Origin of the sequence: Nitrosomonas communis, from assembly GCF_024102715.1 — a bacterium.
In the GTDB taxonomy this organism is placed as follows: Bacteria; Pseudomonadota; Gammaproteobacteria; order Burkholderiales; family Nitrosomonadaceae; genus Nitrosomonas; species Nitrosomonas communis_B.
Window position 1 is genome coordinate 1 of sequence record NZ_JAGFJM010000078.1, and the last position, 57,671, is coordinate 57,671.

The 57,671-nt window shown below is 47.1% G+C and carries 48 protein-coding genes (1 of these 48 running past the window's edge); 20 read left to right on the forward strand and 28 right to left on the reverse strand.

Going from position 1 to position 57,671, the window contains the following annotated elements:
* The first annotated feature begins 212 nt into the window (after positions 1-212).
* The 4 genes from J5I83_RS07170 (at position 213) to J5I83_RS07185 (ending at position 4,435) form a co-directional block, all read left to right on the forward strand.
* Entirely contained in the window at positions 213-3,164 is a 2,952-nt protein-coding gene (locus J5I83_RS07170; RefSeq protein ID WP_304054516.1) for a PAS domain S-box protein, read from the forward strand.
* A 208-nt stretch (positions 3,165-3,372) separates the two neighbouring features.
* On the forward strand, positions 3,373-3,708 hold the full coding sequence (locus J5I83_RS07175; protein WP_304054517.1) for a hypothetical protein: 336 nt from the start codon (positions 3,373-3,375) through the stop codon (positions 3,706-3,708).
* The gene (locus J5I83_RS07180; protein ID WP_304054518.1) at positions 3,705-3,863 is read left to right on the forward strand and encodes a hypothetical protein; all 159 of its coding nucleotides are present in this window, start codon (positions 3,705-3,707) and stop codon (positions 3,861-3,863) included. The genes J5I83_RS07175 and J5I83_RS07180 overlap by 4 nt, the downstream gene beginning before the upstream one ends.
* A complete protein-coding gene (locus tag J5I83_RS07185; RefSeq protein WP_304054520.1) occupies positions 3,863-4,435 on the forward strand; it encodes a hypothetical protein in 573 nt (190 codons plus the stop codon). Before J5I83_RS07180 ends, J5I83_RS07185 begins: the two co-directional genes overlap by 1 nt.
* Before the next feature lie 878 nt (positions 4,436-5,313).
* On the opposite strand, the gene efp is transcribed toward J5I83_RS07185, so the two are convergent.
* The 3 genes from efp to ppc form a co-directional block, all read right to left on the reverse strand.
* On the reverse strand, positions 5,314-5,871 hold the full coding sequence (efp, locus tag J5I83_RS07190; RefSeq protein WP_304054521.1) for an elongation factor P: 558 nt from the start codon (positions 5,869-5,871) through the stop codon (positions 5,314-5,316).
* A gap of 155 nt (positions 5,872-6,026) precedes the next feature.
* Positions 6,027-7,223 carry an elongation factor P maturation arginine rhamnosyltransferase EarP gene (gene earP, locus J5I83_RS07195; protein ID WP_304054522.1) on the reverse strand — a complete coding sequence of 399 codons (1,197 nt, stop codon included), beginning with the start codon at positions 7,221-7,223 and terminating at the stop codon, positions 6,027-6,029.
* A gap of 63 nt (positions 7,224-7,286) precedes the next feature.
* Positions 7,287-10,082 carry a phosphoenolpyruvate carboxylase gene (gene ppc, locus J5I83_RS07200; protein ID WP_304054524.1) on the reverse strand — a complete coding sequence of 932 codons (2,796 nt, stop codon included), beginning with the start codon at positions 10,080-10,082 and terminating at the stop codon, positions 7,287-7,289.
* A 126-nt stretch (positions 10,083-10,208) separates the two neighbouring features.
* Between ppc and hemC the strand changes: the two genes are divergently transcribed.
* The 4 genes from hemC to J5I83_RS07220 are packed head-to-tail and all read left to right on the forward strand — an operon-like array spanning position 10,209 to position 13,917.
* Positions 10,209-11,159 carry a hydroxymethylbilane synthase gene (gene hemC / locus J5I83_RS07205; protein WP_304054526.1) on the forward strand — a complete coding sequence of 317 codons (951 nt, stop codon included), beginning with the start codon at positions 10,209-10,211 and terminating at the stop codon, positions 11,157-11,159.
* Positions 11,160-11,168: 9 nt separating this feature from the next.
* Positions 11,169-11,951 carry a uroporphyrinogen-III synthase gene (locus tag J5I83_RS07210; RefSeq protein WP_304054527.1) on the forward strand — a complete coding sequence of 261 codons (783 nt, stop codon included), beginning with the start codon at positions 11,169-11,171 and terminating at the stop codon, positions 11,949-11,951.
* A gap of 20 nt (positions 11,952-11,971) precedes the next feature.
* A complete protein-coding gene (locus J5I83_RS07215) occupies positions 11,972-12,727 on the forward strand; it encodes a uroporphyrinogen-III C-methyltransferase (RefSeq protein WP_304054529.1) in 756 nt (251 codons plus the stop codon).
* Between the two features lie 11 nt (positions 12,728-12,738).
* Complete coding sequence (locus J5I83_RS07220; RefSeq protein WP_304054531.1) at positions 12,739-13,917, forward strand: heme biosynthesis HemY N-terminal domain-containing protein; 1,179 nt, start codon at positions 12,739-12,741, stop codon at positions 13,915-13,917.
* A 5-nt stretch (positions 13,918-13,922) separates the two neighbouring features.
* On the opposite strand, the gene J5I83_RS07225 is transcribed toward J5I83_RS07220, so the two are convergent.
* Complete coding sequence (locus J5I83_RS07225; protein WP_304054532.1) at positions 13,923-14,966, reverse strand: CDP-6-deoxy-delta-3,4-glucoseen reductase; 1,044 nt, start codon at positions 14,964-14,966, stop codon at positions 13,923-13,925.
* Positions 14,967-15,010: 44 nt separating this feature from the next.
* Here J5I83_RS07225 and J5I83_RS07230 point away from each other — a divergent pair, with 44 nt between their 5' ends.
* From J5I83_RS07230 to J5I83_RS07255, 6 genes are all read left to right on the forward strand, one after another.
* Positions 15,011-15,922, forward strand: coding sequence for an SDR family oxidoreductase (locus J5I83_RS07230; protein ID WP_304054533.1), 912 nt, complete (start codon positions 15,011-15,013; stop codon positions 15,920-15,922).
* Positions 15,923-16,099: 177 nt separating this feature from the next.
* Entirely contained in the window at positions 16,100-17,323 is a 1,224-nt protein-coding gene (locus tag J5I83_RS07235; RefSeq protein WP_304054534.1) for a type II secretion system F family protein, read from the forward strand.
* Between the two features lie 33 nt (positions 17,324-17,356).
* A complete protein-coding gene (locus J5I83_RS07240) occupies positions 17,357-18,217 on the forward strand; it encodes an A24 family peptidase (protein ID WP_304054535.1) in 861 nt (286 codons plus the stop codon).
* A gap of 3 nt (positions 18,218-18,220) precedes the next feature.
* Positions 18,221-18,832, forward strand: coding sequence for a dephospho-CoA kinase (coaE, locus tag J5I83_RS07245; protein ID WP_304054536.1), 612 nt, complete (start codon positions 18,221-18,223; stop codon positions 18,830-18,832).
* A gap of 111 nt (positions 18,833-18,943) precedes the next feature.
* Positions 18,944-19,699 carry a cell division protein ZapD gene (zapD, locus tag J5I83_RS07250; RefSeq protein WP_304054537.1) on the forward strand — a complete coding sequence of 252 codons (756 nt, stop codon included), beginning with the start codon at positions 18,944-18,946 and terminating at the stop codon, positions 19,697-19,699.
* Between the two features lie 12 nt (positions 19,700-19,711).
* Entirely contained in the window at positions 19,712-19,894 is a 183-nt protein-coding gene (locus J5I83_RS07255; RefSeq protein WP_304054538.1) for a DNA gyrase inhibitor YacG, read from the forward strand.
* Positions 19,895-19,922: 28 nt separating this feature from the next.
* Here J5I83_RS07255 and J5I83_RS07260 read toward each other — a convergent pair whose 3' ends face one another.
* The 3 genes from J5I83_RS07260 to argJ are packed head-to-tail and all read right to left on the reverse strand — an operon-like array spanning position 19,923 to position 23,058.
* A complete protein-coding gene (locus J5I83_RS07260; RefSeq protein WP_304054539.1) occupies positions 19,923-20,909 on the reverse strand; it encodes a Nudix family hydrolase in 987 nt (328 codons plus the stop codon).
* Positions 20,910-20,928: 19 nt separating this feature from the next.
* A complete protein-coding gene (locus J5I83_RS07265; RefSeq protein WP_304054540.1) occupies positions 20,929-21,822 on the reverse strand; it encodes an ATP-binding protein in 894 nt (297 codons plus the stop codon).
* A 6-nt stretch (positions 21,823-21,828) separates the two neighbouring features.
* On the reverse strand, positions 21,829-23,058 hold the full coding sequence (argJ, locus tag J5I83_RS07270; protein ID WP_304054541.1) for a bifunctional glutamate N-acetyltransferase/amino-acid acetyltransferase ArgJ: 1,230 nt from the start codon (positions 23,056-23,058) through the stop codon (positions 21,829-21,831).
* Positions 23,059-23,190: 132 nt separating this feature from the next.
* Here argJ and J5I83_RS07275 point away from each other — a divergent pair, with 132 nt between their 5' ends.
* The gene (locus tag J5I83_RS07275) at positions 23,191-23,418 is read left to right on the forward strand and encodes a sulfurtransferase TusA family protein (RefSeq protein WP_304054542.1); all 228 of its coding nucleotides are present in this window, start codon (positions 23,191-23,193) and stop codon (positions 23,416-23,418) included.
* 200 nt (positions 23,419-23,618) lie between these two features.
* Here the strand turns inward: J5I83_RS07275 and pmbA are convergent, their stop codons facing one another.
* Positions 23,619-24,977: a metalloprotease PmbA gene (gene pmbA, locus J5I83_RS07280; protein ID WP_304054543.1), complete on the reverse strand. Its 1,359-nt coding sequence runs from the start codon at positions 24,975-24,977 to the stop codon at positions 23,619-23,621.
* Positions 24,978-25,082: 105 nt separating this feature from the next.
* Between pmbA and yjgA the strand changes: the two genes are divergently transcribed.
* Complete coding sequence (gene yjgA, locus J5I83_RS07285; RefSeq protein WP_304054579.1) at positions 25,083-25,607, forward strand: ribosome biogenesis factor YjgA; 525 nt, start codon at positions 25,083-25,085, stop codon at positions 25,605-25,607.
* A 51-nt stretch (positions 25,608-25,658) separates the two neighbouring features.
* On the opposite strand, the gene J5I83_RS07290 is transcribed toward yjgA, so the two are convergent.
* The 4 genes from J5I83_RS07290 to cysK form a co-directional block, all read right to left on the reverse strand.
* Positions 25,659-26,666 carry a metal-dependent hydrolase gene (locus tag J5I83_RS07290; RefSeq protein WP_304054544.1) on the reverse strand — a complete coding sequence of 336 codons (1,008 nt, stop codon included), beginning with the start codon at positions 26,664-26,666 and terminating at the stop codon, positions 25,659-25,661.
* Between the two features lie 99 nt (positions 26,667-26,765).
* Complete coding sequence (locus tag J5I83_RS07295) at positions 26,766-27,182, reverse strand: heme-binding protein (protein WP_304054545.1); 417 nt, start codon at positions 27,180-27,182, stop codon at positions 26,766-26,768.
* A gap of 21 nt (positions 27,183-27,203) precedes the next feature.
* Positions 27,204-28,154, reverse strand: coding sequence for a serine O-acetyltransferase EpsC (epsC, locus tag J5I83_RS07300; protein ID WP_304054547.1), 951 nt, complete (start codon positions 28,152-28,154; stop codon positions 27,204-27,206).
* Positions 28,151-29,131 (reverse strand): cysteine synthase A, encoded by a 981-nt coding sequence (gene cysK, locus J5I83_RS07305; protein ID WP_304054549.1) that lies wholly within the window; start codon positions 29,129-29,131, stop codon positions 28,151-28,153. The genes epsC and cysK overlap by 4 nt, the downstream gene beginning before the upstream one ends.
* Before the next feature lie 393 nt (positions 29,132-29,524).
* On the opposite strand from cysK, the gene J5I83_RS07310 reads away from it, so the two are divergent.
* Complete coding sequence (locus J5I83_RS07310; RefSeq protein WP_304054550.1) at positions 29,525-33,694, forward strand: EAL domain-containing protein; 4,170 nt, start codon at positions 29,525-29,527, stop codon at positions 33,692-33,694.
* 17 nt (positions 33,695-33,711) lie between these two features.
* On the opposite strand, the gene J5I83_RS07315 is transcribed toward J5I83_RS07310, so the two are convergent.
* Together J5I83_RS07315 and J5I83_RS07320 are read right to left on the reverse strand one after the other, a co-directional pair.
* A complete protein-coding gene (locus J5I83_RS07315; protein WP_304054552.1) occupies positions 33,712-34,026 on the reverse strand; it encodes a metal-sensitive transcriptional regulator in 315 nt (104 codons plus the stop codon).
* Positions 34,010-34,219 carry a heavy metal-associated domain-containing protein gene (locus J5I83_RS07320; RefSeq protein ID WP_304054554.1) on the reverse strand — a complete coding sequence of 70 codons (210 nt, stop codon included), beginning with the start codon at positions 34,217-34,219 and terminating at the stop codon, positions 34,010-34,012. Before J5I83_RS07320 ends, J5I83_RS07315 begins: the two co-directional genes overlap by 17 nt.
* Before the next feature lie 623 nt (positions 34,220-34,842).
* Here J5I83_RS07320 and J5I83_RS14530 point away from each other — a divergent pair.
* Positions 34,843-35,184 (forward strand): transposase, encoded by a 342-nt coding sequence (locus tag J5I83_RS14530; RefSeq protein ID WP_369683405.1) that lies wholly within the window; start codon positions 34,843-34,845, stop codon positions 35,182-35,184.
* 63 nt (positions 35,185-35,247) lie between these two features.
* Here the strand turns inward: J5I83_RS14530 and J5I83_RS07325 are convergent, their stop codons facing one another.
* The 3 genes from J5I83_RS07325 to J5I83_RS07335 form a co-directional block, all read right to left on the reverse strand.
* Positions 35,248-35,769 carry an IS982 family transposase gene (locus tag J5I83_RS07325; protein WP_304054556.1) on the reverse strand — a complete coding sequence of 174 codons (522 nt, stop codon included), beginning with the start codon at positions 35,767-35,769 and terminating at the stop codon, positions 35,248-35,250.
* 839 nt (positions 35,770-36,608) lie between these two features.
* Positions 36,609-37,121, reverse strand: coding sequence for a dihydrofolate reductase (locus J5I83_RS07330; RefSeq protein ID WP_304054557.1), 513 nt, complete (start codon positions 37,119-37,121; stop codon positions 36,609-36,611).
* The gene (locus J5I83_RS07335) at positions 37,118-37,912 is read right to left on the reverse strand and encodes a thymidylate synthase (RefSeq protein ID WP_304054558.1); all 795 of its coding nucleotides are present in this window, start codon (positions 37,910-37,912) and stop codon (positions 37,118-37,120) included. Before J5I83_RS07335 ends, J5I83_RS07330 begins: the two co-directional genes overlap by 4 nt.
* Before the next feature lie 96 nt (positions 37,913-38,008).
* Between J5I83_RS07335 and J5I83_RS07340 the strand changes: the two genes are divergently transcribed.
* Positions 38,009-39,472 carry a leucyl aminopeptidase family protein gene (locus tag J5I83_RS07340; protein WP_304054559.1) on the forward strand — a complete coding sequence of 488 codons (1,464 nt, stop codon included), beginning with the start codon at positions 38,009-38,011 and terminating at the stop codon, positions 39,470-39,472.
* Between the two features lie 19 nt (positions 39,473-39,491).
* Here J5I83_RS07340 and J5I83_RS07345 read toward each other — a convergent pair whose 3' ends face one another.
* The 3 genes from J5I83_RS07345 to J5I83_RS07355 all read right to left on the reverse strand — a co-directional run bounded on the left by J5I83_RS07345 (position 39,492) and on the right by J5I83_RS07355 (position 45,210).
* Entirely contained in the window at positions 39,492-40,868 is a 1,377-nt protein-coding gene (locus J5I83_RS07345; RefSeq protein ID WP_304054560.1) for a transglycosylase SLT domain-containing protein, read from the reverse strand.
* A 251-nt stretch (positions 40,869-41,119) separates the two neighbouring features.
* Positions 41,120-42,298, reverse strand: a complete 1,179-nt coding sequence (locus J5I83_RS07350; RefSeq protein ID WP_304054561.1) for a ribonucleotide-diphosphate reductase subunit beta — start codon at positions 42,296-42,298, stop codon at positions 41,120-41,122.
* 44 nt (positions 42,299-42,342) lie between these two features.
* Entirely contained in the window at positions 42,343-45,210 is a 2,868-nt protein-coding gene (locus tag J5I83_RS07355; RefSeq protein WP_304054562.1) for a ribonucleoside-diphosphate reductase subunit alpha, read from the reverse strand.
* 305 nt (positions 45,211-45,515) lie between these two features.
* Here J5I83_RS07355 and J5I83_RS07360 point away from each other — a divergent pair, with 305 nt between their 5' ends.
* Entirely contained in the window at positions 45,516-48,953 is a 3,438-nt protein-coding gene (locus tag J5I83_RS07360) for an acyl-[ACP]--phospholipid O-acyltransferase (RefSeq protein WP_304054563.1), read from the forward strand.
* A gap of 38 nt (positions 48,954-48,991) precedes the next feature.
* Here the strand turns inward: J5I83_RS07360 and der are convergent, their stop codons facing one another.
* The 8 genes from der to rlmN all read right to left on the reverse strand — a co-directional run.
* Positions 48,992-50,398 carry a ribosome biogenesis GTPase Der gene (der, locus tag J5I83_RS07365; protein ID WP_304054565.1) on the reverse strand — a complete coding sequence of 469 codons (1,407 nt, stop codon included), beginning with the start codon at positions 50,396-50,398 and terminating at the stop codon, positions 48,992-48,994.
* 99 nt (positions 50,399-50,497) lie between these two features.
* Complete coding sequence (gene bamB, locus J5I83_RS07370; RefSeq protein ID WP_304054566.1) at positions 50,498-51,694, reverse strand: outer membrane protein assembly factor BamB; 1,197 nt, start codon at positions 51,692-51,694, stop codon at positions 50,498-50,500.
* Between the two features lie 30 nt (positions 51,695-51,724).
* Positions 51,725-52,375, reverse strand: coding sequence for a tetratricopeptide repeat protein (locus tag J5I83_RS07375; protein ID WP_304054567.1), 651 nt, complete (start codon positions 52,373-52,375; stop codon positions 51,725-51,727).
* 30 nt (positions 52,376-52,405) lie between these two features.
* The gene (hisS, locus tag J5I83_RS07380; protein WP_304054569.1) at positions 52,406-53,662 is read right to left on the reverse strand and encodes a histidine--tRNA ligase; all 1,257 of its coding nucleotides are present in this window, start codon (positions 53,660-53,662) and stop codon (positions 52,406-52,408) included.
* On the reverse strand, positions 53,655-54,899 hold the full coding sequence (gene ispG, locus J5I83_RS07385) for a flavodoxin-dependent (E)-4-hydroxy-3-methylbut-2-enyl-diphosphate synthase (RefSeq protein WP_304054570.1): 1,245 nt from the start codon (positions 54,897-54,899) through the stop codon (positions 53,655-53,657). The genes hisS and ispG overlap by 8 nt, the downstream gene beginning before the upstream one ends.
* A 51-nt stretch (positions 54,900-54,950) precedes the next feature.
* A complete protein-coding gene (locus tag J5I83_RS07390) occupies positions 54,951-55,985 on the reverse strand; it encodes a RodZ domain-containing protein (protein WP_304054572.1) in 1,035 nt (344 codons plus the stop codon).
* Complete coding sequence (gene pilW / locus J5I83_RS07395) at positions 55,975-56,769, reverse strand: type IV pilus biogenesis/stability protein PilW (protein WP_304054573.1); 795 nt, start codon at positions 56,767-56,769, stop codon at positions 55,975-55,977. The genes J5I83_RS07390 and pilW overlap by 11 nt, the downstream gene beginning before the upstream one ends.
* Positions 56,766-57,671, reverse strand: the 3' portion of a protein-coding gene (gene rlmN, locus J5I83_RS07400; protein ID WP_304054581.1) for a 23S rRNA (adenine(2503)-C(2))-methyltransferase RlmN. Its footprint extends 243 nt past the window's final position; the window shows 906 of its 1,149 coding nt (coding positions 244-1,149); its start codon lies off the right edge, out of view; it ends in the stop codon at positions 56,766-56,768. Before rlmN ends, pilW begins: the two co-directional genes overlap by 4 nt.

The window sequence follows — 57,671 nt, forward strand, 5'->3', positions numbered from 1 at the left end:
CAAAAACGCGCCGCCGCCTGCGCAATGGTAAGTCCTTCCTTCTTACGAACGGACAAAACTTTGCAGCGAAATGATGATGGATAAGTCATCTATGGATTGTAATCAATTTATTTGAGCTTTGCTATAATCTGCGTTTACGCCATGCCAATGGCCGCATTCGCTGCATCAAGGCAACCTATCTGAAACAGCATCCGCCTGACGGCAATGGCATTGTGCTCAAACTACTGCTTCAGGATGCCAAAAGCCTTGTGCGCACCATGGGAGACCCAGCGGCCATGGTAAATTTCCGCGCCATGATGGAGAACACCGACGACTACATCTACTTCAAGGATCGCAATCATGTCTTTACCGGCGCCAGCCAAGCGCTAGTGACCCTGTGCCACCCGGCCGAACACTGGACTGACCTGCTTGGTCAGACTGATTACGATGTCTTCCCCGAAGAATACGCTGACATCTACTATCGACTTGAAAAGCAGGTATTCGCCGGCACTCCGGTCGCGCATGAGATACAGAAATATCTTACCAAGGACGGTAAAAAAGGCTGGGTCGATAACCGGAAATACCCGATCAAGGACTCCCACGGCACGCTCATTGGACTCTATGGTATCGCCCGCGACGTTACCGAGCAAATGCAGGCTGAAGCAGCTTTGTCTGCCAGCGAAGCTAAATACCGCGAACTGGTAGAGAATGCTAACAGCATCATTCTGAAATGGAATCGCCGTAGTGAAGTACTGTTCCTGAATGAATACGGACAGCGCTTCTTCGGCTATAGCGAGCAAGAGATTGTCGGCCAGTCAGTTATCGGCACTATCGTGCCACTGCTCGAAGGCACCGGACGCGACCTCGCGTCGCTCATGAATGAAATATTCGCGGATCCGGATAAGTATGCATACAACATTAACGAAAATATGCGCAAAGATGGTAGTCGCGTGTGGATATCCTGGTCAAATAAACCCATTGTTGAAGCCGACGGTTGCGTCACCAGCATGTTCAGCGTCGGCACGGACATCACTGAGCGCAAATTGGCTGAGCACGCATTGCGTGAAGCCCACGCCAAATACGAACACTTGGTAGAGAATATTGGCAGTGAATATTTCTTCTACGTGCACGATACGCAGAATGTACTCACCTATGTTAGCGCTTCCGTCACGCGCATGCTGGGCTGGAGGACAGATGAACTGCTGACGCATTACTCCAAGCTCCTCACCATCCACCCGCTCAACCAGCAGAGCACAGCATACACCAGGGCAGGGCTAAGGGGAGAGAAACAACCTCCCTATCTGGTCGAGGTCTGGCACCAGGATGGCAGTACGCGTTGGCTTGAAGTAAACGAAACACCTATTATCAGTAAAAACGGACAGGTACTCGGGTTAGAAGGCATCGCTCACGACATCACTGCAGCCAAGCAAGCAGAAGAAAGCCTGTGTCAAGCTGCCAGCGTGTTTGAGCACGCGCGCGAGGGCATCATGATCACTGATCCGCACGGGCACATTCTGGACGTGAACCGGGCCTTCACCTGCATCACTGGCTACAGCCGGGGCGAAGTGCTGGGGCAGAATCCACGCCTACTCAAGTCCGGTCGCCATGAGCAGGATTTCTATGCTGCCATATGGCAAGCCTTGAAGGAGAAGGGCCATTGGCATGGTGAAGTCTGGAACCGGCATAAAAACGGCGGGAATTTTGCCGTATTACAAACCATCAGTACGGTTCACGGCAAGGATGGTGAGATTCTGCGCTATGTATCCCTGTTCTCCGACATCACGGCGATCAAGGAACACCAGAAACAACTCGAGTACCTCGCCCACTTCGATGCCCTCACTGGTTTGCCCAACCGAGTGCTGCTGGCGGACCGGCTGCACCAGGCCATGAGCCAGGTACAACGACATGGCACCAGACTAGCACTAGTTTATCTTGACCTTGACGGCTTCAAAGCCATAAACGATACGCACGGTCATGAAACCGGCGACAAATTCCTTACTGCGCTCGCCACGCGGATGAAACAATCCCTGCGCGATGGCGACACCCTCTCCCGCTTGGGCGGCGATGAGTTTGTCGCCGTGCTGCTCGATCTGCAAGTACAGGAAGCCAGCTTGCCTGTTCTTCATCGCTTGCTTACCGCTGCTGCCGAAGCGGTACTGGTGGATGGATTAGAGTTACGGGTTTCCGCCAGCCTGGGAGTAACCTTCTTCCCCCAGGCTGAAGAAATGGAAGCTGACCAGCTATTGCGCCAGGCTGACCAAGCCATGTATCTGGCCAAACAAAGCGGCAAAAGTCGCTACCATTTCTTCGATGATGAGCATGACCGCACTGTGCGCAGTCATCACGAAAGCCTAGGGCGCATCCGCCAAGCTCTGAAGAAGCACGAATTCACGCTCTATTACCAGCCCAAGGTAAACATGCGTACTGGCCAGATTATCGGCGCCGAAGCTCTGATCCGTTGGCGGCATCCGGAACGAGGCCTGCTGCCACCTGCCGATTTTTTGCCTATGATTGAGGGCCATTCCTTGATCGTTGAGATAGAAGAGTGGGTGCTGGAAAAGGTGCTCTGCCAAATCGAGTCGTGGCGGTGTGCCGGTTTAGTAATGCCGGTCAGCGTTAATATTGACGCTCTGCATCTGCAGCAGCCGAATTTCGTGAGCAGACTGCACCAGCAACTCACCATACATCCTGAGATACAGCCCGGAGATTTAGAGCTCGAAGTGCTGGAAACCAATGCTTTGAAGGATGTTGCCCGGGTCACAGAGATTATCTTGGCCTGCGGGAAAATCGGCGTCGGCTTCGCCTTGGACGACTTTGGTACGGGCTACTCCTCGCTTACCTACCTCAAGCGCCTGCCAGCCTACCTGTTGAAGATCGATCAGAGCTTTGTCCGGGGCATGCTGAATGACCCGGAAGATCAGGCTATCTTGGAAGGCGTGCTAGGTCTGGCCAGTGCCTTCCGGCGCAGGGTGATCGCCGAGGGAGTGGAAACCCTGGCTCACGGGAAGATGCTTCTGCGGTTGGGCTGCGAACTAGGTCAGGGCTATGCCATCGCCCAGCCTATGCCAGCGGAGATCATTCCGCACTGGCTCGCCCACTGGCGAAGCGGGCAAGCCTGGTTGAATTCGGACAAAGCGCCCGATCCACGGAGCAGCACGAAAGAACGTGAAATTTCAGAAAATTAACAAGCTTCGCGCATCGCCGTGATTAGCTCATTGCTGTGTGGTCTTGCTGACCAGTACAGTCTATCCTTTGTACTGCAGTCGTGGCTGTTCAGCAGAGGCTAATCTGCCTGTCTAATTTTTAGCTCAGAAGCCGATAAGAACTGTGCTTTTTGTTTTTCGTAAATGCTTTCGCGTAAAATAGCTCATTCTTTGGAGAAGCGAGCTAGTCATGACAGCTGAAACACAGATTGTACCAGCAGCCGGAATCAGCAAACTCTTCACCACAGCCAAGGAGGATTACGCGGTGATATTGGCTATTCTTGCAGTCGTTTTTGGTCTGGCACTACTGGTGTGGAGCGCTGACTGTTTTGTAGAGGCTGCAGCCTCTACCGCACGTTATCTCGGCATGTCGCCGCTGCTGATTGGCATGGCAATCGTCGGCTTTGGCACTTCAGCACCCGAGCTAACTGTCTCCGCTTTTGCAGCTGCCCAAGGCAATTCTGGTATCGCCCTTGGCAATGCTTATGGTTCAAACATAACGAATTTTGCGCTAATTTTGGGATGACAGCACTGATCAACCCCATCTCCGTTCATTCACAAGTGTTGCGCAAGGAGTTACCAATCCTCTCCGCCATTACGGCGCTGGCTGCCTGGCAGGTATGGAATGGTCACATCAGCCAGCTCGATGCGTGGCACTGCTCGCTGTGTTTACTGGACTGATGAGCTGGACTGTTTGGCACCACTTGCAGAAAAAGCCCGCTGCACCGGGCAGTGCAATAGCACAGGAACTGGCAGTCAATATTATGCCAGCTCGCCACGCGATATTCTGGCTTGTTACCGGTCTCGGTTTATTGATTGCAAGCTCCCGTCTACTGGTGTGGGGGGCAATTGAAATTGCGCTTGGCTTGGGTGTGAGCGATCTGATCATCGGTCTGACCATCGTAGCTGTAGGCACTTCGCTACCGGAATTAGCCTCATCAATCGCTGCCGCACGCAAGAAAGAACATGATATCGTCCTAGGCAATATCATTGGCTCCAATCTGTTCAATACGCTTGTCGTGGTAGGTGTCGCAGGACTCATTCGCCCCCTGGAGGCAAGACCAGAAATCTTCTCTCGCGACATGATGGTAATGTCAGCGCTGACCATTTCACTATTTATTATCGGCTATAGCTTTGGCAAGCCTGGCTGCATCAGCCGCCTGAAAGGCGCTGCACTGCTACTCTGCTTTATCAGCTATACAGCCTATTTGGTGAATATTGCTGGCAGCAGTCCAAGTATGCCGTCCGGGTAAAATGGCATCCTCATGATCACACAAAGCGCTATCTCCAACGTTAGGCCGCCATGCAAAGATGCGCGCATCGTGATTGGTGCCATCATCATTAAACATAAGTTATTGGTTCCGGGTGAAGAAACTGTTGAATAGATCCGATTCTGCCTGCCAATATTTTATTGGCTTGAAAGGATTTCAGCCGAAGGAGCCCTTGGCGCCCTCATGACTGGCAGGTGTACGAGACATATGGGGCAAACGGTTTTGATAAATTCCATGAAGCGATTATTGAAGCAGTTGCACATAGAAAGACAAAGAAACTTGTAAAAGTTACCGATGATGATAATAATGATGCATAGAGTCACAATGAAGCTGACTTCAGCGACAATACTGCAACAATTAGTGCACAGATTTGACACTAAAATAAGCGCGGGCCTGACAGGCAAGGGACTGGCAAAGATTACATCAGGAAACAAAGATGAAATAAAACGCATGAAAATGTAACGTCAGCAAGAATATCGGGAGCAAATTCCGATTGAAGGAAAGTTTAGACAGGGAAAGCATGGATTAATAGTATCTTCCTGGTCATAAGCCTGCTTGTGTTAGCGCAGGCTTTTGCTTTCCAGAAAAAATTTGCTGCCAAAATAGTAGTGGAGGTAACAAAAAAGAGTTTACACAAAGAAATTAGATTTGCACTTTTTTGCCAATTCATCTCAAATTGCAGATTTTGCTTGGCAAATGCATAAATGATTGCTGAATTTCTGAGATCAAGTCGTTCTCAATGGAAGTGCAGACATCTGACTACATGCTAAGCAGCATAATATGAAATCAGTGTCAGTACGCTGCGCCAGAAACAACAAAGGAGCCAATGGCTCCTTCTGCTTTCCCACGGTTAGCAAGAATTATTTGGCGCGGCTGCGATATTCCAGCGTACGAGTATCAATTTCGATCTTGTCGCCGATTTCGCAAAACAGCGGCACTTGCAGTTCGAAGCCAGTGGCAATCTTGGCTGGCTTCATTACCTTGCCCGAAGTATCACCCTTGACGGCGGGCTCAGTATAGGTAATTTCGCGTACTACGGAGTTGGGCAATTCAACCGAGATGGCTTTGCCATTGTAGAATACCACTTCGCAAGCCATGCTATCTTCCAGGAAATTGAGCGCATCGCTCATGGTTTCTGTTTCGACTTCATACTGATTGTATTCAGCATCCATGAATACGTACATGGGGTTGGCATAGTAGGAATAAGTAACCTCCTTCTTATCCAGCACAACAACATCGAACTTGTCATCTGCCTTGTATACCGCTTCACTGGGTGAGTCGGTCAGCAGATTTTTGAATTTCATTTTTACAACGGAAGAATTGCGACCAGACTTGCTGAATTCGGTTTTTAGCACGACCATAGGGTCCTTTCCGAGCATAAATACATTACCTACACGAAGTTCCTGGGCTGTTTTCATCTAATGTTCTGGGGTAAAAAATGACGAATATTATAACTCAGGCACCTGCAAAAATCCAATTTTTAGCGCCATATACTCGTTGCTTACAAACAATAATACCTTATATATCAATCATCTGCCGCGCAGTGCATTTTTCATTCGCACCTCGCCAAGTCTCAGCTACTTGAATTTTTAGAAACGCCGTGATGCTGGCAAAAACTCACCAAATTAGACGCAAGATCAGCGAACTGGGCAAGCTGCCCGGCCCAAGCCGCAGCATGGGCTTGCAACACCGCATGATGCTGCCAAAAATTGCCCCAGTCCGGCCGACCGCCGCTGTTCCAGCTTTGGTGAAAAGCGCACAAGGCAGCGGCCGCATCTGCCGCTAATCCTTGGCAGTAACGGCTGAGGAAAGCCTCAAGCTTGAGATGGTGTGCATCGTCCTGTTGCAGGTAGATTTGCCAAACCAGCGGCCTCGCCGCCCACTGCGCTCGCACGAAAGAATCTTCACCGCGCACGAAATTACAGTCGCATACCCACAACAGACGATCGTAATCCTCTTGCGGCAAAAAAGGGAGGATTTGTAAGGTCAGGCACCCGCGCTGCACGCTATCGCCCGGCGTCAGACTCGACTGTCCGGCCCAATTGGCCACCTGCGCCAATGCTTTGCTTTCCGGTAGCAAACAGCGCACTGGTGCGCCTGAAGACGCCCAGGCATCCAGCAAGTTGTCCACTGGCGCACTGTCATAGCAGAACAGAGAAACCGTGGCTTCACCAGGAACAGGGCAAGACAGGTCAAAACGACACCATATCTCAGCCGAATCGTGCTGCACGGCATCACGTTGCGCCAGCAAGTCATTCTCTCGCAGCAACCCGCCAGTGGCTGCAGTGAAACCGGGAAAAAAGAAGTACTTGGCCAGCGGCAGACACGGATGAGGTGAAATTAGGCCATGACAACCTTCCACCCATTGCTCCGCCGACAAGTATTCGAGATTGACCCAGACACGCCTGCCCCCTTCTCCTGTTGTGGTAGTTGCATTGTTTCTGGCCTGTTGCTGGACGCGGGCTGAGGAGGATGTCATCGCTGCCACATAACGCTGCGGCAGCTCGCAGCCAAACGCCTCAATCACCACCTTAGCTGGCATCAAATCAGGAAATGGCTCAACCCAATGCCGCACCTCCACTCCCTGGCAGTGTTGTGCTTCCAGACTGGCATCGACATACGGACAAATGCGCTGCAGGCTAGCCAGATCGTCCACCCACAAGCGCACAGCTATGCCATACTCTGCTGCCAATTGCCGCGACAGCCGCCAGCATACACCGATGTCGCCGTAATTATCGATGACATGGCAAAAAATGTCCCAGTGCACCATCAAACCTGTAACTGACAGGTCATTTGCAGCGCTATTTCGCTTGTTACTGTTTGCTTTATCGTCTTAGCCGCTATTTCTAAGTCCTGCTGTGACGCCATTAATCGTAAGCTGGATGGAACGATGTACTTGCTCTACATCATCGCCCGCACGATAACGGCGCAACAATTCAATTTGCAAATGATTAAGCGGATCGATATAAGGCGAACGAATACGAATACTGCGCGACAAAGTAGGATTCTCCTGCAGCAACTCGGTATGCCCCGTGATTGCAAACAACCATTTTATGCTGCGCTCCCATTCTGTCTGGATGCGCCCAAAAATTTGTTCGCGCAGAGTAGTATCGGTGACCAATTCGGCATAACGTGAAGCAATGCCCATATCAGTTTTTGCCAACACCATATCCATATTCGACAACAAAGTTTGCATAAATGGCCAGTTGCGATACATTTCCTGCAGCAGCTCTAATCCTTTTGCTTCAGGCTCTTGCTGCACGAATGCTTCAACTGCCGAGCCAAAACCATACCATCCGGGAAGCATCGTGCGATTGAGACTCCAACTGAACACCCACGGTATGGCGCGTAAGTCTTCAATCCGGTCAGAAGGTTTACGGGAGGTAGGTCGGCTGCCGATGTGCAATCCAGCAATTTCTCGAATCGGTGTCGATTCCTGGAAAAATTGCTTGAAACCTGGTGTTTCATATACCAGATTTCGATAGACAGCAAACGCATTGGATGAGAGTGTTTCCATCGCTTGATAATAGCGGGGCGCATTTTCCCGGATAGCGTCGTGGCTCAGCAATGTTGACTCAATCGTTGCGGCAACCAGTGTTTCAAGATTGCGCCGGCCTATTTCAGGATCAGTATATTTGCTCGCCACCACCTCACCCTGTTCGGTCAGCCTTATCTGCCCATTGACGCTTTTTGGAGGTTGCGCCATGATCCCCTGATAGCTAGGCCCTCCACCTCGGCCAACAGTCCCCCCCCGTCCATGAAACAGGCGTAGCTCCACCTTATGCTTGGCAAATACTTTCGTCAACTCGATTTCAGCTTTGTATATTTCCCAGTTGGATGTCAAAAAACCGCCATCCTTGTTGCTATCCGAATAACCGAGCATGACTTCCTGGACATTCCCGCGAGAATCCAGAAGCTTGCGATAGTATGGCAATGAAAATAATTCATCCATGATGCGACTACAACTGCGCAAATCTTCGATGGTTTCAAACAGAGGAATGATATTGAGACCCAACCGCGGACTCTCGCCAGCCTGAAGTAAACCAACTTCTTTCAATAATAACGCGACTTCAAGTATATTGACGACGCCCGTGGCCATGGAAATAATGTAATTTGGCAAGGCAGCATGACCAAAACGGCGCTGGACCTCTGCTGCCATTTGCAAAATCCGTAACTCGCCCTGTGTTGTATCGGAGTAAGTCAAATAGGGTGAATGGAGTAGCCGTGAACTGCAAATTTCCGCTAACAACCATTCCTTACGTTCAACTGCTGGCAGCTCGAGATAATTATTCCGATGCGTGCCTTGCGCAAATAACTCTGCAATAACCTGCTCATGCATTTTGCTATGCTGCCGCATATCCAGTGGCGCCAAGTGGAATCCAAACACGTCGGCTGCCCGACGCAGCTTCCGCAATGCTCCACGCGCCAGCCAATCCGATTTATGCTGCTTGAGTGAATTGATCACGATATCAAGATCATGGACAAATTCTGCGCTATCTGCATAAGGTTCTGTTGGATCAACTTGCTGTCGTTGCATTACTGCAAGCCCAAGCCGCTGACTGGTTGCAGCCAGGCGCGCATACATCCCGAGGAAAGCTCGCCGATAGGGCTCATCGATACGACTGGCAGGAATATCCGGCGAGGCCGCTGCCAGTTGCTCAAGTTCGTCACTTACGTTGATCAGACGCTCAGCCAGACTCATGGTTCGTCCAATCTTGCCGACTTCGTCCATATAAAAATCCAATACCAGTGCTGCATGACGCTCTGCTGCATGCAACATGACCTGATGCGTCACAAAAGGGTTACCATCGCGATCACCGCCTATCCAGCTACCTATACGCAAAAAAGACGCAACGCTCGGGGCATCTTTACCCAGACAACGCTCCAGCAAGTCCTCGATCTTTGCATAAATATAAGGCACCTGACTCAGGAAGGTATAACTATAATAAATAAGGCCATTTTCGATTTCGTCGTGAACAGTAAGACGTACTGACCGCAGCATACGGGTCTGCCACAAGATCTGAATGGCGGCACGCAATGCTTCTTCATTGTGGCGCAATTCATTAGGGGTAAGCTGGATACGGTCGCGTTCCTGCAATAGACGCTGAATCGTCAATTGACAATCAAGAATACTCCTGCGCTGGACTTCAGTAGGATGCGCTGTCAACACAGGCGACACCATCGCTTTGGCAAAAAAGTTACTTAGCGTAGCGCTATCTATTCCTCTTGCCAACACGCGCTCCAACGCCAGCGTCACACTACCTGGTTGAGGTGAAGATCCTTGACGCAAATGAGCACGCCGGCGACGGTTGTGATGCAAATCTTCCGCAATATTGGAAAGCAATGAAAAGTAGCTGAATGCCCGCACTACAGCGATAGTCGCTTTATTGCTTAATCGATTCAAGATCGCGTCAAGCTCCTGCCGCGCTTTGGGATCTTGTTCCCGGCGGAAACGAACTGCCGTTTGACGAATGGTTTCGACCAGTTCAAACGTCGCATCGCCTTCCTGTTCTCGCAGCGTATCCCCCAGCATGCGCCCAAGCATACGAATATCCTCGCGTAAAGGCTTATCCTTTTCCTCACTCACATTATTGTCGGAATAATCACTCACGCCAGCGTCAGAACTCATCTCAATGTATCTCCCCTCTAATAAATAAACCCCTGGTTATTCATGCATACTACCATCCATACCATAGTCGACCATGCTAAAATGATCAGCGCCTGAAAGTTTTGTAATCTTTTCATATTAAGATCAATGTCAAATTCATTTACTCCCCCTTCTAAAATTACCATTGCTTCACGCGAAAGCCTTCTTGCCATGTGGCAAGCAAATTTTATTCGGGATCGACTGCGTGAATTATACCCGCAAACCGAAATCGACATACTTGGCATGACCACCCAGGGTGATCAAATTCTTGATATTTCTCTCTCAAAAATTGGTGGTAAAGGACTATTTATCAAAGAACTCGAACAAGCATTGGCAGATGGCCGCGCGGACATTGCCGTTCACTCTATGAAAGATGTGCCGATGAACATGCCGCCGGGGTTCATGCTGGCTGCCATCACCGAGCGCGAAGATCCTCGCGATGCTTTTGTTTCCAATCAGTATGCTCAACTTGATGAATTACCAGCCGGCAGCATCATTGGAACCTCTAGTCTAAGGCGCGAATCCCAGTTGCGCGCACGTTTTCCACACCTACAGGTGCAGCCGTTACGCGGAAATGTTCAAACACGTTTGCGCAAACTAGATGAAGGCCAGTTCGCTGCTATCATCCTAGCCGCGGCTGGACTGAAACGTTTGGGATTGACTTACCGGATTACCGCATTACTTGAGCCTGAAATAAGCTTACCTGCAGTCGGACAAGGTGCACTCGGCATAGAATGCCGTGACGACCGGCCAGATTTAGCATTGCTGATGCAGCCATTACATCATGCTGAAACAACCTATTGTGTTGCAGCAGAGCGGGCGATGAGCCGCATACTAGGGGGAAGCTGTCAAGTGCCATTAGGCGGGTTTGCCGAAATTACTGATGGCGTGCTCACTTTGCGTGGCTTTGTAGCCAATCCCGACGGAACAAATATGATAAGCGATGAATTATCTGGTAAGCCGGAAGCAGGTACCACCCTTGGACAACAACTAGCTCAGAGCTTGAAAGCACGAGGTGCTGACAAAATTTTAGCAGCCTTGGCACAACCCCATGATTGAAGGTGCAGATTGTCTGAAACACAGCCACTATCGGGAAAATACGTTTTAATCACACGCCCGGCACATCAAGCCACTTACCTTGATCTCAGAATCAGGGAAATGGGTGGCAACCCTGTATTATTTCCCGTCCTGGAAATATCGGATACAAAAGATATTCAGCCGCTACTAAACGCTATTGACCGTCTCGACGAGTTTGACCTGGCAATTTTTGTCAGCCCAAATGCTGTTGACAAAGCAATGCATCTGATCCAGGCAAAGAGAACATTACCACCTACCTTGAAAATTGCGGTAGTGGGAGAAGGAAGCGCTAACAAGCTCCGACAATATAATGTAAATGAAATCATTGTACCTAACAGCCGCAATGACAGCGAAGCCTTGCTCGCAATGGCAGAATTACAGCACATGGAGAATAAGCGCATTGTCATTTTTCGTGGCAACAAGGGACGAAGACTATTAGGTGATACCTTGATTCAACGCGGTGCTCGACTCGAATACATTGAATGCTACCAGCGCGATAAACCTAAAACAGACATTGATCCATTGCTGCACAGCTGGTCAAATAATGCCTTACACGCTGTTACCATAACGAGCAGCGAAGGACTGCATAATTTATTTGACATGATAGGCAAAGTTGGCCAACAATTACTAAAAAAAACACCTTTGTTTACCGCTCACGAACGCATTGCTCATATTGCAAAAGAACTTGGGCTGACAAATGTGCATGTTACTGCTGCTGGAGATGATGGACTAGTACAGGGATTGCTGGAATATTTTCTATCAATTAAAAATTAAAGCATAACTTCTCGAAAATCATGAATAGAGAGAGTCAAGTTGCTATACCAAAATCATCGCGCCTGAGTGCTTCAATTCTATTTCTAATCATTTTTATAACAATTGCTATTTTGATATGGCAATGGTCAGACAGACAGGGCTACACCACTGGTCTTCAACGAACCATCGCTGAATACATCACCAATGTTGATTTTCTTGGCAAGAAGCCACGCCAGCTCATCGCCGAGGTGGAAGCGACAAAAGAAGAAACCAGAAAGCAACTAAATAAGCTTGGCGCAGATATCACCATCTCACCTGTTCAACGAGAAGCAGTAGAAAAACTCTCGAATCTGATTGAAAAAATTGATGCCTTGCCCTTTGCGATGGATAATCATTTGATTAAAGTTGATCTGGCAAAGCTCGTGTCACCACAAGATAATCGCTGGCATAAATTCATCAATGATATCTGGCAAGATCTGCAACAGTTTATAGTCGTTCAGAGGATTGACAATCCAGAAATTGTATTATTATCTCCTTCCCAACGCCAGCTCTTACAAGAAAACATAAAACTACAGTTATTATTGGCACAATTTTCCTTTCTTTCCCATGATCAAATAAATTTCCAGACAAATCTAGAAACAGCAGTCAATTTGATCAAACGCCATTATGACACACAAGCAGAATCCGTCGTCGACTTACTTAATCAAGTAAATCAACTATACAGTTATCCAATTGAAGCACCGTTCAATGTCTCAAAACGTCTTGATACAGTGCGCAATTATCAGCTTATACAATGAGGAGAGGGTGAATGAAACTGGTGCTCTGGGTATTAACTCTGTTTGCTGCGGCCGTGGCTGTTGTGATCGCCGCACAATATGACAATGGTTCTGTACTGTTAGTCATGCCGCCTTACAGGGTTGAGCTTAAGATTAATATTTTTATCACTTTATTGATCGCTGCTTTTTTTATTTTCTATCTCTTAATCAGATTTATTACGACAGTATTGGGATTAAGCCAGCACCTAAATGATAAGAAAATAAATGAATCAACACTGATTGCGCTAAAAGCCTTTTTTGAAGAGCAATTTGATAAAGCTGAAAAAGCCGCTGCCACCGTATTAAAACGAAAAAGCCCTCCTCTCATTAGCGCGGTTAACGCTGCCATTGCGGCACGTGCAGCACACCAGCAAGCCAATTACGCTCAACGCGACCACTATCTAGCCCTTTCAGAACAAAAAGCCCCGCAGGAAAGAGCTTTAAGGCTCGTAACTCAAGCAAAGTTACTGCTGGAAGAGGGGCGTCACGAAGAAGCATTAAATGCCTTGCAATCCCTTTATTCAACGGGTGGGCTACAAACCACTGCAGTGCTTCAATTAGAATTAAAAGCACAACAAATGGCCCAAAATTGGGATGCAGTCCTGGAATTGACCAACATTCTTGAAAAACGCTATCCCATTGATAAGACATTAACCGAGCAACTCAAACATCGCGCTCATTTAGAAAATATCAAGAAAAAGGGATCAAATTTAGAATTACTTAATAAATACTGGAATAATTTATCTCCGGCAGAAAAACTTGACAGCAGGCTAGCTGCAGCAGCCACGCGCGCTTACATGGCACTGAATGAGGTATCCACTGCTCAAAAAATTATCGAACAAAGCATTGATGCAAAATTGGATCCAGAACTGATTTCACTTTATGCTCAATGTTTGGACGGCAGTGTAAGCTGGCAAATCCAACGAGCAGAAGGTTGGTTAAGAAGACATCCTAACAATGCCGAATTATTACTAACACTTGGAAAATTATGCACTTATTGTGAATTATGGGGTAAAGCACAAAATTATCTAGAAGCAAGTTTATCGATCGAGCCAAGTCGCGCCGCTCATCTTGCCTTGGCGCAATTATTCGAGAAACTGAATAAACATGAACTGGCTGCAGATCATTATCAAAAAGGATTAGGGTTCACATTAAAAAAATTGAATGCTTAATTAATTTACAAAGCAGGACTACTTGCTGAGGGCGCGAATATATCAGAGAAGAAATTGTCTGCCGGCAGATTTCTTAATTGTGTGAAATCTTGATAAGCTGCTTTAATCATAAGTGGTGAGCCGCATGCGTATACTTGATAGTTTTCCAAACTCTCGAAATCCTGAAGGACTGCCTGGTGTACCAGCCCTGTTCTGCCGGTCCAGTTATCTGCAGGTAGCGCATCCGATAATACGGGAATGAAAGTAAAGTTTTTATGTTGTTGTGCCCATTCTTTCGCTAATTCCTCCAGATAAAGATCTGCCTTGGTACGTACTCCCCAGTAAAGCGTCATTTTTCTGGTATGCTCGTGACTACGTTCGGTATAAAAAATATGTTCGAGTATGCTTTTTACCGGCGCAAAGCCAGTGCCGCTAGCAAGAAAAATAATGGGAATATCAACAGAGTTATTTCGCAGAATGAAAGAGCCTAGCGGACCCTCGAAACGAAGAATGTCCCTCTCTTTCATATGTGAGAAAACATGCTCCGAAAATACGCCTCCAGGGTAGTTACGAGCATGAATCTGTAAAAACTCATCATCGTGAGGTGCATTTGCCAATGAAAAACTGCGGCGCTTTCCATCTTTCAACAGGATATCGATGTATTGTCCAGGCAAAAACTGTAATCGCTCATTTGCAGGCAATTTCAAATGGATGATCATTACATCAGGAGCAACACGTTCTAACTTATGTACCCGACTTGGCATTATCCGGATTTTGATATCTTTGATAGCATCCACTTCACGGCTTTCGATAATCAAATCAGATAACGGCTGAGCACAGCAAAACAGTGCCAAGCCATGCTGCTTCTCAGTATCAGTGAGCGTTTCTTGATTATATCTGCCATAATTAACAATACCCTGTATGATTTTTCCCTTACATGCTCCACATGAGCCGTTACGGCAACCATAAGGTAGTGAAAACCCTTGTCGCAGTGCCGCCGCAAGTATCGTTTCGCCAGGTTCTACAGTAAAGGTATGATTACTCGGCTTAATAATGATTTGATACGACATTTTCTCGTGAATAAATGAAGAAACTATTGATAAAATAAGTAATAATGAAAAAAACGCTTTTGATTGTAGGATGTGGTAATATCGCCTTCCGCGTGGCGCCATTACTGCATAAACGTTACCGACTACTGGGCTTGTGTCGAAAACCGGAAAATTTCTGCAAACTACGCACTTATTCTATTACCCCCATACTTGGCGATCTTGATCAATCCCGCAGCCTTGATAAACTAGCGGGAGTAGCGCAGGCAGTGCTCCATTTAGCGCCACCACCCAGTTATGGTTTAAAGGATCCACGCACAACCCACCTGTTAGCAGCTCTGACTCGGCAGACTTCAGCAAAAAGAAGAATACTACCACATCGGCTCGTCTATATCAGTACCAGTGGCGTATATGGTGATTGCCAAGGTAACTGGGTGAGCGAAAATTGTCCACTCAACCCAGTTAATGAACGCGCATGGCGACGCGTTGATGCAGAAAAACAAATTAGGCAGTGGGGATCACGTAATAACGTGCACGTTTCCATTCTCCGCGTGCCTGGAATTTATGCAGCTGACCGCCTGCCTCTTGCACGCTTACAACAAGGCACACCTGTACTCTCAGCGGATGAAGACAGCTACACCAATCATATTCATGCAGACGATCTTGCTCGTATCATTGCTGCAGTCTTGCATTATGGAAAGCCAGGCAGAATCTACCATGCAAGTGATGACTCCCATTTAAAAATGGGTGATTATTTCGATCTGGTAGCAGATTACTTCGGTTTGCCACGGCCGCCTAGAATTCCCCGCCATCAGGCGCATCAATCTATTCCATCTGCCCTGATGTCATTCATGAACGAATCGCGACGTCTAACCAACAGCCGAATAAAACAGGAATTACATATCCAATTACTTTACCCTACTGTTGCCGCCGCCTTCGCTCAGACCATTCAACATGAATCTGGCGACTACTTGCCATGATGTCATTCTCCCCGGATCTAACTAAAATCATTCAAATTCGACATTAAGCAAACCCATAACGATTGCCGTTATAACCTAAGATTGCATCACTCAGCCCTAACGCTGCTTTCAATAAAATTAGTCGATGCATCTTCTTAAAACATTGTGGAAATAATATCGGGTTAACAAGGAGTCAGTATGCCAACCATGTCAGCGCGTCTGGATAAAAAAATCAAGGAAATTAGCTTCTCATGGGAAGGCAAAGACAAATCTGGCAAAATGGTTAAAGGGGAAATGCGCGCAGCAGGCGCTGTTATAGTCACATCTACGCTACGGCGGCAAGGTATTCGTGTCACTAAAATAGCCAAAGCCAGATCAAATGGAACAATTCGCGACAAAGATATTACTTTGTTTACACGTCAACTTGCCACCATGATGAAATCCGGCGTTCCCTTGTTACAATCTTTTGACATCGTGGGCAAGGGGCACAATAACCGTGCAGTTGGCAAACTGCTGATGGATATAAAAATGGATGTTGAAACTGGAAGTAATCTAGCGAATGCATTCCGCAAATACCCGCTCCACTTTGACGCCCTATTTTGTAACCTTGTTGCAGCAGGTGAAGCAGCTGGCATTCTTGACGACTTGCTGGACCGTTTAGCCACCTATAAGGAAAAAATTCAAGCAATTAAGAGAAAGATCAAATCTGCATTGTTTTATCCGCTATCAATTATCGTCGTTGCCTTTATCATTACCGCAGTTATCATGATTTTTGTCATTCCTGCATTCAAAGAATTGTTTCAGAATTTTGGGGCTGATCTCCCTGGCCCGACATTGATGGTCATGGCTATTTCAGATTTATTTGTCGATTACTGGTGGGTAATTTTTGGTGGAATAGGGCTTAGTCTTTATACTTTCTTTTATGTATGGAAACGGTCAACCGCCATGCAGCGTGTAATGGACCGGCTTCTATTGAGATTACCTATTTTTGGTGACGTTATCAGGAAAGCTACCATTGCCCGCTGGGCGCGTACGCTTGCTACCATGTTTGCAGCAGGCGTTCCACTTGTAGATGCACTGGATTCAGTTGCAGGTGCTGCCGGGAATCACGTTTATTTTGATGCTACCAAAAAGATTCAGCTGGAAGTTAGTACGGGCAGTAGTTTGGTTGACGCAATGACGCAAACAAATGTGTTTTCTAATATGGTGCTACAAATGGTGGCTATTGGGGAGGAATCTGGCTCACTGGATTCTATGCTAAGTAAGATTGCTGATTTCTTTGAAGCAGAAGTCGACAATGCGGTGGAAGCACTCTCAAGTCTGATGGAGCCGATTATCATGGTAGTACTTGGCACCCTCATCGGAAGCATGGTGATCGCAATGTATTTACCTATCTTTAAAATGGGCCAGGTTGTTGGCTAATGCCCGGGGTGAAATCAATTTATTAAGCACGATATGACACTAATCGATTCTCTTCACAGTGCTCCAGCACTGTTCATTGCTTTAAGCAGCATGATAGGCATAGCGATAGGCAGTTTCTTGAATGTAGTCATTCATCGATTACCTAAAATGTTGGAACAGGCATGGCACCGGCAATGCGCTGAATTACGCGGAGAAAATGCTCATGACTTACCCGCATTCAATCTTGTAACCCCCCGCTCTACTTGTCCTCATTGCGGCCATAAAATCACCATGCTTGAAAATATTCCTATTATCAGTTATTTGTTTCTGCGAGGATACTGTTCACAATGCCATACGCGTATATCCCTTCGCTATCCTATCGTTGAAGCACTGACAGGCATAATAAGCGGTTTTACTGCCTGGTATTTCGGTTTCAGCTTGACTGCTATTGCTGCCTTGATTTTTATTTGGGCAATGATTGCACTCACTTTTATTGATCTCGACATGCAATTATTACCGGATGCGATCACCCTACCCTTACTCTGGATTGGGCTATTATTTAATTTAGGCCATGGCTTTACTGATATTCGATCAGCCATCATCGGTTCAGTTGCCGGTTACCTTGTTTTGTGGGCAATTTACTGGTGCTTCAAGCTCACCACTGGAAAAGAAGGTATGGGCTACGGTGATTTCAAACTGCTCGCTGCAATCGGCGCATGGCTAGGCTGGCAGATGCTGCCATTAGTTATTCTGTTTTCTTCGTTTGTGGGAGGGATAATTGGTATCTTCCTGATATTATTCAAAAAATACCAGCGAAATGCCCAAATCCCGTTTGGTCCTTATCTTGCTGCAGGAGGTCTGATCGCCTTATTCTGGGGAAATAAAATTAACCACGCTTATCTGGGCTTATTCTAGCGCATGCCTTTTATTATCGGATTAACTGGAGGCATCGGCTGTGGCAAATCCAGTGCGACAAACTTTTTTGCGGCTCATGGCATTGATATTATCGATACCGATCAAATCGCGCATGAATTAACACAACCGACAGGCAAAGCGGTTGATATCATTCAAAAAACATTTGGCACTGAACTTGTCACCAAAGATGGCGCTTTGGATAGAAGCAGAATGCGCAAACTAGTGTTTTCAAATCAGTCCCTCAAAGATAAGCTGGAGGCTATCCTGCATCCGCTTATTTACCAAGAAGTGGTGCACCGCATTAGCTTTGCATCTTCTGCTTATATCATCGTTGCCGTGCCATTACTACTGGAAACAAAGGAATTTCAGAAACTAGTCGACCGAATTTTGGTAATTGATTGCACTGAACAACTGCAGATTTCACGTACTATCGCACGCAGCAAACTGAACGAACAAGAAGTACGCGCCATTATGGCGACACAAGCTTCACGCAAAGACCGTTTAGCGCAAGCTGATGACATCATAGTCAATGACCAGGATCTTGATTACTTGCATAACCAAGTCGAAATGCTTCATCTAAAATATCTTGCCCTGTCGAAAGACAAATCAAGCTAACCTAGCCAACTGTTCTGGCCTTGACTAAAAGAATTAAACTTTCATGCAGAAATGATGCTTCATCGCGTATGATTCTGATATGCTATTAATACTCCAAGTAACATAATTACCGTGATTTGCTACGAACATCCCCTCAATGAACGAATTCGCACCTTGTTGCGACTCGAAGATTTATTCAACAAAGTTGATTTCTTTTCAGCACGTGACACGTCCGTTGAACATCATGCTGCGCTTGTTGCGTTATTTGAGATTCTAGATGTAACCGGCCGCGCTGACCTTAAATCGGATTTACTGCAAGAGTTGGAACGGCAAAGAGGCTTGCTGGAAGGTTTGCGCAAAAATCCGGAGATTTCTGAAGAAGCATTAGATAGTATACTCAATGACATCAAAGTCACATTTCGAGATTTATTGAATATTCCTGGCCGAATAGGCGGACACCTCCGTGATAATGAATGGTTGATGAGTATCAAACAACGTATGAGCATCCCTGGTGGCGCATGCGAGTTTGATTTACCATCCTATCACTATTGGTTAAATATAGTGCCGGAGGTACGCCATCATGATTTTAGTGAATGGATCACACCGTTATTACCCATTCGTAGCAGTTTTAGTATCGTATTAAAATTACTCAGAAACAGCGGCAAAACGTTTCACCATACTGCTTATCAAGGTTTATTCCAGCAAACCGATTCTGGTCATTTAGCGCATATGCTGCGTCTCAAAATCGATAAAGAACTTCCGTGCGTACCTGAAATCAGTGCCAATAAATATGCACTCAATATACGTTTCATTCCGTTTGGATCAGACCAGAAAACTGGTGTTTACGAGGAAGATGTTGATTTTGAGTTAACTTATTGTAATCTGTAACGGTATAAAGCAATGAAAAAGACTATTGTTAATTGCCCTCAATGCGGCCAAGCTGTCGTCTGGAGTACAGCAAACCGCTATCGCCCATTCTGCTCCGAACGTTGCAAAATGTACGATCTGGCACAGTGGTCGACAGAGTCTTATCGCATACCGGAGATTGAGCAGGAAGAAATCAACAGCAAGAAAAAAGTGTGACTATTAGCAAAAAAACCGATATCTTTAGTTAATCCTGCAGCACATTACCGAACAGCATTTTATCTTTGTTTGTCACCCAAACATTCCGCATCATGGCGATACCATGACCACCCTGCTCCAGGGCAATAGCCAAATCAGCGTAAGCTAAACCACCCAGCGCATAGACTGGCAAGGAATAATCACGAATCAATGAAGAAAACCTTTGCCAGCCAAGCGCAGCTGCGCAAGGATGACTTGATGTCGGTGCCAGCGGCCCTAACACAACAAAATCCATCCCGATACGCTCCGCTTGAGAAAGCTCCTCGGCATTATGACAGGATGCACCACACCAGTTCACTTCGGGACGGCCAGTCAGTGACATGAGCTGCGCAGATGTTAAATGTACACCATCTGCACCCAATTCCCGGGAAAGTGAGATATTGCTATTGATTAATACTTTGGCCTGGAAGGCATGCGCACGTTTAATCATTTCATTTGCTAGCCAATAGAATCTGTCGCTCGCCAGCCACTTCTCACGAATCTGCAAAAACCTCAAGCCCTGCTGCAAAGCAGACTCAAGTTTACGCAGCATCGCTGCTTCACCTAACTCGGCTGCATTGGTAATCGCATAAACTGCTGGCAAGGCAAGCGCCCGCATCACCGCTAGGTTGGCTGGCAGCAAAGGTGTTACTGACACGTTATCAATCGTTTGCCAGGATAACCTTTGATTCTCCCGCGCCCGTGGTTCACCTTGCCATTCCATTACCCGATAAAAATGCAGACGAACTGTCGCATGTGGATAAGTAAATACACGCGTGATCCAGGGATAAGCCTGCTTGAGCTGAATACCGAGCTCTTCCTGTAATTCCCGCTCAATCGCTTGCAAGGCAGATTCTCCTGCTTCGACTTTCCCGCCGGGGAATTCCCAATAACCTGCATATGGCTTACCTTCCGGCCTGCTCGTCAGTAGAAAATGACCATCTGGGCGCACGATGACTGCTGCTGCCACTTCAACCACCGGAATAGATTGCGTCATGAGACCGCCCGCCAACCAGTCACAAGCTATTTTTGCAGGAAGAAGGGTGACTCATCAGCTTGTGCTTTCCAGTCCAATCCCGCGCAAATTGCCATGCCGCCCGCCCACTGCGTGAACCACGCGCAAGTGCCCAGCGCAATGCTTCTTCGCGCATGGGTGCAGTCATTCTCCGGCTACCGTAAAAAGCAAGCCAGTAACGGACAATTTCCAGGTATTGCGTTTGATCAAAAGGATAAAACGAGAGCCACAATCCAAAACGTTCCGACAGTGAAATCTTTTCCTCGATAGCCTCACTGGGGTGAATATCGCCATCGATATGGCGCGTAGCAAGATTATCCCGCATGAACTCAGGTATCAGATGGCGGCGGTTGGAAGTCGCATATACCAGCACATTATCGGATGCTGTCGCAATAGAGCCATCCAGCACGACTTTCAATGCTTTATAGCCCGGCTCATCGGTTTCAAAAGACAAATCATCGCAATATAAAATAAAACGCTCCGGCCGATGAAAAATGCGCTCAACGATATCATGCAAATCAGTGAGATCATGTTTTTCTACTTCGATCAGCCGCAGGCCCTTGCTTGCATATTTGTTCAGCAATGCTTTGACCAGAGACGATTTTCCCGTCCCTCGCGCTCCGGTCAGCAACACGTTATTGGCAGGATAACCAGCCACAAATTGATGCGTATTTTGATCGATCAGTCGCTTCTGCTCATCGATCCCGTGCAAGGCCTCCAGTACGATATTATGTGGCTGGGAAACGGCTTGGATATATCCCGTATTAGCCTGCTTGCGCCAGCGGAATGCGATTGCGGAGTCCAGATCGGTATCGGCTGGCCTGGCAGGCAATACTCTCTCGATATGAGCAAGCAACCTGTCCAAATGAGCATAAAATGAATCATTATCATTCATAATCAATCAACTACGGTAATCAGCATTGATTTTCACATAATCATAAGAAAAATCACACGTCCATATTTTGGTTGCAGTCGTACCCCGATTTAATACCACGTGCACGATGATTTCAGACTGCTTCATCACGCGCTGACCGTCCTGCTCGCGATAGCTGTTAGCTCGGCCGCCATGTTCTGCCACCAACACCTCATTGAGGTAAAGTTGAATATTGCTGACATCGAGATCGTCTATGCCAGCATAGCCGATAGCAGCGAGTATTCTCCCAAGATTAGGGTCAGAAGCAAAGAAAGCTGTCTTGACCAATGGTGAATGCGCAATGGCATAAGCAACCTGGGAACACTCTTTCAGCGTTTTTCCTTTTTCTACTTGCACCGTGATGAATTTGGTAGCACCTTCGCCATCGCGCACAATCATCTGCGCCAACTGCACCGCCACTGCCAGAATGGCCTCCTGTAGCTGACAAAAATCTGGACTTTCCAGCCGAGTAATCTGCGGATGCGGCGCAGCCCCCGTTGCCAGCAACATTAACGCATCATTGGTGGAGGTATCACCATCGACTGTAATCCGGTTGAAGGAATGATCGGCCACATGGCGTACCATCTGCTGTAACAGCGACTGAGAAATATTGGCGTCGGTCGCAATATAGCCCAGCATGGTTGCCATATTCGGATGGATCATGCCCGACCCCTTGGCAATGCCGGTTATCGTGATCGTCTCGCCCTGAATTTGAATTTGGCTGGAGACACCTTTGGGAACGATATCGGTCGTCATGATCGCCTGGGCAGCAGCAAACCAGTTATCAGGTTTAAGATCGCCCACTGCGCGCGGCAGTCCCTTAATGATGCGCTCGACTGGCAGTGGCTCCATAATCACCCCCGTGGAGAAAGGCAGCACTTGCTGAGGAAGACATCCAAGCAGTTTGGCTACTTCCTCGCATGTTGCACGCGCATGGATGATGCCTGCTTCTCCCGTACCGGCATTAGCATTGCCGGTATTGATAACCAGCGCATAAATTGAATTGGCGGCAGACAAATGTGCTTTCGCCACAACCACTGGCGCAGCGCAAAAGCGGTTTTTAGTAAAAACTCCTGCGACACTGACATTTTCAGCAAGCGCAATAAGCAGGAGATCTTTACGGTCAGACCGCTTGATACCTGCTTCAGCAATACCCAGGGAAATACCCTGAACCGGTAATAATTGTTGTGGCAACAAGGGAGGAATATTAACTGGCATAAATAAAATTATTAAGAAAAATGCATTATCGTAACGTATCTTGGATCAGTGGTTTCAATAATCCGAACTCAGCCTATTTGGCACCTCATACATTGGCCGGTAAAATCAAATAATTTATCCAACAGGAACAGCATGAATTTTGATAAAGAACTCGACGTACGCGGGTTAGTTTGTCCCTTGCCGATACTACGCACTAAAAAATCGCTGGCAGATATGTCTCAAGGACAAATACTGAAAATTATCGCCACTGATCCTGCTTCTGTCATTGATTTTCAGGTCTTTGCCGAACAAACAGGCAACCAGCTACTATCACTAGTTGAAATGACCGGCGAATTCTTATTTTACTTAAAAAAGAAATGATTCCCTTCATTAGATCAACGAGATGATCACTGGAAAAAATAACAATCAGCAATACGAATAATTGAAGCAGGCAAAAAAAGCACGCATTACCTGAGACCATGACTAACGGCTGAATCAAAAACAAGTAGGTAACTATCGTAACGAGAAGACGGACGCAGCAAGATTTGCTCCCAAGCGCGCGCTCATTTGTTGCAGCCTATTTAATGTCCGGCAACTGTCATACGCTCTATCAACAGCGAGCCGCATTGTTTGGAGCCACGTACAATCCTATCGCTACCTACCGCTACTATTCCTTGCAGCATTTCCTTCAAATTGCCTGCTATCGTAATTTCCTCGACCGGATAACATAATTCACCATTCTCTACCCAGAAACCACTCGCGCCCCGCGAATAATCTCCCGTTACCCCATTTACACCGTGACCGAGTAACTCTGTTACCAGCAAGCCTCTGTTCATTTTTTTTAGCAAAGCAGAGAACGGTAATGGTGCCGCTTTTTCCAGAACCAGATTGTGATTGCCCCCTGCATTACCGGTTGTGCGCAACCCAAGCTTGCGTGCTGCATAGCTGTTGAGAAAATATCCTTGCACAACCCCATTTTCCACGACGTTACGCTCATACGTGGCTACTCCCTCATCATCAAATGCACAGCTCGCTAATCCCTTCTTGATATGGGGCAATTCACGTATTTGAATATCTGGTGAAAATACCTGCCTTCCGATACTATCCAGCAAGAATGATGATTTACGGTAAAGACTGCTGCCGCTGACAGCTTGAGTAAAATGCCCGATCAGACTGGAGGCAATCGGCGCTTCAAACAATACCGGCACTTCGCAGGTAGCAATTTTTTTTGCGCCCAAGCGGGCAACGCTCCGCATACCTGCTTTTTTACCCACCTCAGTAATAGGCTCCAGATCGGCTGCATCACGCGCCACACTGTACCAATAGTCACGCTGCATCGTATCCTGCTCAGCAGCAATGACTGCACAACTGATACTGTGCCGCGAAAGTGGATATCCCCCTGTAAAACCAAGACTATTTGCGTACACGAATTGTGAAGTATTGACTGAAATGGTCGCTCCTTCCGAGTTGGTGATACGCTTATCGACTGCAAACGCCGCTGCTTCGCAACCTTGCGCAAGTTCAATTGCCTGCTCGACTGACAACTCCCACGGATGATACAAACTGAGATCAGGAAACGAGCTTGCCAGCAACGTCGCGTCGGCCAATCCTGCACAATCATCTGCAGCGGTATGGCGTGCGATCGAAAGCGCAGCTGCCACCGTATCACCGATGGCTTGTGGTGAAAAATCTGAGGTACTGGCATGACCGCGCTTTTGGCCAATATACACTGTCACAGACAGACCCTTATCGCGCGTGTGCTCAATGGTTTCCACAGCGCTTTGCCGCACTGTGACATTCAATCCGCAGCCATCAGAGACATTGGCCTCACATGCACTGGCGCCCCCTTTCCTAGCATGATCCAGAATATCATGTGCTATCTGCTGAAGGACTTCAAACGGATAAGAAAAATGCTGAAATGACGAAATATCATTATCCATATAATTGGTTTAATAAAAATCAATTTATTAAGGGAAATTTAATAAGATTCACTCTCAAAGAACGCTATGATAGCAGCTTATCGTGATCGCATTACAGAACTAGCCATGCAAGATAATCTAAAAAATAACGCCACGCTGGAACCGCCACTTAGCAAAACACGCCGTAAACAGGCGATGCACGCATTGCAGGATATTGGTGAACAGCTCGTCGCGCTTGATGCCAAACAAATAGCTGAGCTCGATTTGCCGGAAACACTCAGGGACGCTATTCTTGAAACCAAACTTATCACCAAACATGAAGCACGCCGACGCCAGCTGCAATATATAGGTAAGCTGATGCGGGAAATTGATATCGCGCCTATCCAGGAAAAAATCAATGCAAGGCAACACACCAGCCTGCACCATACTGCATGGTTACATCAACTTGAACGCTGGCGTGAGCGTCTTCTGACAGATGAAACTGTTTTTACTGAATTTGGGCAGCAATACCCTCATGCTGATTTACAACGTTTGCGTACACTGGTACGCAACGCCAATCAAGAAAAACTCGCAGGAAAACCTCCTAAGAATTTCCGAGCGTTATTCCATGAATTACGCACAATTATTCCTGAAAAAACAATTTTAAGCTGATGTCAGGAGCTAGCTGGAAATAATTGCATACGAGATGAAAATTTTACCTTGTTAATCGATCGACTCACCCATGAGGTAAGTCAGAAATTTTTGACGTGTTTCTGTGGAAGCATCCCTGAATAATCGGTAAAGAGCATGCTGATTGAAATCTTGCAAATTCATCTCTATTCCCCATAACGGTGCAATCGTCGTAGGCAAATTTGAGTAGCGCACGTCAACCAGAAGATCAGGGTGTTCAGGCTGAATAGCGACAAAACCGGCAGAAAAAACAGTAAAGCGAGCAATATCTTTCGCTAACGTTGAGTCTTTGGGCAATTGATCAGAAAACTGATCAATTGTGAATTTTTCGATAGACTCTCCCGGATAGATACGAGATGCAGAAAATAATCCCACCCGAATCGCATCGACATAAAACTTTCCATCTGTTTCATAAATCGAACGCCATAGCACTAAATTGGCCAATGTCGGTTTCACCAGCAACTGCTCGGTAACATGCCCTCTGGAATCGGCCAGAGCTGCAGCCATGGTTTCTGCTCGTTGCAACTGCACCCAGCCAAATAAAAGATAAATCCCGGCAATAACCAAGCCAGTTTTCGCAGCGCGTACCGCATGCTTCTTGTACGTCCAAATGACTGCTATCAGCAATATCAAGGTAAAAATGGGATCAATGACTGAAATGATATTGAACGCGACACGATCCTCGCTGACCGGCCAGAATAAATGGGTGCCATAGCTAGTCAATGCGTCCAATACACCACTGAGGCTATAACCCAAAAAGCAGAACAGGTATAACCGTGCAAAAGATAATCGTCTGCGCAGAAATGGCCAGAAGATAAGCGCTGCGATCAAGCCACCGAACGGAACAAAAAAGATGGAATGGGTAAAATGGCGATGAAATTCAACTGTTAATAAGGAATCATTGGATGATTGAATCAGAATATCCGCATCCGCCAGCAACCCAGCAAAGAACCCGGCTACAGTGGCCATGCGTATTTCATCTTTTCGAGTACCCGCCTGTGCCAGACTAGCGCCCAATAATCCTTGCGTAAGCAGATCCATGTTTAACAAACAATTATCAAAAAAGAATGGGTGATCAGTGTGGTTTGATTAACAAGCAGAGTCTTGACCTCTCTGGATATGGAGACCACTCAATGAAAACTAGAGACAATCCGGATTAAGAATATCAACACCAGCTTGCGCAATTTGTGCATCCTGATAAGATCTTACGCCACTGACACCAATTGCGCCGACAAATTGATTTCCCAGGACAATAGGTAATCCCCCTTCAATAGGAAGTGCTCCAGGCAAACTTAAATAACGCACATGTCCTTGATTGACTTGCTCCTCCAGGATTTTAGTTGGTCGCCGAAAGGCGATGGCTGATCTAGCTTTTTGTATAGCCACCTCGATGCTGCCATATTGCGTATTATCCAGCCGCATCAAATAAAGTAAATGACCGCCTTCATCCACAATAGCGATCACTACTGGCCAATTATTGCGCTTGGCTTCTGCTTCTGCAGCCGCAGCAATTTCCTTGGCATCATCGAGTGTCAGAAAAAGTTTGCTATTTGCCATAACTGTTCCTCAAATATAGTCCTAAATCCCTGCTCCACCCTCGAACGTTTCATGCCGCATCTGCGCTTGGGTAATATGGCTGCCGGGTGGCACGCTTCGAGTCAACCAAACATTTCCGCCTATTGTTGAACCGCGTCCGATCGTGATACGCCCCAGTATGGTTGCGCCTGCATAAACCACCACATCGTCCTCCACGATGGGATGACGCGGTATCCCTTTCACCAAAGCTCCATGCTCATCTACCTGGAACCGTTTTGCACCTAAAGTGACTGCTTGATATAGCCGCACATTGCGACCTATGATAGCCGTCTCTCCAATCACCACACCCGTGCCATGATCAATAAAAAAGCTGCCGCCAATCTGCGCACCTGGATGGATCTCTACACCGGTTAGCGAATGCGCTATTTCTGAAATCATCCGTGCGATGAGCGGCACTCCGAGCCGATGTAACTCATGCGCCAACCGGTAATAAATAATCGCCATGATGCCCGGATAACATACCAGCACCTCATCCACGCTGCGCGCAGCTGGATCACCTTCGTAAGCTGCAACAATGTCGCTTTCCAGCAAGCTGCGAATCGCAGGCAGACATTTGGCAAATGCTTGCGTGATCGTGATTGAACGCTCGCGATCTTCATCGCTCAGATGTTCCAAACCTGAGCTGAAGTGTAATTCATGCTGTATCTGCACTAACAGCGTGCGTAGAGTAGTATTCAGCATATGTCCGACATAATGATCAACCCCCTCATCCGCCAGATCGGCCGAACCCAGGCGATTTGGAAACATTGCCGCACTCAACCCCTCTGCAACGCCAACCAGAATTTTGCGCGAAGGGAGTTTGGGCGGCCTTCTGTGTCCCAGCCGATTTTCCAGAGAAGCAATTCGCTGGACGCGCAATTCTGCCACGATACGATCAATCTCCAGATTGGTGCTTCTTAACTGGAGATCACTGAATCTATTGACATTAGTCACCCTATATTCAACCCTTGTTCATTGAACACACCTTCAAAGAGAATACTGCTCAAATAACGCTCGCCAGAATCAGGCAAAATGACCACAATTGTTTTACCCCTGTTTTCCAAACGCCTGGCATGCCGGATCGCTGCTGCCACCGCAGCGCCAGAAGAAATACCGGAAAGTATTCCTTCTTCCCGCGCAAGGCGGCGCGCATATAAAACAGCCTCTTCGTTACTGATTTGTTCAACTTCATCCACCAGGGAAAGATCAAGGTTGACCGGTACAAAACCAGCGCCTATTCCTTGAATCTTGTGCGGTCCCGGCGTTAATGGCTGACCCGAACGCTGCTGAGTAATGACCGGGCTTGCGGCCGGTTCGACTGCAACAGACGTCATTGCCTTTCCTTTGACTTGTTTAATATAACGGGACACGCCTGTCATCGTGCCTCCCGTTCCGATGCCCGCCACAAAAATATCAATTGCGCCATCGGTATCTTGCCAGATCTCTGGACCTGTTGTTTGTTCATGTATCGCTGGATTGGCTGGATTGTTGAATTGTTGTAACAAAACATAACGCTCAGGATCTGCCGCCACGATTTCATTGGCTTTTGCAATCGCACCGCCCATACCACGCGGCCCCTCCGTCAGAACCAGTTTGGCACCGAAGGCAAGCAGCAATTTCCGCCGTTCGACACTCATGGTTTCCGGCATTGTTAAGGTCAGGGGAATACTTCGCGCAGCAGCAACAAATGCCAAGGCAATACCAGTATTACCACTCGTGGGTTCTACTAATTCCTTGCCAGCACCAAGTAACCCTTGACGCTCAGCTTCATCGACCATCGCAACGCCAATACGGCATTTGACCGAATATGCCGGATTACGTCCTTCAATTTTGGCCAGCACAGTCGCTGCCGCACCATCAGTAATACGATTAAGCCGGACTAGCGGTGTGTGTCCAATCGATTGTGAATTGTCTTGATACCAATTTGACATCAGTTATTCCTTTCCTTATCACCATCCTTACGTATCATCGCTGATCATCCGCAGGAATATCAAACATCCAACAATTATTTAGTGCTTTATTTTAACCGGCATTGCCTATTCGGCAGCACATTTATCCCATGCTGCAAATTTGTATGACATAAAAGCAGGCTCAAATAATATAATAAAACTTCCATTAATCTATTGTAATCTTGAATACACAAGGATGGCATGTTCACGGTATCCAGTGAAGGAATACAAGCAAGCACACAAACAAGCATAACCATATGTTACCAGAGGATAACGCCGATTGGCGTTTACATGGGAAGCACCCCTTAATTTACTTAACAAATCTGATCATTATCCCTTTCCCAGCGGCAGTCAAATTTTTGCAGTTAATCCGACATGAAACTGCACTTACCCAATTCGCCTGAGTTTTTCATGATACGAGTTATAGCGTTAACAGCAGCATACTTTATCGCTGGCAAGTTAGGACTAAGTATGCCCTACGTGAGTTCCAGTATTACTTTATTCTGGCCACCTACCGGAATAGCATTCGCAGCCGTCTTGATATGGGGACCTTCATGTTGGCCTGGCATTTTTCTCGGTGCGCTTTTAGTTAATTTAACTACAGGTGAACTAGCATTCCCGACTGCATCTGGCGTCGCACTAGGCAATACCTTTGCGCCAGTGCTCGGCGCGCTTATGCTGAAAAAAGCGATAGGATCTCAAAACATTTTCAAGTGCAGCCAAGATGTTGTCACTTTTATTTTCATCGCCGCCAGCTCGATGTTATTGAGCGCAACAGGCGGCACGTTATCGCTGTACGTAAGTGGCTTGCTATCAAGTGATATGGTATTAAACGCCTGGCTAGGCTGGTGGCTTGGAGACATCATCGGTGTAATGATTTTTTTGCCTATGCTGCTAGCCTGGATGAGCAACCAGGCAAATCGAGGATTTCGTCATATCCGACTCAGACTGGAATTTATCTTGGTCATAAGCAGCTGTATAGCCATGGCTTGGTTGGTATTCGGCGATGTGCTGGCGCTGGGCAATCTCAAGTTATCGCTCGCTTTCCTTATATTCCCCCCCTTGATCTGGGCGGGTTTACGTTTCAATGCAACAGGTGTTTCTATTGCTGCTCTGGCAATTACTTTGCTAGCTATCTGGGGAACTGCCCAGAACCTGGGCCCTTTTTCCCGAGATTACCTCCAGTTGGATCAGTTGATTTTATGTATGTTTGTAGCAACCGTTACGCTCATTTCGTACATGATGATTGGCATTCAGGTAAACCAGCACCAGGCAGAACAGAGCTTACGCGATAGCGAATCACGTCTCCGTATGGCTTTGACGGCATCTAATCAGGGCCTTTTTGATCTCAATGTGCAAACAGGCGTGGCAACTGTTAGTCCTGAATATGCCTGTATGCTGGGATATGATCCACAAACCTTTGAGGAAACTGTCGCTCGCTGGCGGGATCGTCTCCATCCGGACGATCGCGAATCGGTCTTTCAGATTTATAAAGATTACATCAGCGGATTACGCGAAGATTATCAAGCAGAATTTCGCCAGCTCACCCTGCAAGGCAATTGGAAATGGGTACTTTCTGTGGGCAAGGTCATCGAGTGGAATGAGCAAGGGCTTCCGCTACGCATGCTGGGAACACTTACCGACATCAGTGACCGGAAAGCTAAGGAGTTCGCTTTACGTCAAAGCGAAGATGCGCTTCGTCGCGCCCAAGCCCTAGCCAAGCTAGGCAGATGGCATTTGGATTTGAGAAATAATGCGTTTACCTGCTCCGAGGAAATGCTGCAAATCTTTGGTGTAAAAAATGGCACTTCTCTCAATTATGAAAGTTTTCTGGGCAGCGTTGTGCCGGAAGACAAGGAACAGGCCGATCGTGCCTGGCGCGCAGCCTTGCAGGGCGCACCTTACGATATCGAACACCGGATCAGTGTGCATGTGCAAATCAAATGGGTTAAAGAACAGGCCAAGATCACACTTGATAGCAATGACAAGGTGATCGAAGTGATCGGCACAGTCCAGGATATCAGTGAGCGTAAATTCGCAGAAGCAGTAGTTATTCATGCAAAGACTTTACTGCGAACAGTTATTGACGCCACACCAGACTGGATTTTCGTAAAAGATAAGCAGCATCGATTTGTATTGGTAAACCAAGCCTTTGCCAGCAGCCAGGGACTTAAACCTGCAGAGATGATCGGTAAACCGGATACTGATTTCTGGCCTGCACATCTATGTTATGGCAACCCAACTCAAGGCATCAGAGGATTTCATGCAGATGACGATGAGGCGTTCGCTGGCAAAAACGTACACAATCCTGCTGATCCTGCTACGCTAGCGGATGGTGAGCTGCGCTGGTTTGACACTTTGAAATTGCCGATGCGCAATGCCGATGGTAAGGTAACGGGTGTATTGGCATACGCTCGGGATATTACTGATCGCTTGAGTGTCGAGTCAAAATATCGAACACTGATCGAGCAAATTCCAGCGGTAACTTACATCGCCGACATTAATCCTGCCGCAAAAATCATCTACGTCAGCCCGCAAATTGAGTCTCAACTCGGCTTCAGCATGCAGGAGTGGCTCGATGATCCTCAACTGCGGCTAAATCAGATTCATGCGGATGATCGGGAACGTATTATCGCTAGCTGGTCTACCAGTCTTACGCGAGGTGAAGCCTATCATTTGGAATATCGCATCTTTAAAAAGGATGGCAGCATTGCCTGGGTTCGGGATGATGCCGTTTTGCTGAAAGATGCAGCTGAAAAGCCCATATTGCTTCAAGGAGTCATATTTGATATCTCGCGTCAGAGACAAACTGAAGAAAATCTAAATTCAGCCATCGAGGAACTACGCGTTTCCGAGAAGCATCAGCGTGAACTCCGCACCCTGGCGGAACGAGAGCAAAGCCTTATGAGCGCATTGCTATCCGCCATGAACATCGGCATTCTGTTTGAAGATAATGCTCAACGAGTCGAGTATTTAAATCCAGCGTTCCTCCGCATGTGGGGTATCCGTGACCAGGAAAACCTATTGAATCTGCCGACCAAAACTGTGTTTGAGCGATTTAGCAAACATTACTTACAATCCTCCCTAGCATCAAAGTTTGCGCCGAGTCCACTGGATACTCATGAAATCAGTGAGCATTCCGAGCTTGAGCTCACTGACGGCCGCATATTTACCCAGTTATCTTACCCAGTAAACGATACTGAAGGCCGAGCTATCGGGCGGTTGTGGATTTATGAAGATATCACCGGGGAACGGCAAACTGCTCAGCAACTCATCTACTTGGCTGAACGTGATCCCCTGACAGGTCTGTACAACCGGCACCGTTTCCAGGAAGAGTTGGATAATTTGATCGCAACCTCCTTATGCAATCAAAGCAAATTTGCGTTGCTCTATTTTGATCTGGATGATTTCAAATATATTAATGATACCTTTGGCCACCGCGCAGGAGATTCAGTATTGGTGCGCGCTGCCGGAGAAATCTCCAGTATTGTTCGTAAGATCGAAATATTCGCGCGCCTGGGAGGCGATGAGTTTGCTATTCTAAGTCTTGTTCAACCCGAAGATGATATTAGCGCACTGCCAACTCGGATTGTGGCAGCCATTTCATCTATTCCCTTGCATTTTCGCAACACAAATATTCGTCTCACCAGCAGTGTCGGTATAGCGATCTTTCCGGAACATGGTGAAACAGCAGAAAGTCTGATTGCCCATGCTGATGCTGCCATGTATCAGGCCAAAAACAAAGGCAAGAATACCTGGGCCATCTACGATCCTATGCGTGACACTTCTGAAGCCATGATGCATCGAATGGCCTGGCATAACCGCATAGCACATGCTCTTGAGCAAGATCTGTTTGAAATTCATTTTCAGGGAATATATGAAACCACCCAGAACACCCTGACCCACTTAGAATCACTTGTCAGGATGCGGGATGCGAATGAACCTGCTCATCTGATTATGCCGGGTCAATTCATACCCGTGGCAGAGAAGAGCGGGCAAATCGTCAGCATAGATCGATGGGTAATAAAGCGCATCATCGAGTTGCTCAGCCAGAATCTAGCTATGCCGCCAGTCGCCATTAATATTTCTGGCCGCACCTTTGATGATCCAGCAATTCCACACTATATCCGTAATCTGCTCAACGAATTTAATGTGGATCCGGCACGTCTCATCATAGAACTGACCGAAACCGCTGCAGTATCAGACATTCAGGATGCTCAACGTTTTATCGAAGCAACCCAGCAAACCGGTTGCCGTGTTTGCCTGGATGATTTTGGCAGCGGATTTTCCACCTTCGGCTATCTGAAATACCTAAGCGTGGAAATACTCAAAATAGATGGCTTATTTATCCGCGATCTCGCTAAGAACAAGGACAACCAAATTTTCGTCAAAGCCATGGTAGAAGTCGCACGCGGACTCGGAAAAACAACTATAGCAGAGTTTGTAGAAGACGCCGACACGCTGAGCATGGTAAAAAGCATGGGCATCGATCTTGCCCAGGGATATTTCTTTGGACATCCAGGCGCACAAATTCCCAGCAAATGACAAAAGTCACAATTTCATTATCGTGCAAACTTCCGCACCACTGCCATAAGCTCATCTATCACAGCCCCACCATTCCCGGACTGAATGGCGTCCTGCACACAACCATGCGCATGGTTCTCAAGTAACTGCATGGCTACAGCATCCAGTGCAGATTGCAAGGCGGCAACTTGGTTCAGGATATCGACGCAGTAACGATCTTCTACGATCATTTTAGCCACGCCACGTACTTGACCTTCAATGCGGCTAAGACGCTTTATGAGTGCATCTTTGTCTGTCTGTATCACGTGACCAGGTACGTGACATAACTCTTTTTTATTAGATGATGGCTTCAAAGCCTGCGTCCTCAATTGCTTGTCTAAACTGATCGACACAGGCGATAGCCGCATCGAACTGGATAGTCACCTGTGCATTCTCCAGTGAAACTTCTACGCTACCCACTCCCGAAATCTTTTCCACCACGTTTTTTACACTTCTGACACAACCCATGCAGGTCATGCCCTTGATGTTGATGATTGTTGTTTGCATTTAATGACTCCTAGTTATATTTTGTGTCAGCCCGAACATCCCCTTTTTTTCTCAAGCAGGCTGCCTAGTTTTTAAGCACCCCTGAAGAAATGCAATGAGACTATACATTCAAAAGAGGGCTCGCTCGCACTTTTTGATTCGACGGGTATTTCTGCTGGCAATGGCCAGGGCAATGTCACGTTTAAAACCATCAATGCCATACATAGTTTGGGCCATTTGTCTAGTTCCAATATTGCACGAATGGAAGTAGCAACTCCATGATAATTACTTATAATTCAGTTATCTAGACTGACTAAAGTTTAGTTTAGAGTTGCACCATCAAAAGAGAAAATAATCCAAGGTCAAGAAAGTAACAAAAATACTTGACAAAGCAACGAAAAAATCGCGGCCCCTAAGAAGGGGTTTGGAAATTGTGAGTCCTGGGTTAATGTAGCGTCTTTTTGCTATTAGCAAACAATATCATGAATCAACAAAAAAGCGGAAGAAACGTTATCCGAATAATCTGAGCGATGGAGCGTGGCGTTGTTTGAAACCACATCTGCCAATATCAGCCGTGGATAGTGGATTGTTTCAGTAGAACATTTAAAAAGAACAGCCGTTCAGCCTGAGTCTGTCGAAAACCAGTGTCAGCAGTTATTAGCGATTCAACAAACTCACCGCGAACAGGAAAGGTTTTGCTGGAACAATCCAGTAGGTCACGAGAGTTGAGTATGCGTCAGGTGGCAAATGCGATCTTGTATATTTTGCAAACAGATTGTCAATGGCGACAATTGCTTCGTGAATTCGTGAATTCCTGGTCTGGAGCTCGATTGACTACTATTTTTACCGCTGATCCCATAACGGGACATGGGAACGTCTTCACCATTTGTTGCGTTCTCCCTTGCGAGAAAAATGTGGGCGACACAAACAGCCGACGGCAGGCTGCCTGGATCCAAAGTGTCAAATGTACCGCGGTTCCTGGGTAATGTGATTTTGATGCGTAACACTGGACGAGTTACTATATAAGCACGTGAGTTCGGTATAAAAAATCACACCACGTCTGGAAGAGCCTGAGAAAATTTAATATTAAGGGAGGGTTTCTTCTCACGGAAGGTGTAAGCCGCTAACCCGGCTATCAAATTAACAAAGAAGTTAAATGGGCTGCGATGGTGAGAATATTCGATTTGCGAGATGTTTTTCAATTGATCATTGACAGTCTCAATAATCGAGCTTTTACGCAATAAGAGTTTGTGAAACAGTGGCAATAGTTTGTTTTTCATGTCCTTACGCACCTTGGTAACGAGCTGCACGCCTTGCTCCCAGGGTTGCTCGAAGAACGACTGGGAGATGTAACCCCGGTCGCCAAATAGTTTCCCAAACAAAGCGTGTGTCAACTCTGGTACCGGATCACGGTCATCGACATTGCCCGCCATGATTTTCACTTCCAGCAATTCCCCCCGGTCATTGATGACCAGGTACAACTTGAACCCATAAAACCAATCCACACTCGTCTTTCCCCGGTCAGCAAACTCTGCCGTTACTTTCTGCGACCAGATACGGCGTTGTGGCATATACTGATCTTGGTCGAATCAATGAAGCTGATCCCGCTGCAGCGGTCCAAAGCGGCTGACCAGAAAACAACACAAAGGCATTAGCGTGCCAGGCAGCCGCTCAACAAAGCGGTTGTAACTTACTAACCCAGAACAATAGGGCTGCTAATACCTCAATATTGGCTATTCCCTGTTTTGTTTGATTGCATGCAAAAAGACTTCTATGAATAGCAATATCCCTCACTTCAATTCTTTTGCAAAACTATAGATACTTTGAGTCATGCTGTAGAAATTCAGGACACAAAGGATAGTTAAATTTTTAATCTAGTAAAAAGAAAAACCGCCACAGATTTACCATATAAAACATTATTTGTGGCGGCAATTCATGTTTATGCTTGCTTTTAATCAAGATATCAATTCAAGAAAGCTCAACAACACAATAATAATTAAAACAAAATTATAGCCTTCTGATAATTTCATAAATTCTCTCCGTTAGAGTTTTCTTTGCACTTCAGATAACCATATAAATTATATGGTCTCTATGGGAGGGTATATTAAAGACAATATATTTAAGAAATAAGCCTAATAAAATGAATTATATTGTAGATTAATTGGAAACAAATAAATTGCATTTTATTTTTTATCTAGATTTTCTATTAGAAATCCAATTATTTGATTCTTAAGGATATTCTCATTGAGGCTCTAATGAAAAAACTTGCAAGAATTAATCAAGCTGCTTACCTGTCAAATGGATAAAGTATGCAAAAGAATGCTTACAATGAGGGACAGATACTACTTTTAGAAAATTGGGATCGCATTAAAAGTAAGTATTAAGTTCCCCTGACTTTCAATCCTAAATTCTATGAAGCTGAAACCGTTTTACGCTCGAGCACCACAAAATGGTATGCCAGCCCATTTCCGTCTTCCATAACATGTTTTTCACGCACGGTTTCATACCAGTCGTTGCGGTCGAATTCCGGAAAAAAAGCATCTCCCTCAAACTCTTGCTGTATCTCGGTAAGATAGAGACGATGGCAATACGCCAGCGTCTGCTGGTAGATCTCCGCTCCGCCAATAATAAATATTTCCTTTCCCTGATAAAGCAAACAGGTAGTCAGCGCTTCCTCAATCGAGCCGGTGACAGTCACGCCCGCAACCGCAAAATCGAGTTGTCTGCTGATAATGATGTTGATCCGTCCCGGCAATGGTCTGCCGATCGATTCATAGGTTTTCCGCCCCATGATGATGATCTGCCCCATGGTAAGCGCTTTGAAGCGTTTAAGATCAGCCGACAGATGCCAGGGAAGCACATTATTCCGGCCAATCACGCGATTACTGGCCATTGCCGCCAATATGGATAAACGGCTTGTCATACTGCCACTGACGCCTTGATGGCTGGATGAGGATCATAATTATCCAGCACAAAATCTTCATAATTAAAATCGAAAATATTTCTGACTGAGGGATTGAGTCTCATGGTCGGCAGCGCTCTTGGCTCACGTCCCAGTTGCTCCCGTGCCTGCGCAAGATGATTCAGGTAAAGATGCGCATCGCCAAACGAGTGCACAAAATCGCCTGGTTTCAAATCACAAACTTGCGCAATCATCAGTGTCAGCAACGCATACGAAGCAATATTGAACGGCACACCAAGAAAAATATCCGCGCTGCGTTGGTAAAGCTGACAAGAAAGCCTGTCATCGGCCACATAAAACTGAAACAACACATGGCAGGGCACCAGTCTCATTTTGTCCAGATCATGAACATTCCAGGCAGAAACAATCAGTCGTCTCGAATCAGGCATTTTTCTGATTTGCTTGATGACTTGCGAGATTTGGTCGATTGAATCCCCTTGCGGGCTTGACCAGGAGCGCCACTGATGGCCATAAATCGGACCCAGATCACCGTTTGCGTCAGCCCATTCATCCCAGATCGAGACGCCATTTTCGTTAAGGTAGGTGATATTGGTATCGCCACGCAGAAACCACAGTAATTCATGGATAATCGATCTGACATGACATTTCTTGGTCGTTACCAGGGGGAAGCCGTCTGCCAGCGCAAAGCGCATCTGATAGCCAAAAATAGACAGCGTGCCGGTACCGGTACGATCCGATTTTTGATGACCGTGCTCGAGTACATGCTGCATAAGTTGAAGATATTGATGCATGCGTAATGAATAAAAATAAGGCAGTAACAAAAAACCATGCTAAACATCGCTAGGATAGCAGATATAATAGCGCTAACTATACTGGTTGGAACCGCAATGCTCGCAACACTTTTACAAAATAATACATCCATCGACGAATCTGTTAAAGCCACCCATATTCTGGTGCTCCTTCCCAAGCTGGAAAAACTGCCCAGCAAGATTAATCTACCTGGTGAATATACGCTCAAGGCATTGCTGCTTCGGCGTGAAATACCGTTATGCCAGATTAGTGAGCTGCCGGTCTGCGCCAATTTGCAAAATGGCGCACTCTGTGCCTGGGCGATGGTGGATTTAAATAAATCTATCTTTGAGCAGCACACCTATGTCCGCAAGGCTTTGCATTTATTACTGGAAGAAGGGCCCGCCCAGATTCATCTGTCAGTTCATGGCAATGCACACCAGAAAGAGCTCCTGGCAAAATTAGCGGTATACGTCTCCTGGATTAATGGCGCAGTGTTGCCGGTACGCAAGCTTAAGTCTGACAGAAAACCGCTGGAGTCGATCATTCTGCATGGATACGAGGATCCGAATCATTTCTTAGCATTACATGCACAAGCGGAAGGCAATTTGCTTGCACGCGGACTGACCGGGTTACCGCCTAATGAGCTCACGCCAAAAACCTATCGCGAGCAAATCGAGAAACTCGCCATCAATGAAAACTGGAAATATGAAGAATATGATTTGCCGGCACTGCGAAAACTGGGTGCCGGTGCCTTTATTGCGGTAGCCCAGGGCAGTGACAGTGAAGATGCTGCCATCGTCCATTTACAGCGTAATAACGGGAAAAATACCACTAAAAAGGTTGCGCTGGTAGGGAAAGGCATTTGCTTTGATACCGGCGGGCACAATTTGAAACCTGCTCGTTTCATGCACGGCATGCATGAAGATATGAACGGCTCGGCTGTTGCGCTGGGCGTGTTATTGGCGGCAACCCGGGCTGATCTGCCTATCAATATTGATTGCTGGCTGGCCATTGCCCAAAACCATATCAGCCCGCGCGCTTATAAGCAAAACGATGTGATTACAGCGTTAAACGGCACCACCATAGAAATCATCCATACTGATGCAGAAGGCCGCTTGGTGCTTGCTGACACCTTGACCTTGGCAGGGAAGCAAAAACCTGACCTGATCATTGATTTTGCTACCTTGACAGGCAGTCTCATTACCGCCCTGGGGTCACGTTATAGCGGCATCTTCAGCAATCGCGAGCATCTGATCCAGAAAGCGCTCGCTGTTGGAAAGTCATGTGGTGAGCGTGTCTGTGCTTTCCCTATGGATGCTGACTACGAGACTGAGCTTGAAAGCAAAATTGCTGATATCAAGCAATGCCTGCTGGACAGCGACTTTGATCATATTCTTGCCGCGCGCTTCCTCAATCGGTTTGTCAATGACGTGCCTTGGCTGCACATGGATCTGTCCGCATGCAATCACAAAGGCGGTCTCGGTGCTGTTGGAACTGATATCACTGGCTTTGGCGTTGCCTGGGCTATCGCCTTTCTACAGAAATTTCTTACTAGCTGATTGATAATTAATTTTACCTCTAAGAATTTTCAGCTAGACGGATTTTATTGGAATTACCCATTCTAAGGGTGAGTTTCTGACCGATGGAGAGACGTTCGCTATTACCATTCCAGGATTTGATTTCTTTTATATCAATCCCATACCGCCTAGCGATATCGTGCAATGTATCACCCTTCTTGACGATATAGATAATCTGGTCATTCAATGGTAAGTAGGCATTAGACTTGGTGTTATTTTGTGCCAGATAATCATTCTCCCTGGTCCTGTTTTTGTTACGCGGCACCAATAAAGTCTGCCCTTTTCGCAACGTATCATTCTCAGAAATCCCATTGATTTCTGCAAGCTCGACCACATCGATTGTATATTTGCTCGACAAATCCTCGATCGTTTCAGCTTCTTTTACTCGATAAACCCGCCATGAAACAAGCGACTCATCGTAATTCTCAAGATTGGTTACGAAGGTTTTTACCTTATTGACCGGCAATAACAACGTACGTGACGAATTATCAATTCTGATAATGGGCCGATGGTAGGCTGGATTAAGTGCAGTAAATTCATTTTCTGGCACACCCGCAAGCTTGGCTGCTAGCTTCACATCGATATGTTGCGTGATTTCAACCTGTTCAAAGTAAGGTCGATTGGGCAGCGGCTTGAGCTTGACACCAAAATTTTCCGGATTGGCAATAATATTCCTGACAGCGATGAGTTTGGCAACATGATTTCTGGTTTCGCTGGGTAGCTGAAGATCCCGGAAGTCGACTCGGCCATTCTCACTATACTGCACATCCAGGGATTTTTTTAGCATACCTTCCCCGCAATTATACGCCGCTAGCGTCAATTTCCAATCACCAAACATTTTATACAGCTTTTGCAGATAGTCTAAGGCAGCCCGTGTCGCTGCGACCACATCGCGCCGCTCATCATACCACCAGTTCTGTTCCAGACCGAATGCTTTACCGGTAGAAGGGATAAGCTGCCAAAGACCAGAAGCATGTTTGTGAGAATAGGCCTCTGGATTAAAAGCGCTTTCTACAATAGGAATAAGCGCAATCTCAGTGGGCATACCGCGTCGCTCCACTTCTTCCACAATATGAAATAGATAACGCCTGCTTCGCTCAACGATATGATCGATATATTTTTGATGGCGAGTAAAATTATTTTCGTTATGGCGCACTTCCTGACTGTGCATATCTGCAAGAGTAAAACCGTTGCGTATGCGCGCCCATAAATCATCCAAACGCTTGTTTGAATTGGCAACACCCTTCTTTATGCCCGAGGAATAATTATTTTTATTTGCTAAAGTTTTTTCGGCTATTGCCGTAGTTGGTAAAAAGGCCAGTATCATACTGGCTATGAATAGTGATATCAGATTGGGTATGATTTCTTTTCTTAGCATGAGTGTGTTGCATCCTTAATTTTCAAAACGATCAATATCTCTGAAAATTCAGATTCGATCATGCCTGCATCACCGATGATGACTCACTCTCCGTCGCCTATCGGTTATCTAACGCACCGTTATACTTGCAGACAAGTGCTACATCATTGCTTCCGCACTTACTCCTAAATTGTTAATGAATTCCCTAATGCTATAGGGTGTTAAATTTCAAAAGAAGCAATCCAGCAAATAACAGTATTGTGCTGTCAACGTTAATCCCAGCTCAATACACCGCCGGTTTGGTATTCTATGACGCGTGTCTCAAAGAAATTCTTTTCTTTCTTCAGATCAATCATTTCCGACATCCAGGGAAAGGGATTGCTCGCATCAGCGAACAGAATATCGAGACCTATCTGCTGGCAGCGGCGATTGGCAATAAAGCGCAAATATTCCTTGAACATTGATGCATTCAAGCCTAATACACCACGCGGCATAGTGTCTTCCGCATATCGGTATTCAAGCTCCACTGCTTTTTGTATCAATGCACTAATTTCCTGACGGAATTCTTTTGTCCATAGCTTCGGGTTTTCCAGCTTGATCTGATTGATGACATCAATGCCAAAATTGCAATGCATGGATTCATCGCGCAAAATATACTGATACTGTTCGGCTGATCCCGTCATTTTGTTTTGACGTCCTAATGCCAGAACCTGGATAAACCCAACATAGAAGAACATGCCTTCCATGATGCAGGCAAACACAATCAAACTTTTCAGCAATTGCTGATCTGTTTCCAGTGTGCCTGTTTTAAATCCTGGATCGGTTAATGTATCTATGAATGGAATCAGGAATTCATCCTTATCACGAATTGATTCGATTTCATGATAGGCATTAAAAATTTCACCTTCATTCAGCCCGAGTGATTCGACGATGTATTGATAGGCATGAGTATGAATGGCTTCCTCAAAGGCCTGGCGCAAAAGATATTGCCGGCATTCAGGATTGGTGATATGGCGATAAGTACCCAGCACAATATTGTTTGCTGCCAATGAATCGGCTGTGACAAAAAAACCCAGGTTGCGCTTGACCAGACGGCGCTCGTCTTCGGTCAATCCATTCGGATCTTTCCACAGCGCAATATCGCGACTCATATTGATTTCCTGTGGCATCCAGTGATTGGCGCAGGCTGACAGATACTTCTCCCACGCCCATTTATATTTGAATGGAACCAATTGATTCACATCTGCCTTGCAATTGATAATACGCTTGTCTTCAACGGAGATGCGGCGGTAGGCATCCTCTGTTGAATTTTCACTCGATCTATCAAGATAATTACCAGCTGACGTATCGCTTGCTGCAGCAGAATACAAGGCCGGATCTGATGTGCCGCTCAATAGGCTTTTCTTGAGAATATTCTCCGGTTGCAGGGGTTCATCGTCAAATGTCAACATTATCGCTACTCCTTATTCTTATTAATTGCATTCATACACGATTATCATTGGCACGATTCACAGCCAGGATCATCAATTGCACAATATTTGATTTCTGCCGTCATCTGCTGCTGAGCGCTTGCTGCAGTCATGCCGCTACTCGCTGGTACCGCATTGAGCGCGCCGGTGTATACCGTCGATTTTTCTGCTGTCGTGGCGCCCATCGAGCGCAAATAGTAGGTTGTCTTGAGTCCCCGCAGCCAGGCAAGCTTATATATGTCATCCAGTTTTTTGCCAGAAACACCCGCCATATAGATATTGAGCGACTGCGCCTGATCGATCCATTTTTGCCGTCGGGCTGCCGCCTCAACCAGCCAGCGCGGATCCATTTCGAATGAAGTTGCATACATGTTGCGCATATCTACAGGAATGCGGTCTATTTTGCCGATCGCACCATCGTAATACTTGAGATCAGCAATCATTACCTCATCCCACAAATCGTGTTTTTTCAGTTCATTGACCAGCCAGTTATTGGCGATGGTGAACTCACCAGACAAATTGGATTTAACATAAAGATTCTGATAGGTGGGCTCGATGCTCGCTGAAACACCGACGATATTGGAGATGGTGGCAGTCGGCGCGATGGCCAGGCAATTGGAATTTCTCATGCCGTGCCTCTTGATACGCGCACGAAGCTTGTCCCACGGCAGTGTGACCGACGTATCCACCTCAACAAAATTGCCGCGCTCTTCGCGCAATAACTCCAGAGTATCCTGCGGCAAAATGCCGCGGTCCCACAAGCTGCCACGATAGGAAGCATAGCAGCCGCGTTCTTCCGCTAATTCTGTCGAGGACCAATAAGCATGGTAAGCAATCGCTTCCATTGAGCGATCTGCAAACTCTACCGCTTCTTCGGAAGAATAGGAAATGCCAAGCTTGTACAAACAATCCTGGAATCCCATGATACCCAGCCCAACCGGTCTGTGTCTAAGATTGGCATTGCGTGCTTTGGCGACGGCATAGAAATTGATATCGATTACATTATCAAGCATACGCATGGCCGTGCTGATCGTGCGCTTGAGCTTGTCCATATCCAGCTTGCCATCACTAATATGCGCCGGCAGATTGATCGACCCCAGGTTGCAGACAGCAATCTCCTGCTCGCTGGTATTTAAGGTGATTTCAGTACAAAGATTGGAACTATGCACCACTCCGACATGATTCTGGGGTGAGCGTATGTTGCAGGGATCCTTAAACGTAATCCATGGGTGTCCTGTCTCGAACAGCATGGTCAGCATTTTCCGCCACAATTGCTGCGCAGGAAGTCTTCTATGCAGAGCAATTCCACCCTCCGCCGCCTTTTTCTCGTAGCCGAGATAAGCTTGCTCAAATGCCTTGCCATACTTGTCATGCAGATCCGGTGCATCGGAGGGTGAAAACAGCGTCCAGTCTCCTCCTTCCATCACTCGCTTCATGAACAAGTCAGGCAGCCAGATGGCCGTATTCATATCATGCGTCCGGCGACGGTCATCGCCGGTATTTTTGCGCAGATCCACAAACTCCTCGATATCAAGATGCCAGCATTCCAGATAAGCGCATACCGCACCCTTACGCTTGCCACCTTGATTGACCGCCACTGCGGTATCTGACACAACCTTGAGAAAAGGAACCACGCCTTGTGACTTGCCATTGGTGCCTTTAATACGGGATCCCATCGCCCGCACTGGCGTCCAGTCATTACCCAGTCCGCCCGCAAACTTGGAAAGCAAGGCATTTTCCTTAATCGCATCAAAGATACTGTCCAGACTGTCCGGCACAGTAGTCAGATAACAGGAAGACAGCTGCGGACGGCAGGTACCCGAATTGAACAGCGTTGGCGTCGAGCTCATAAAATCAAATTTGGACAACACTTGATAGAACTCGATGGTACGCGTCTCACGATCGATTTCATTGAGCGCGAGTCCCATTGCTACCCGCATGAAAAAAGCTTGTGGCAGTTCGATGCGTTTTTCATTGATATGGAGAAAATAACGATCGTACAGCGTCTGCAAGCCAAGATAACCAAACTGCATGTCACGATCTGCGTCCAGCACCTCGGCCAAACGGCTCAAGTCAAATTGAGCCAGGCGCTCATCCAGCAGTCCCGCATCGATCCCCTGTTTGATAAAAGCAGGAAAATATTCAGCATAACGGGATTTCATTTCGTGTTGCGTGACATCCTCTCCCAGCACCTCAAAACGGATGGTATGCAACAATAGTCTTGCCGTAACGTAACTATATGCAGGGTCTTTCTCTATCAAGGAACGTGCCGAAAGAATGAGCGACTTTCTAACCTCTTCCACGGGCACGCCATCGTATAAATCTTTCAGCGTAGACTTAAGAATCGAGGCGCTATTCACTGCTTCGCCAAGATCGACACAAGCCGCCTCCACCAGCGCTGTCAGGCGCGTAATATCGAGCGGTATTCTATGACCATTTTCCACCACATGCAAAATAGGCGCCTGTTTCTCGGCAACCAGCTTTTCTTGTTGCCTTGCCCGTTCACGCGCACGCTCTTCACGGTACAACACATAAGATCGCGCCACATCGTGCTCACCAGAGCGCATCAACGCCAGCTCAACCTGATCCTGGATGTCCTCAATGTGAAATGTGCCACCCTCGGGCTGACGCCGGGTCAGCGCACCGACCACATCCTGGGTCAGGCGCGCCACCACCTCACGCACGCGCGCAGAGGCAGCACCTTGTCCGCCTTCCACTGCGATAAACGCCTTGGTCATCGCGACAGAAATCTTGCCTGGTTCAAAAGCGACCACCGATCCGTTGCGGCGGATCACTTTATATTGGGAATATTGCGAACCGGGTGTAGCAGAAAATTCAGAAAAACCACTCTGAAGGACAGGATTTAAGTTTGCGCTGTCGGCCGTGAGCTGCATAGTCGACCTCTCCTTATTTATTGGACGCCAGAATTCAAGTAAATCAATGCAGTCATACTACCTGTAGTAGTAGACTATCGTTTTAGGTTTGCCTATTGTACTAGCTTTTGAAAAAACGAAATACATTTCTGTATTGAAAAACGCTCTTTTTTCATTAACTAGCTGATAAAAAAACAATAATCAGAAAAGGAGATTTAGGTATCACTGCCTCCGTTTTTCTCCGATTTTAAGACGAATCATGTTATGAGAAACTACGCGTGATTTATTATTAAGTGACTTATTATTCATTATCACGAGCCTTCTCCATGGACCAAAACCAATGGCAGCTGCTTGCCACCAAGCGCTTTCTGCCTTTTTTTCTCACTCAGTTCCTAGGCGCATTGAACGACAATGTTTTCAAAAATGCGCTGGTCATACTGATTACCTATGCGACGATAGATAGCGCTGGTTTCAGCTCACAAATTATGGTAACGCTGGCGGCTGCCATCTTCATCCTGCCTTTTTTCCTTTTTTCTGCCACTGCAGGCCAGCTTGCCGATAAATGGAACAAAGCAAAGCTGATCAGCATCGTCAAATCCATAGAAATCCTGTTGATGGGCAGTGCGGCAGTGGGCTTCTTGCTAGGAAATACCATTTTTCTGCTGTGTATTCTTTTTTTAATGGGAACCCAGTCAGCATTTTTTGGACCACTCAAATATGGCATTCTGCCAGATCACCTGCAGGATCATGAGTTGATCAGCGGCAATGCCCTGATTGAAGCTGGCACATTTTTATCCATCTTGCTTGGCACCATACTGGGGGGACTACTGATTCTGGCCGAGAATGGTATTGCCATTATTTCAGTCTTGGTCATTATCGCTGCAGTCAGCGGCTGGCTAGCCAGTCTGTTTATACCATCAACCAAGCCGGCATCACCCGAGATTAAGATCGGCTACAATTTATTGAACGAAACAGGCACTATCCTTCAGTACATTCGTCAGGACACCATAATATTCCGCTCAATCCTGGGAATCTCATGGTTCTGGCTGTTTGGTGCAGCCTTTTTATCTCAATTTCCCCTTTTTGCAAAAGAAATCCTGAGAGGCGATGAGCAAGTTGTCACCTTATTTCTAGTCGTTTTTTCTATTGGCATTGGCATTGGCTCATTGTTGTGCAACAAACTCCTGAAAAGCGAAATTGCGGCAACCTATACGCCGCTCGGTATCCTGGGCATGACTCTCTTTACCGTTGATTTGTTTTTTGCCAGCAGCAATATCCTGCCTCTGCAAGGAGAGGAACTGATCGGCGCAATTGCCTTTCTCGATTCGTTCGCACACTGGCGTATCTTGCTGGATCTACTGGCCATTTCCATTTGTGGTGGCATCTATGTTGTGCCGCTATATGCCCTTGTTCAGCATTGCTCGGAAGCACCCCACCGGGCACGCGTCATAGCTGGCAATAACATCATCAACGCATTATTCATGGTGATCGCAGCGCTGGGCATCAGCTTGATGCTGGCCAGTGATTTCACCGTGACGGAAGTTTTTCTTGCTATCGCTATTCTGAATGGCCTGGTGGCAGTCTACATCGCCAGCCTATTACCGCAAGCGCTGGTCAAATCGATTCTGCAAGGGATTTTTCATATTTTCTACCGGCTGGAAATCAAAGGTCTGGAAAATTACCAGAAAGCAGGAGAAAAAACACTGATCATAGCCAATCACTTGTCATTCCTGGATGCCATCCTACTAAGCATCAGCATTCCCGCGCCGCTGTGTTTTGCCATCAATATGCACATCGCACGACGATGGTGGATCAGGCCGTTTCTATTTCTGGCTGACACTGTCACAATCGACCCTGCCAAGCCGATGTCTACCCGGTTATTGATTGAGAAGGTAAGAAGCGGCCAGAAAGTCGTCATTTTTCCAGAGGGTAGACTGACACAAACCGGCTCCCTGATGAAAGTTTATGAGGGCCCTGCCATCATTGCCGACAAATCTAATGCCCTGCTTCTACCAATCAGTATCTCAGGCGCTCAATACACCCCTTTCTCCAGACTGAAAGGCAGAATCCGGCTTCGCTGGTTCCCTAAAATCTCCCTTACCTGCATGCCGCCTGAATCATTTGATCTTCCGCCGCAAATCCAGGGAAAGCGACGCAGACGTCTTGCCAGCATCAAGCTTTACGACATCATGACCACCATGATGTTTCAAAGTAATGAACTCAAGCAAACCTTATTTCAATCCCTGCTGGATGCAACAGCCATTCATGGCAGAAAACATATCATCGCTGAAGATATTGAACGCATGACATTGAGCTACATGCAACTGATCACTCGCAGTTTTATTCTGGGAAACAGTTTGCGCAGACTTACCCAGCCAGGAGAAAACGTAGGGGTGTTATTGCCTAATATGAGCAGCACGTTGATTTGTTTTTTCGCATTACAAGCCTTTGGCCGCATCCCCGCCATGTTAAATTTCTCCGTCAGTAAAAAGAATCTGGTGGGCGCCTGTCAACTTGCACAAATCAAATCAGTTATCACTTCCAAACGCTTCATTGAAACGGCAAAGCTCACTGACATGATCGATGAATTGCGAAAGCAGCATGTCACAATATGTTATCTGGAAGATATCCGCCAACACCTGCATTGGTGGAACAAGCTGACAGGATACTTAGCCGGTTGGGTTCCGCACCTTTATTATCGTCTTACCAGTCCCTCCCAGAATGCGGCTGCAACTGCGGTGGTCTTATTTACCTCTGGCTCTGAAGGGGCACCCAAAGGGGTGGTACTCAGTCACATCAATTTACAGGCCAACCGTTTTCAGGTATCCGCTGTGATTGATTTTGGCCCGACAGATATCGTGTTCAATGCATTACCTATTTTTCATTCATTTGGTCTGACAGGCGGCACGCTGTTACCGATATTATCCGGCATAAAAACGTTTCTGTACCCTTCGCCCCTGCATTATCGGGCGATCCCTGAACTGGTGTATGACACCAATGCCACCCTCCTCTTTGGCACCGATACCTTCCTGGCGGGTTATGCCCGATATGCTAACCCTTATGATTTTTATAGCCTCCGCTATGTCTTCGCGGGAGCAGAAAAGTTAAAGGAAAGCACGCGCAGAACATGGTCAGAAAATTTTGGCGTGCGCATTTTCGAAGGCTATGGTGCTACTGAAACAGCACCCATCCTGAGCATCAATACTCCTATGCATAATCGGGCCGGATCAGTAGGCCGACTGCTGCCAGGCATTCACTACCAACTGGAAAAAATACCGGCTATTAAAAATGGCGGCAAGTTACTGGTCTGCGCCCCTAATGTCATGAAAGGCTATTACCTGATCGACTCACCTGGACAGGTTATACCACCAGCAGACGGCTGGTATGACACGGGCGACATCGTCGAAATCGACGGGGAAGGTTATCTCTTTATCAAAGGACGTGCCAAACGCTTCGCCAAGATCGGTGGTGAAATGGTTTCCTTGACTGCAGTAGAAGAATACGTCAGCAAGCTATGGCCAGATTACGCCCACGCCGTGGTGCAGATTCCCGATGCCAAAAAAGGAGAGCAACTGGTTCTAATTACCACCAACCCTGCTGCCAATCGAAATGATCTGATTAATTACGCCCAGGAACAGGGTATGGGAGAGCTGAATATCCCCAGAACCATTCTAGTCATCGATGAAATACCTGTTCTGGGCACTGGAAAAACAGATTATGTTACCCTCCACGATTGGGTTCTGAAGCAGAAAACCAATCTTTGAGCAATGGGTTTCGGAATTGATCTTTCTGGAGACGATTCTCATCGGCCATATTTTTTCCGATTGCGGCGGCGACGGTTATGCGCACGCCTGGCTTCTTCTTCAGTCAGTGGCGCAGGTTTTTTATTAGCGTAAGGATTGTAGCCTGTCCTGAACTCTACGCGTAACGGTGTCCCTTCCAGTCGGAAGGTTTCACGAAACATGTTTTCCAGATAACGGCGGTAAGTTTCTGGCACATGATTCAGCATGCTGCCATGAACGATGATCAAGGGAGGATTGCATCCTCCCTGGTGAGCATAGCGCAATTTGGGACGAGACATGCCTCCCCGCGGAGGAGATTGCTTTGCCACCGCCGCCAGCAAAGCACGTGTCAGCTTGGGTGTGGGCAGGTCGGCCATTGCCGCGGCATAAGCGGCGTTAATCGAAGGAAACAATCCTCTTATGCCGCTTCCATGCAGCGCAGAAATATAGTGATACTTAGCAAAATCAAGAAACGAAAACCTTCGTGCGATCTCGCGTTTGATAGCATCCCTCTGATAATCATCTAGCCCATCCCATTTGTTGATCGCAATAACCAAGGCTCTGCCTGTTTCCAGAATAAAGCCGGCGATATGCGTATCCTGATCGGAAATATCATTTCTTGCATCGAGTACCAGAACCACCACATTTGCATCCTCGATTGCTTGCAGTGTTTTGATGACCGAGAACTTCTCTATCGTTTCAAATACTTTGCCGCGACGGCGTAAACCTGCAGTATCGATCAAAGTGTAATGCTGCTGATGGTACTCAAAATCAATATAAATACTGTCTCTGGTCGTACCCGGCTGATCAAAAGCAATTACCCGTTCTTCACCCAGCAGGGTATTGATCAGTGTTGACTTTCCTACATTAGGTCGCCCAACGATAGCGATTTTGGGATATTTTTCTGCTCTCGCTTCAATTTCTTCTGACTCAGTGAGAAAACCAGCTAAAGCAAGCTCGACCAGTTCACCCACATGATCCCCATGTATCGCTGAAATAGCACAGGGCTCACCCAGACCTAGTTCATAAAATTCCGAGGTGACGATAGCTGTTCTCATTCCTTCAGTTTTATTCACTACCAGCAGAATTTTGCGACCCGTTTGCCGCAGATGCTCAGCAATAATTTTGTCATGCGGCGTTAATCCTTGCCGACCATCGACCACAAACAAAACGACATCCGCCTCATCCACTGCCTGTAATGTCTGCCTCGCCATCGCATGCAGCACGCCCGATTTCACCACCGGTTCAAAACCACCTGTATCTACCACGATATAAGACTTATCACCGATCCGGCCATGCCCATAATGCCGGTCGCGCGTCAACCCTGGGATATCTGCCACAATCGCATCACGCGTGCGCGTAAGACGATTAAACAGTGTTGACTTACCGACGTTGGGACGCCCAACCAGCACAAGCGTAGGTTTCATGATGACAGGATTATAATGGCTGAAGAATGCATGCTTTCATCCATGACTGGAAGGAAGCACGTTTGAAATTTACCGTGAAAAGTGTATTAAAAACAATCGCTACTGCGCAGCAAAAGCATAGATTGCGCCATTAGCGGTTTGTACCACAAAACCCTCAGGAATATATTCCGGGCGGCTCAGAATCGCGCTGCCATCCGTGGCAGCTCGTGCGACTAGACTACCATCGTGACGCTTGAGCAAAGAGACATGACCTTCTGAATCAGCTACTGCCAAAAGTGCACCAGGAATAACCAATGGCGCAGATAATTTGCGGCTCCCCAGTTTAGTCTGCTTCCACATCATAGTCCCACTTCTTTTATCATAAGCCACGATTGCGCCGCGATCTTCACTGACATAGACATTATTGCTATCCATGGCAAGGCCAACATTGCTGGAAGCATCTCTCGCCCAAATCTGATTACCGTCAGTGACATCATGACAGGCGATACGCCCATTATAGGCGACAGCACAAACCTGTTGATCATCAATAACGGGTTGACCAGCGATATCCGTCATCCGTTCCAGCTCGGTTACTCCGCGTGGTTGCGACACTGTCGCCTCCCAGCCTACATTACCATTCAGTAAATTCATGGCTACCAGTTTGCCACCGGCTAATCCAGCAAATACAGCCCCTCGGGAAATTAACACGCTGGCAAAATTTCTCATCGTCAAGGCTGGCGTAGGCCCTTGATAAATCCATTTGCGCTTACCATCAGCAGCGTCTAAACCAAAGATTCTGCCATCCCCACTCCGCACGATGACAACGCCATCATCGACCTGGGGCGAGCTTAATACTTCGCTGGTCACACGCGCTTTCCACAACTCATTACCCATTTCGTCAAATGCGAGCACCTCACCCTTAAATGTTCCGAGCAGGATCATGCCATGACCAGCACCTACCCCCCCTGATAACTTATGCTCGGTCTCTACCTGCCACATCTCTTTTCCATTAACAGGATCAAGGCGAGTCAGCCGTCCTTTTGCATCAGCAGCATAGATCGCTCCATTTTCATAAACGGGGGAAAATACGGCAATTTTGCTCTTACTCATGGCAAGTTGCCATAATAGCGGTATCTCAGGTGCTGCTTTTAATGCAGCAATTTCTTCTTGATCAACTTCAACTTCCTCTTCATTACTCAGCAGATCAACAAGATTACTTATTCCCAGATCACCAACACTTGCGCATCCAGTCAAGCAGACCAACCCTGCCAACAATACGCAGCATCGTAAAAAAGAACCGCTCACTCTAAGCAACACAAGATACTCCAAACACAAATTGATGATCACCTACTGCTTGTTCTCTCTCAAAGCATCCAGCTTCATCTGGATAATATTCTGATAAGCGCCGCCCTGACTACTGCTCAATTTATCGCTTGCATGTTGATAAGCAACCCGTGCTTCGGCTATTTTCCCTGATGCCGCCAGGATATCCCCTTTCAAGTCAGCATAAAGCCCCGTAAATGATGCGCCATGCTGCACATTCAGCAAATTCAAAGCTTCATTATATTTTTTTTCATCCAACAAGACGCCGGCCAAGCGTAAGCGCGCAATATCCTTTATTTCTGGTTCCTTGCTCATATCCAGAATCCACTGCAATTTACTTTTCGCCTCCACTAATTTGCCTGCTTGTGCATTTACCTGCGCAGCAATCAGGGCTGCACGCGAGGCATAGCCACTGGCAGGGTAACCTTCTACCAACAAATGGGCAGCATCATTGATCTTTGCAGGATCACTGTTTTTCTCAACTTGTTGTTGCAATACCGCAAACAAATCAGCAGCCTGGTGCGCTTGTTGATTTTTATAATAATTCCATAGCTGCGTGCCGGCGATCGCCGCAATCAGGGTCGTGACCACAATAATCACTGTATTACCATGCGACGCCCACCAAGCCTTGAGCCCGTCTATTCCTTCCTGTTCTTCCGGATTATAAGCTGCCATTTTCTTAGTCTGTCTAGAGATAATTAACTATTAAATTCGTCTGAGTAGCGAACCAGCTTCCGCTAACCCCACCCTCACCTGCTCTGCTGCCTCACGCAATGGTTTGATACTCACTTCACCCTCTTTTGCTTCATCATCACCAATAATGACAGCAAAACGAGCGCCGCTGGCATCCGCTTTTTTCATTTGTGATTTGAAACTGCCACCTCCGCAATGCAAAATAGCGCTTAGCCCTTCATTACGAAACCATTCCACTGCTTTCCAGGAAAAACTCGTTGCGATTTCTCCCTGATGGACGACATAAATATCGACAGCCGGTTTGGGTATTTCGTTTTCAGCCATCAAAGCAAGAATTCGTTCAATTCCCATCGCAAACCCACAAGCAGGTGCTGACTTTCCACCCATTTGTGCGATTAACCCATCATAACGCCCTCCTGCGCATATCGTCCCTTGGGCGCCGAGCTTATCCGTCACCCACTCGAATACGGTGCGATTGTAATAATCCAATCCCCTCACTAGTTGGAGATTAATTTCAAAATCCACACCCTGATCGTGCAGCAACCGCTGCAGCGCTTCAAAATGCTTAAGTGAATCCTCATCCAGATCATCCAATAGCCGGGGTGCACCAGCCAAGATTTCGCGCATGAGTGGATTCTTGCTATCCAGGATGCGCAGTGGATTGCTATGCATGCGGCGGCGGGCATCCTCATCCAGATCATCCTGATGCTGTTCAAAATACTTAATGAGCCTCGCCCGGTAAATGGCGCGTGCTTCGGTGCTGCCAAGTGTGCCAATTTCCAGGCGCACACCTGAAATACCCAATTGACGCCACAGCCGCGCGCACATAATGATCAACTCTGCATCGATATCAGCGTCTGCATAGCCCAGCGCCTCCACGCCAACCTGATGGAATTGCCGGTAACGCCCTTTTTGCGGACGTTCATGCCGAAACATCGGCCCATAGTAATACAATCTCTGCGGCCCTGCATAAAGCAGATTATGCTCAAGTACGGCACGCACGCAGGAAGCCGTTCCTTCCGGGCGCAATGTCAGGCTGTCTCCATTAAGATGATCCACAAATGTGTACATCTCTTTTTCGACGATATCAGTCACCGCACCGATCGAACGCGTGAATAAATCGGTCTGTTCGACTATCGGGGTACGGATATTGCGATAACCATACCCGGCCAGCCAGGCACGCACAGCATCCTCGAAAAACTCCCAGCGATGGCTTTCATCCGGCAGGATATCATTCATCCCGCGAATCGCCTGAATCAAACTAGACATGAGCTGATTTTCTTTGATACTTGGTGCGCACATATTCATCAACGATGTGACGGAATTCACCCGCGATGTTGTCCCCTTTCAGAGTAACCGTCTTTTGGCCATCCACATAAACCGGCGCCACTGGATTTTCCCCTGAACCAGGCAGGCTAATGCCAATATTGGCATGCTTACTCTCTCCCGGGCCGTTGACCACACAGCCCATCACCGCCAGCGTCATGTTTTCTACACCATCGTATTGCTCGCGCCAAGTGGTCATTTGCTCGCGCACATAAGCCTGAATACTTTCTGCTAACTCTTGAAAATAAGTGCTGGTCGTCCGCCCGCAACCTGGACAAGCTGCTACCAGTGGAACAAATGCCCGCAAACCCATAGTCTGCAAAATTTCCTGCGCCACGATAACTTCACGCGTGCGATCTCCTCCCGGCTCAGGCGTCAGTGAGATGCGTATGGTATCGCCGATTCCTTCAAACAGCAGCACTGCCAATGCCGCAGTCGATGCCACGATCCCTTTCGACCCCATCCCTGCTTCTGTCAGCCCCAGGTGCAGTGCATAATCACACTGCGCCGCCAGTTCCCGATAGACTGCGATTAAGTCCTGTACGCCACTTACCTTGCAGGACAATACGATGTGATCCCGCGGCAATCCAAGCTCCTCCGCTTTGGCTGCGCTTTCCAAGGCAGAAGTTATGAGCGCCTTACGCATTACATAACCCGCATCCATCGGCTCAGCCGATCGAGCATTTTCATCCATCACGCGCGCCAGCATTTCCGGATCCAAGCTGCCCCAATTGACACCGATGCGTACTGGCTTATCGTATTTACATGCGGTCTCGATCAACGTGGCAAACTGCTCGTCACGCTTCTTGCCATGACCTACATTGCCTGGATTGATACGGTACTTAGCTAATGCTCTAGCGCACTCAGGATAGGCAGTCAGTAATTTGTGGCCATTAAAATGAAAATCACCCACCAGCGGCACATGACAGTCCATATCGTCCAATCTTGCACGAATTGCTGGCACTGCACTGGCTGCTTCCGCAGTATTGACTGTAATCCGCACCAGCTCTGAGCCAGCACGCGCCAATTGCGCAACCTGTATGGCAGTTGCCACTTCGTCTGCAGTATCGGTATTGGTCATTGATTGCACAATGACAGGCGCATCCCCGCCAATTATGATTGAACCTACGCGAACCCCAACACTTTTGTGTCGCGGTAAAGAAATATTGTTTTGTGACATTATTCTATCAAGCCTGAAAAAGAACTAAAAATTTGATCAACAACACAAGAATTATTCGAGTGAAAAACGCGCCACATCATCGCCTTTCCGGGTATAAGGTGTCAGATCAACCAGCTTGCCATTGTAAGTAAGATTCACGCCGCTGGCATTACCAATCACCAAATATAAAGGAGGATTCCCTGTTATTACTTGTTCCGTCCCTTTGGCATTCGTTTTGACAAAAATTACTTTTTTATTACTGTCTTTTATCTCAACCCATGAGTCCTTGGAAAATATAAAATGCAGTGTTTTTTCGCTGCCCCCCATCGTCTCGCTCACAATTGGCTCGCCCACGGGCGGCGTGACCGGCGCGGAGTCAATTTCTAATGGACTCTTCTCTGAAAATTCCAGCATACCTGCGCCACGCGCAGGAGCTGAAGGCGTCTGAGGCAGCAATAATTCCATCGTCGCCTGATCATTTTCAGTTTGCAAATCGACCGCAGCATTTGCATCAATATCATGCTTTATAATCAGATCCCGCTCCTGCCCCCAATCTCCCTCCTGATAAACGCCATAGCCCAGCAAAGCCAGAACTAAGCCTATAGCTAGCAGCCATGCGCCACGCCCCTCACCACCTCGCTTCGACAAAACCAGTGGAACCGTCTTTTCTTGCTTTGCAGGGTGCTGCTGCACAAGCACAGGAGCAGATTGAGTCAATAAACGCAGCAAAGAATTGGTGTCAAGCTGCAGCAAACTTCCATAATTACGAACAAAGCCGCGCAAAAATACCCCGGAAGGAAGCTTACTGTAATCTTCTTCCTCAATAGCATTCACTTGTTGTACTGATAATCGTAATCGCCGCGCCACCTCGCCCACACTCAAGCCACGCTTCAGTCTTTCAGCACGTAATAACTGCCCGTAGCCAACTACTGCCTTAACCTCTTCTTTGGTGTTATGCTCAGCAGGTTTCTGACTAGGCGCCTCCATATTGGCTACAGGCGCATCAGCCTGTACCAGAGCGTTTTCGTGAGCGCTGCTATCAGAAACAATTTGCTCCTGTAGACTCGCATTCCCTGCTTTTTGACTATTTTTATCACTATCGTGCATGATTTAATCTACCCTCACGCAGCGCTATTGCCTCACTAGAATCCGGAAAACGCCTTTGTAACTGAAAAGCGTAACTAGCCTCGGCCTGATGATCGCTAATTGCACGTTCAATTTGAATCGCTAACCATAAACTTTCTGGCGCAGGTGGATAAGTCTGCATATAGGAAGTAATGTTTGCTTTAGCTGCTCTGAGATCACCTCGCTTGAAATCAATCTCAATTAACCCGAGTACTGCCAGCGGATAGTGAGGACGAATTACCAGGGCTTTCTGAAAGAAGGCATAAGCACGCTCGAATTCATTCCGCTTAAGCACACAAATTCCTGCATTTGAGTATGTTTTTTCGGGCATTTCGTAAAGTGGATCTCTTAATGCACTCATAAAATGATCCACCGCCAGCTCCATCTGTTCAGGTTGGCGCTGGCAAAGAAACCAGCCAAAGTTATTGTGAACATCGGAATCGTTGGGAGCAATTCTGAGTGCATGCTCAAAGTTCCCGCGCGCGCGTTCATTTTCGCGCAAGTCCATATACACTAAGCCGAGTACATTATAGGCAGGCGCATACTCCGGGCTTGACCGTAACGCGATTTCTGCTTCCTCTATTGCTACCCGATACTGCCCACGGCGGTAATATTGCCCAGCGAGTTCTGCATGAATTTTTGCGCTTTGTTGTGCTCTCTTTCTTGCTTCTTCCGATAGCTGTGCCGTCTCCTTGACAGGTGACTGCGCACATCCCGCTGCTACCATGAGAGACATGCCTACCATACCAGCGAGCACCTTTTTCATCCAGTTGCCCTTGTCATGCTGCGACTTGTTCGCCGTGTTTTATCTAGCACCTGACCAGCCAATTGACCGCAAGCTGCATCAATATCATCGCCACGTGTTTTACGCACTGTCGTCACGAGACCTGCTTGCATCAGTACATCACGAAAAATCCGAATCGCTTCCGCTGAGGAACGCTCATAACCCGAGCCAGAAAAAGAATTAAACGGGATTAGATTCAGTTTACAAGGAATTCTTTTTACTAGCCGCACCAGCTCATGCGCATGCTCGACTTTGTCATTCACGCCGTCAAGCATGACATATTCAAAGGTAATGAAATCTCTTGGTGCAGCTTGCAGATAACGCTCACAGGCAGCTAACAACATTTTAATTGGATACTTCTTGTTAATCGGCACCAACTGATCGCGCAAGGCATCGTTGGGCGCATGTAACGAAACTGCTAGAGCGACGGGACAGCGCTCACGCAACCGGTCCATCGCAGGCACCAGGCCGGAAGTACTGACCGTCACTCTCCGCCTGGACAAGCCATAAGCGCCGTCATCCAGCATCAAATCGAGTGCCGTCACGACATTCTCAAAATTGGCCAAGGGCTCACCCATACCCATCAGGACAACATTGCTGATCATACGACTGGCGCTCTTTTTCTGCTCATGCGCTCTTGCATTGATAAAACTTTCCGGCACAAAACAAGCTTCATGATCACTTTCAGTTTTGAGCATCTTGTTTGCCCACCATAACTGACCAATGATCTCTGCAACCGTTAGATTACGATTAAAACCTTGCCTGCCGGTTGAACAAAAACTGCACGCCAGCGCGCACCCTACCTGGCTGGAAATGCAGAGCGTGCCACGATTGACTTCCGGAATAAAAACCATCTCTACCGCATTGCCAGCTCCCGTTGACAA

What these genes read in the sequence shown, in the direction of transcription:
- J5I83_RS07175 (WP_304054517.1), top strand. Translation starts at nt 3,373, where the DNA reads ATGACAGCTGAAACACAGATTGTACCAGCAGCCGGAATCAGCAAACTC.
- J5I83_RS07180 (WP_304054518.1), top strand. Translation starts at nt 3,705, where the DNA reads ATGACAGCACTGATCAACCCCATCTCCGTTCATTCACAAGTGTTGCGC.
- J5I83_RS07185 (WP_304054520.1), top strand. Translation starts at nt 3,863, where the DNA reads ATGAGCTGGACTGTTTGGCACCACTTGCAGAAAAAGCCCGCTGCACCG.
- efp (WP_304054521.1), bottom strand. Translation starts at nt 5,871, where the DNA reads ATGAAAACAGCCCAGGAACTTCGTGTAGGTAATGTATTTATGCTCGGA.
- earP (WP_304054522.1), bottom strand. Translation starts at nt 7,223, where the DNA reads ATGGTGCACTGGGACATTTTTTGCCATGTCATCGATAATTACGGCGAC.
- ppc (WP_304054524.1), bottom strand. Translation starts at nt 10,082, where the DNA reads ATGAGTTCTGACGCTGGCGTGAGTGATTATTCCGACAATAATGTGAGT.
- hemC (WP_304054526.1), top strand. Translation starts at nt 10,209, where the DNA reads ATGTCAAATTCATTTACTCCCCCTTCTAAAATTACCATTGCTTCACGC.
- J5I83_RS07215 (WP_304054529.1), top strand. Translation starts at nt 11,972, where the DNA reads ATGAATAGAGAGAGTCAAGTTGCTATACCAAAATCATCGCGCCTGAGT.
- J5I83_RS07220 (WP_304054531.1), top strand. Translation starts at nt 12,739, where the DNA reads ATGAAACTGGTGCTCTGGGTATTAACTCTGTTTGCTGCGGCCGTGGCT.
- J5I83_RS07225 (WP_304054532.1), bottom strand. Translation starts at nt 14,966, where the DNA reads ATGTCGTATCAAATCATTATTAAGCCGAGTAATCATACCTTTACTGTA.
- J5I83_RS07230 (WP_304054533.1), top strand. Translation starts at nt 15,011, where the DNA reads ATGAAAAAAACGCTTTTGATTGTAGGATGTGGTAATATCGCCTTCCGC.
- J5I83_RS07235 (WP_304054534.1), top strand. Translation starts at nt 16,100, where the DNA reads ATGCCAACCATGTCAGCGCGTCTGGATAAAAAAATCAAGGAAATTAGC.
- J5I83_RS07240 (WP_304054535.1), top strand. Translation starts at nt 17,357, where the DNA reads ATGACACTAATCGATTCTCTTCACAGTGCTCCAGCACTGTTCATTGCT.
- coaE (WP_304054536.1), top strand. Translation starts at nt 18,221, where the DNA reads ATGCCTTTTATTATCGGATTAACTGGAGGCATCGGCTGTGGCAAATCC.
- J5I83_RS07255 (WP_304054538.1), top strand. Translation starts at nt 19,712, where the DNA reads ATGAAAAAGACTATTGTTAATTGCCCTCAATGCGGCCAAGCTGTCGTC.
- J5I83_RS07260 (WP_304054539.1), bottom strand. Translation starts at nt 20,909, where the DNA reads ATGACGCAATCTATTCCGGTGGTTGAAGTGGCAGCAGCAGTCATCGTG.
- J5I83_RS07265 (WP_304054540.1), bottom strand. Translation starts at nt 21,822, where the DNA reads ATGAATGATAATGATTCATTTTATGCTCATTTGGACAGGTTGCTTGCT.
- argJ (WP_304054541.1), bottom strand. Translation starts at nt 23,058, where the DNA reads ATGCCAGTTAATATTCCTCCCTTGTTGCCACAACAATTATTACCGGTT.
- J5I83_RS07275 (WP_304054542.1), top strand. Translation starts at nt 23,191, where the DNA reads ATGAATTTTGATAAAGAACTCGACGTACGCGGGTTAGTTTGTCCCTTG.
- pmbA (WP_304054543.1), bottom strand. Translation starts at nt 24,977, where the DNA reads ATGGATAATGATATTTCGTCATTTCAGCATTTTTCTTATCCGTTTGAA.
- yjgA (WP_304054579.1), top strand. Translation starts at nt 25,083, where the DNA reads ATGCAAGATAATCTAAAAAATAACGCCACGCTGGAACCGCCACTTAGC.
- J5I83_RS07290 (WP_304054544.1), bottom strand. Translation starts at nt 26,666, where the DNA reads ATGGATCTGCTTACGCAAGGATTATTGGGCGCTAGTCTGGCACAGGCG.
- J5I83_RS07295 (WP_304054545.1), bottom strand. Translation starts at nt 27,182, where the DNA reads ATGGCAAATAGCAAACTTTTTCTGACACTCGATGATGCCAAGGAAATT.
- cysK (WP_304054549.1), bottom strand. Translation starts at nt 29,131, where the DNA reads ATGTCAAATTGGTATCAAGACAATTCACAATCGATTGGACACACACCG.
- J5I83_RS07310 (WP_304054550.1), top strand. Translation starts at nt 29,525, where the DNA reads ATGAAACTGCACTTACCCAATTCGCCTGAGTTTTTCATGATACGAGTT.
- J5I83_RS07320 (WP_304054554.1), bottom strand. Translation starts at nt 34,219, where the DNA reads ATGCAAACAACAATCATCAACATCAAGGGCATGACCTGCATGGGTTGT.
- J5I83_RS07325 (WP_304054556.1), bottom strand. Translation starts at nt 35,769, where the DNA reads ATGCCACAACGCCGTATCTGGTCGCAGAAAGTAACGGCAGAGTTTGCT.
- J5I83_RS07330 (WP_304054557.1), bottom strand. Translation starts at nt 37,121, where the DNA reads ATGACAAGCCGTTTATCCATATTGGCGGCAATGGCCAGTAATCGCGTG.
- J5I83_RS07335 (WP_304054558.1), bottom strand. Translation starts at nt 37,912, where the DNA reads ATGCATCAATATCTTCAACTTATGCAGCATGTACTCGAGCACGGTCAT.
- J5I83_RS07340 (WP_304054559.1), top strand. Translation starts at nt 38,009, where the DNA reads ATGCTCGCAACACTTTTACAAAATAATACATCCATCGACGAATCTGTT.
- J5I83_RS07345 (WP_304054560.1), bottom strand. Translation starts at nt 40,868, where the DNA reads ATGCTAAGAAAAGAAATCATACCCAATCTGATATCACTATTCATAGCC.
- J5I83_RS07350 (WP_304054561.1), bottom strand. Translation starts at nt 42,298, where the DNA reads ATGTTGACATTTGACGATGAACCCCTGCAACCGGAGAATATTCTCAAG.
- J5I83_RS07355 (WP_304054562.1), bottom strand. Translation starts at nt 45,210, where the DNA reads ATGCAGCTCACGGCCGACAGCGCAAACTTAAATCCTGTCCTTCAGAGT.
- J5I83_RS07360 (WP_304054563.1), top strand. Translation starts at nt 45,516, where the DNA reads ATGGACCAAAACCAATGGCAGCTGCTTGCCACCAAGCGCTTTCTGCCT.
- der (WP_304054565.1), bottom strand. Translation starts at nt 50,398, where the DNA reads ATGAAACCTACGCTTGTGCTGGTTGGGCGTCCCAACGTCGGTAAGTCA.
- J5I83_RS07375 (WP_304054567.1), bottom strand. Translation starts at nt 52,375, where the DNA reads ATGGCAGCTTATAATCCGGAAGAACAGGAAGGAATAGACGGGCTCAAG.
- hisS (WP_304054569.1), bottom strand. Translation starts at nt 53,662, where the DNA reads ATGTCTAGTTTGATTCAGGCGATTCGCGGGATGAATGATATCCTGCCG.
- ispG (WP_304054570.1), bottom strand. Translation starts at nt 54,899, where the DNA reads ATGTCACAAAACAATATTTCTTTACCGCGACACAAAAGTGTTGGGGTT.
- J5I83_RS07390 (WP_304054572.1), bottom strand. Translation starts at nt 55,985, where the DNA reads ATGCACGATAGTGATAAAAATAGTCAAAAAGCAGGGAATGCGAGTCTA.
- pilW (WP_304054573.1), bottom strand. Translation starts at nt 56,769, where the DNA reads ATGAAAAAGGTGCTCGCTGGTATGGTAGGCATGTCTCTCATGGTAGCA.